This window comes from Tenacibaculum sp. E3R01, from assembly GCF_003318185.1.
In the GTDB taxonomy this organism is placed as follows: Bacteria; Bacteroidota; Bacteroidia; order Flavobacteriales; family Flavobacteriaceae; genus Polaribacter; species Polaribacter halocynthiae.
This window is the reverse complement of sequence record NZ_QOCC01000018.1, coordinates 1-57,671: the sequence shown is the minus strand read 5'-3', so window position 1 is coordinate 57,671 and position 57,671 is coordinate 1. Positions and strand designations below refer to the sequence as shown.

The following is a 57,671-nucleotide window of genomic DNA, read 5'->3' as shown; positions in this document are numbered from 1 at the left end:
GAATTCCTATAGTTACTGCCGCTGCATCAGTTAACAATGTAAATATAACAGCAATCCATTTACCTTTATCTATTTCTTTTTTGTTTTTTATAGACATAAATCGGACGTAAACCTGAGGGGAACCAAGAAAACCTAAACCAATCATAGAAAACCCTAAAATTGTAAAAAGATTCATCCATCCATCTTCACTTCTTCCCATTATTTGTGTTAATGTTGGGTCTATAGCATTTAAACTATTAGTAACTCCAGTTCCGTGATCCATAGAAAACCAAACTACTATTGGTAATAAAACGAGACCAAAGAACATGAGTAATCCTTGGAATAAATCTGACCAAACTGCGGCAACAAACCCCCCAATAAATATATAAGCAAGTACTATTAAAAATCCAATTAAAGCCCCTATTTTATAATCAATTCCTAGCATAGATCTAAAAGCAACTCCTGTAACATCTATTTGAGAAGCAACATATATAACTATAAAAATTACTAATACTGATGCGGCTAAAATTCGTAGTGTTTGAGTTGTTGATTTAAAATGACTATGAAGATAATCAGGGATAGTAATTGCTCCATAGGAATCTGATCTTTTCTTGAAACGTTTAGCCATAAACTGCCAAGAAACAAATACGCCTAATAATTCACCAACAACAACCCAGTATCCAGAATATCCTGCCATAGCACCCATTCCAGTTAAACCAATGAGTAACCAACCAGATTCACCAGTTGCTCTTGCAGAAAAAGCAACAGCCCAAAAGCCCATGTTTTTTCCACCTACATAATAGTCACTCATACTTTTTATTCGTTTTGAGGCAAATATTCCAATTAAAAAAAGTATTCCAACATAGACTATTAATACAGCTATCTTGATTGTTAAATTTGGGTCTTGCATAATGGTTTAATTTTTGGTTAGTTGTATACTTTTATGTGCATAAATAACTTATGAGTTTATTAAAAATATTTTAAAGGTTTTGAAAAGTACTCAAAAAATGATCAGAATTGGTGTTTTTTTATATATTTTAAGCTAAAAAATTAATAAAAATCATAAAATTGGCTATATTTGTTAAACTTAGCATGATTGAATTAATCATATTAAATTATTTAGTTGGATTTAAGGAATGACCTTGAATTTGTAAATTAAATGAACCCCAAAAGTAGAAACCTATTTGAATTCTAGCGAACACACTCCAAAAGTACCACAATCATTAGATGAATTAATTACTGCTCTCACTGAGGGAGAGAGGACGACTTTTAGTCACATAATACAATCCATAAAATTTAAACCGAACGCATTTGATAAATATAGTTCCTGGTCTAACGAGTGTTATACTAGAAATTGCATCATTAATAATGAAAATTTTGAACTGATATTAATTTGTTGGTGTGAAGGACATGCTACTCCAATACACGATCATGGAGGTGAAGAGTGTTGGGTGAAAGTTATTGATGGTGAATTTAGAGAGGTTATATATAAAGAGAATGAAGAAGGAGAGTTATATGCTATTAAATCAACAGTTTCTAAACCTAATGAAGTTACTTACATGAAAGATTTTATGGGATTTCATAGCTTGGAAAATGTTTCTAAACAAAGAAGTATGTCACTTCATTTATATGCAAAGCCAATTCGTGAATGTAGAGCTTATGATGAAAAAACAAAAACTTTTATAAGTAGATTTTTAACTTATAATACGACAGTTTAATTAATAATAAAATTTAAAAAGAGTAAAAATGTCTAATATAAATAATGATTTAACTTTATTTAATGAGCTAGTAGAAACTCTTATTAAAGAAGAGGAAAGTAGTCCTGTTGCTGAGAGAATTGACGCAAAAAAATTATACGATTCAATTGATTTATCTCTTAATGATTCAGGAATGATAGATGATGAATTTAAAACGTTATTACGTCAAATTCTTGTTTCAACTCCAAAAACAGCAACTAAATTGTTTTTTAATCAACTTTTTGGAGGAAGGCAAAGTAAAGCAATTCTAGGTGATTTATTAGCAGTAATGCTTAATAATAGTATGTATACATACAAAGTGGCAGGTCCTCAAGTTGGTATTGAACAAGAAATTATTAGACAATCTTGTGATTTAATAGGGTATGGATCTAAAAGTAATGGTACATTTCCAACAGGAGGTTCAATGAGCAATTATATGGCGTTGGTAATGGCACGTGATGCTAAAGATCCCAAATGTAGATTAGAAGGAATGTCTAAGCCATTAACTGTTTATACATCAAAGGAGTCTCATTATTCGAATTCAAAGAATGTTAGTTTTACAGGAATAGGAAGAAATAATATTCGATATATTAAAGCTGATTCTAAAGGAAGAATGATTCCAGAATTGTTAGAAGAGCAAATTATTAAAGATATAAATAAAGGATTTATACCTACCTATGTTAATGCTACGGCAGGTACAACAGTATTAGGTGCTTTTGATCCAATTGATGAAATTGCTAATATTACAGAAAAGTATAAAATGTGGCTTCATGTAGATGGTGCTTATTGTGGAAGTGTAATTTTTAGCGAAAAATATAAACATCTTTTAAAGGGAGTAGAAAGATCAAACTCTTTTAGTTACAATGCGCATAAAATGCTTGGTACACCGTTAACTTGTTCAATTATCTTAGTAAATGATAAAAGGCAGTTGTACGATTCATTTAGTAATGATGCTGATTATTTGTATCAAACTGATGGCGATGATTTTAATTTAGGTAAAACGTCCTTTCAATGTGGTAGAAGAAATGATGCTTTAAAATTTTGGACATTATGGAAATCTGTAGGAGGAAAAGGGTTAAGAAATATTGTAGATAAGCAATTTGAACTAGCTAATGTTGCTCTTGATTATATTAGAAATAATTCTGATTATACATTATATAGTTTTGATGATTCAATATCTATTTGTTTTAATTACAAAAATATTGATCCTACTGAGCTTTGTACTGCATTGTATGAACATCAAGTAACTGTTGTTGGCTTTGGTTCTTTTGAAGAAAATACTTTCATTAGGTTAGTTACGATTAATGCAAATAATGAGAAGGAAGATATACTAAACTTTTTTAAAGTTTTAGAAGGTTTTGTTGAGAAAACACCTAGTTTAAAGAAAATTAGTATTTAAAAAAACTTTTATTGAATAAAAAAGCACCTTTTTAAGGTGTTTTTTTTTGTTTACAGCTGTTTACAGCGTTAGTTAATTATAGAAGTTTTATTCAATTATAAATATTGAAAAGACGACTCTTTGTAAGTTTAAAAACTTGTATTGTTTTAGAAGTGATAGTAAAAAATAAAAAAGCTATCAAAAACAGGGATGAAATTTTTTTAATTTTTCAAGGGAATGATTGTTTTGATAGCTTAATAATTGAAATTACTAAAAAGGGGAAACAATTAATAAATTCTTTACAAATATACTAGATAAAACAAGGCTTTACAGCTATGTAGTAGTATTGATGTGTTATATTTTTATACTACAATTATACTTAATGAAATAGTTAAAGTGTTTGAAAATCAGTTTTTTGTTTTCTTTTTGAAGCTTGTTGGTAATTACTCTAGAGAAAAAATAAAAATAGTAGTGTAAATTAATAAGTGAGGTTTGTGTGAAAAATAAAAAAATTACCAAAAATGCAATGTAGTAGGTAATATTATAATTGCTTTTTGGTAATTTATTATAGATGAATTAACAAGGGGAAAATTAATAAATCTTTAATCAAATATATAAGTTGAATTAGCACAAAAACTGATTGTAGTGTTTTTGAAGTATATTTAATTTAGGTTTAAAAACCTTGATTTATTGCTTTTTATTGTTGTTTATTAGTTTGTTATAACTAATAAATTGAAGTGTTTAAATAATCGTTTTTTTATCATATGTAGTATTTTTGATGTATATTTATAGAACTTAAAAAGTAAGGATAAGGGGTTTTCTTTAAATTTTAACTAAAATTATTTATAGAATTTGGACGTAATGAAAATAAGTACTGCTTTTATGTACTGTTTTTTTGGCTTTTGTAGTTTTTTCTTAAATGCACAGAGTTCTGATAAACAGTTAAAACCTAATAATTATAAAGAACAAATTGTTCACAGTTATTATTTGTTTCAAAAATATGAAAATGAGCGGTTATTAGATAGCGTATTGCGTTTTATTAAATTAAATGAATTTGTAATAAAAGAAGATTCTATAAATAGTAAAATTTATTATTTAAAAGGAGTAAGTAATCTTTATTTGAAGAGGTATGAAAAAGCTGATGCCTATTTTTTAAAATCATTTGATTTAGCTAAGAAAACAAATGATATTCTTTTAAAAGGTACTATTTATAACTCAAGAGGTGTTTGTGTCTCAATGGGAAAAAAGAATTATATAAAAGCTGAAGAATTTTATAAAAAAGCGATAAATAATTATGTGAAAATAAATGAACTTCCCCAACAAATAGATTCTTATTATAATTTGACATTAAATGAAAGGAAAAGGAAGAATTGGGGAAAATCTTCAGAGTATGCAATAACTTGCTTAAAGTTAATTGATGAAGATAAAGAGCGTGTTGCTGGTATTAGTCGTTTATATTATTTCATAGCTGATAATAGTTTTGAATTGAATAAAAATGAAGAGGCAATTCAAAACTTACAGAAGGCTGAAAAATATGCAGCACCAGATGATAGTTATGTAAATGGATTTATTAATGAAACATATGCTAAAATATATGAATCTAAAAAAGAGTATACTTTAGCTTTAGACAGGTATAAAAAAGTTAATCAAAACTTGCGACAAACTAATGAGAAGAATGAAGGTAAGTTAAGTAAGTCGTTTATAGAAGAATTAGATTTAGAAAGTAAATTAAAATCAGAAAAAGAAGCTATAATAAATACTCAGAATAAACAGTTACTAGTAAGTGTTTTGATAATTGTAACTTTTCTATTGTTAACACTAGTTCTTTATTGGTTAATTAAAAAAAATAAGAAAAAAAATAATAGAATTAAACAATTAAACTCTGATTTACAAAGTTTAATTTTGAATCTAAAAAATAAAAATCAAGATTTAGTTGATAAGAAACAAGAAATAGAAAACTTATTAAAATTAAACGAGCAAGCTACCTTCTCTAGAGTTTTAAAAATAAATACTTACAATGATGCTATTAGAAAAATAACTGACGATATTGAAATTTATACTGAAAATAATTCTAGCGCTTCTAGTTATTTAATTACAGTAAATAAAAAACTTTTAGCTTTGATTTCTGAAGAAGAACTTTGGCAGGATTTTAAAATACAGTTTGAAAAAATTAGACCTGATTTTTTTAATAAATTGAAAGAACATACCCCTAGTTTGTCAATAAATGATCTAAAGCATTGCACATATATTATTTCAAACTTAAAAAGTAAAGAAGTAGCTCAACTTATAAATGTGTCGCCAAGAAGTGTTGAAACAACAAGGTATCGAATTAAGAAAAAAATGGGGCTTGATAAAGAAGATAATATTTATGATTTGTTGAGTGTGTTGTAGTTAAAAGGATTGTTAAATATTAAATTTCTATAATAGTGATATATATTATATATTTTTGTTAAAAAATATAAGTAATGAAAAATACCGCTATTAAAATTGAAAATTTATCCTTTTCGTATTCAAAAAAACAAAAAGCTTTAAAAAATTTAAATATAAATGTACCTAAAGGTGCAATTTATGGTTTTTTGGGGGCTAATGGTGCAGGTAAGTCAACTACAATGCAGTTGCTTACAGGTATACTTTCTAGCTCTAAAAAAAACGTATTTCTCTTTGAAAAAGAATTACAAAGTCAATTTCCATTTATTTTTTCTAAAATAGGAGCTTTAGTTGAAACTCCAAGTTTGTATTTACATTTAACAGGTATAGATAACTTAAGGTGTATTACAAAGTTAAAAGAGGTTTCTGAAGATAAAATTTCTGAAGTTCTAGGGCTAGTTGGTTTAAGTGATAAAGGTCATTTAAAAGTAAAACAATATTCTTTAGGAATGAAACAGCGTTTAGCTATTGCTATGACACTTTTAGGCGAACCTGAACTTCTATTATTAGATGAGCCAGTAAATGGGCTTGATCCAACAGGAATAACTGAGATAAGAGAGTTACTAGTGAAGTTAAATAAAGAAAAGGGAACAACAATTTTTATTTCTAGCCATTTACTTTCTGAAATTGAAAAAATGTGTACTCACATTGGGATTATAGATAAAGGGGAGTTAAAGTTTGAAGGTTCTATTGAAGAGCTTGAATCTCTAACAAAAAAATACAAAATTTTGGTGAAAACAAAAGATATAAGTACAAATATTGAGTTGATAAAAAATAGCTATAAAGATGTTAGAAAGGAAAATAATGATTGTGTTATGATTGAATTAAATAGTAAAGAAGAGATACCGGTTTTAACTAAGTTTTTAATAACGAATGATATTCCTGTTTATGAAATTAAAATTGTGGATGGGTTAGAAGAATGGTTTTTATCATTAACAAAATAAAATTATTTAAAATGAAAAAGATTTTTAAAAACATAAAAAAAGCAATAGAGGTTGAATTAATTAAGAAAAAACGTTCAGGAATATTTAGTTTAAGCTTTATTTTTGGAATGTTTTTTCCATTTTTGTTATTTATAGTGAAAGCTATCCGTTTTGTAAAAAATGATGACTATGAAACAAAAATTCCAGAAAACTTTTATTTAGATTATTTACAAGATAGCTTAACACCGTTTACGATGTTCTTCTTCCCTATACTTATTGTTTTCTGTGCTAGTAAAATTTCACAAATAGATCATAAGAACAAAGGGTGGAGTTTAATGGAGACTTTACCAACAACAAAGTTTTCAATTTACTTTTCTAAGTATTTATTATTAATTTTTAGTAACTTATTAGCTATTGCTTCTTTATTAATATCATCACTTCTTTTTGGCTGGTTACTTTCTTTGTTTTTTGAAATTCCTTCAGATAAAATAGTGATCATGCCTTTTTTAGATTTTTTTGAAATTGGCATTCGTTTGTTTATGATTAGTTTATGTTTATCTGCTTTTCATTATGGGGTATCTGTGTTAATTTCAAGTTTTATATGGCCTATGATAATTGGTTTCATTGCTATTCTTGTACCAATGATACTTAATAAATATAAAATATTTTATTATTGGTATCCTTACCAGTCATTAATACAAATTAGTAGTTTTCCAAAGGGAAGTGATTTTGGTTATTGGGTCACATATTTAGAAATATTAAGTTTATTATACACCATAGTATTTTTATATATTGGATATAATTGGTATAACTTTAAAAGTTTTATAAAAGCATTTTTTAATTCAAAAAAGAAAGCCTTAAGTTTTATAGGTGTTTTAATAGTGATATTACCTTTAATTTATTTGGTGTTAACTCCAAAACAACAAAAAACATACAGTAAAACCGTTATTTGTGGTCAGATACTTAGTGATGAAAAGATAGAAAATGTTTATGTTTTAAATCCATTTTTAGATGATACAATAGCAAAAATAAAAGTTGAGAATAATAAATTCTATCATTCATTTAAACGAAGTTTGAAACCAGATTTCTACAGAGTAAATTATGAAAAGTATGTTTATCAAAAAGTTTTTTTTGGAGACAACGATAGTATTAATTTAAGTTGTAAATTTTTTAAAAAGCAATATGTGAAAGTTGGAGTAAAAGGAACTAGAATTTCTGAAAATATGGAAAATAAATATGAATATCCTTATGCTATTTGGGAAAGTATGTTATATGGTAATGCATATATTGATAATGCGAAATATTATATGGAGAATATAAGTAAGGATTGGAAAAAGAATAGAGAAAGAATAGGGAAACATACAAGTGTTGATAATTTAAGCTCAAGAGCTGATTTTATAAAAAGAAAAGAAAAATTAACAACATTAAGGTACTTAACGTTGTGGAATAAGTTTGTAAAAAAAAGAAAAGCACTTTTTCCTTTTAAAAAATATGTAGTTAGCGATGATATAAAAAAACTTAAAAATAGTCTATCCTTAAGGGATGAAGTTATGTTGTCTAATTCAAGTTATTTTAAGTATGTTTTAAATGAATTAATACAAAAAGACAATAGAAATATTTCACGTGAAAAGAAAGCTTTTTCTGTAATAGAAAAACTTGAAAAAGGAGAGTTTAAAAATAGAATGTTATTTCAACAATTAAATAAATCTTTATTTGAATCTAATAAGATAAAAGTAAGAGATTCTTTAATGAAAAAGTATTTTAATTTAATTACTAATAAAAGTTATAAAAAAATACTTCAAAAATATAATTATGAATACAATAGATTAACAAAAGGAGAAAAAGCTCCAGATTTTGTTGCGTACAACGCTGAAGGAACTAAATTTAATTTAGCTAGTTTTAAAGGTAAATATATTCTAATAGATTGTTGGGCAACTTGGTGTAAGCCATGTAAAGATCAAGAACCTTATTTTGAAAGAAAAGCATTTTTATATAAAAATATGCCCATTCAATTTATAGCTATTAACAATAACTCTAATAAAGAAGATTGGTTAATAGATATAAAAGATAAACAAAATCAAGTGTTACATTTAAGGCCCGAAAACATTAAGCTTTTTGGAGAAAAATATTCTGTTAATTCACTTCCTAGGTTTATTTTAATAGATAAAGAAGGTAGGTTTGTAAATTCGGAATTTGTAAGGCCACAAGACAAGGTTTTTGATAAGTTATTAAAATCATATTTAAAATAAATTTATAGATTTTTTTTAAACAAAAACAGTAAAAATGTTTAAATATAATTTTTATTAAAAATAACTTGTGTAATCAAAAAAATATTACAGATATTTGCATCAATAAAAACAAGAACATGAATTTTATTCAATTACATCATCATCATTATCATATTTGCACTCAAGCGAACTGAAGATGTATTGAATAAAAACAAAATATATTTTAAACCCGTTTGAGTAAATCAAACGGGTTTTTTATTTCTGATTAAAAGGAAATTATCTTCACGAAAAGATTTACTCAAACAAATAAACTAACAACATGAGTAAATTAAGAATAGCAATTCAAAAATCAGGAAGATTAAATCAAGATTCCTTACAACTTCTAAAAGATTGTGGTATATCCATAGATAATGGTAAAGACCAATTAAAAGCATCGTCAAGTAATTTTTCATTAGAAATTTTTTACTTGCGTAATGGAGACATACCTCAGTATTTAAAAGATGGGGTAGTTGATGCTGCAATAATAGGAGAAAATTTATTAGTTGAAAAAGGAGAAGATATTCAGTTTGTAGAAAAATTGGGCTTTTCAAAATGCAAAGTTTCTTTAGCTATACCTAAAGGAGAAGAGTATGAGGGATTGTCTTTTTTTCAGAACAAGAAAATAGCAACTTCTTACCCTAAAACTGTTCAAGATTATTTAGCAAAAAATAATATCAGTTCACAGTTACATATTATTAACGGATCTGTAGAAATAGCACCTAATATAGGTTTAGCAGACGGAATATGTGATATTGTATCAAGTGGATCTACGTTATTTAAAAATAACTTAAAAGAGGTAGAAGTAATATTGAAATCAGAGGCAGTATTAGCCGTTTCTCCGAAATTAGAAGTTGCTCAACAAGATATTTTAAATAAATTACAGTTTAGAATTCAATCAGTTTTAAAAGGAAGACGCTCTAAATATATTTTATTAAATGCTCCAAACGATAAGCTTGAAAAGATTATAGATATTTTACCAGGAATGAGAAGTCCAACTGTATTACCATTAGCAGAAGAAGGATGGAGTTCTGTACATTCAGTTTTAGATAAAAACCAATTTTGGGAAATTATAGATGAGCTAAAAAGTAATGGAGCTGAAGGTATTTTAGTATGTCCGATAGAAAAAATGGTAGTTTAAAAATAAAGCAGATGAAAGCAGTAGAATTGAATAAAGATAATTGGAAATCATTATTGCAAAGACCAACAAAATCTGTAGAGGATATAGAGCAAACGGTTAATCAAATTTTCAAAGAAGTTAAAGAAGGCGGAGACGCTATTATAAATAAATACACACAGGTATTTGATAAGGTTGAATTAAAAACATTAGAAGTAAGTTCAAATGAAATTGAAAAAGCTGAAAAGTTAGTTTCTAAAGAGTTGAAGGATGCTATTCAAGATGCAAAAAGAAATATAGAGACTTTTCATACTGCTCAAAAAACAGGTAAAGTTGAAGTAGAAACAGTAGAAGGAGTTTTATGCTGGCAAGAGAAAAGGGCTATTCAAAAAGTAGGGCTATACATTCCTGGAGGAACTGCACCTTTATTTTCTACCGTTTTAATGTTAGCGGTTCCTGCAAAAATAGCAGGTTGTAAAGAGATTGTTTTGTGTTCGCCTCCGGACCGTGATGGTAAAATTAATCCAGTAATATTATATACAGCATCATTAGTAGGAGTTACTAAAATTTTTAAGGTAGGTGGTATTCAAGCTATCGCTGGTTTAACGTTTGGAACAGAAAGAATACCTAAAGTGTCTAAGATTTTTGGACCAGGAAATCAATACGTAACTGTTGCAAAACAGTTATCAACCAAATTTGGGGTCGCAATTGACATGCCAGCAGGACCAAGTGAATTATTAGTAATAGCTGACGACTCAGCAGATGCGGCTTTTGTTGCTTCAGATTTATTAAGTCAAGCAGAACATGGAGAAGATAGTCAGGTTGTTTTAGTGTCAGATTCATTAGACTTATTTTCTAAAGTTGAAATAGAAATAGAAAAACAATTAGCAAAATTACCAAGGAAGGAAATTGTAATAAAAGCATTAGAAAACACAAAATCAGTATTGATTAAAAATGAGGATGAAGTAATAAGTTTTGTAAACGATTATGCCCCTGAACACTTGATAATAGTAACTAAAAATGATGATTTCTTTATAGATCAAATAGTAAATGCAGGGTCTGTTTTTATAGGTAAATACACCCCAGAAAGTGCTGGCGATTATGCGTCTGGTACTAATCATACTTTACCTACTAACGGGTTTGCAAAAGCATATTCTGGAGTTAATTTAGATAGTTTTACAAAAAGTATTACGTTTCAAAAAATTACTAAAGAAGGAATTCAAAATATAGGTAAAACAATAGAGTTAATGGCAGAAGCAGAGGGTTTACAGGCACATAAAAATGCAGTAACTCTAAGATTAAAAGAGATAGATAATGTTTAAGTTAGAAAAAATAGTTCGTACCAATATTAAAGCCTTAAATGGGTATTCATCTGCAAGAGATGAGTTTAAAGGAGTCGCAGAGGTTTATTTAGACGCGAATGAAAATCCATTTGGAACCTTAAATAGGTATCCAGACCCAAAGCAAATTAAAGTTAAAAAACGATTATCTGAATTAAAAAATGTTGAATCAGAACAAATTTTTATTGGTAATGGAAGTGATGAAGTAATCGATTTAGCTTTTAGAATTTTTTGTGAACCAGGAAAAGATAAAGCATTAACTTTTTCTCCCACTTATGGGATGTATGATGTATCTGCAGCTATTAATAATGTAGAGTTGATTAAACAACCACTTTTAGCTGATTTTCAAATTAATTTAAATCAATTGCAGCCTTATTTAGAAATGGATGAAGTAAAGTTAATTTTCATTTGTTCTCCAAATAACCCTACAGGTAACTGTTTTAATGATGATAGTATAACATATATACTTGAAAACTTTAATGGAATGGTGATTATTGATGAAGCATATATTGATTTTAGTTCAAGAGCATCCTATATTACTAAATTAGAAGCATCCCCAAATTTAATTATAAGTCAAACATTTAGTAAGGCATGGGGTTTAGCTGGTGTAAGAGTAGGAGCAGCATATGCTAATTCTGAAATAATAAATTTATATAATAAAGTAAAGCCACCTTATAATGTAAGTACATTAAATCAAAATGCTGTTTTAGAGTCGTTAAACAGTATAGCACAGTTTGAGATAAACAAAAATATTATTATCAATGAAAAGGAAAAATTAGTAAAAGAATTTAGTAATTTAAAAATAGTAACTAAAATATATCCATCAGAAGCTAATTTTATTTTGGTTGAAGTAACTAATGCTAATACTATTTATTCCAATTTAGTAGAACAGAAAATAATTACAAGAAATAGAAATACTTTAGTAGCCAATTGTTTACGAATAACCGTAGGAAGTGCAGAAGAAAATACTAAGTTAATAAACGCATTAAAACAATTATGAAAAAAATATTATTTATAGATAGAGATGGAACTTTGATTAAAGAACCAGCAGATGAACAAACTGACTCATTTGAAAAATTAGAATTTTATCCTAAAGTATTTCAAGGTTTAAGTAAAATTGCTTCTGAATTAGATTTTGAATTGGTTTTAGTAACTAACCAGGATGGCTTAGGTACTGAGGTATATCCTGAAAATACTTTTTGGCCTGTTCATAATTTCGTTATGAATACTTTAAAGGATGAGGGTATACTTTTTAAAGAAGAAATTATTGATAGAACTTTTGCTAAAGATAATCAACCAACCAGAAAACCTAATACAGGATTGTTAACTAAATTTTTTTCTGATGAATATGATTTAGCAAATTCATTTGTAATTGGAGATCGTTTAACCGATGTAGAATTAGCAAAAAACCTAGGAGCTAAAGGTATATATATAAATGATGAAACTTTTTTAGGTACAGATGAAATTACTGTTAAAAGAAGTGATTTAGATGAGTTTATAGCTTTAGAAAGTAATGATTGGAATGCTATTTATGAGTTTTTAAAGTTAGATGAAAGAACAGCTAGTGTAGTAAGAAATACAAATGAAACAAAAATTAATATTCAATTAAACCTAGACGGAACAGGCAAAAGTAAAATTGATACTGGAATTGCTTTTTTTGACCATATGCTTGATCAAATTGCACGTCATGGGCAAATGGACTTAGATATAAATGTTGTTGGCGACCTGGAAGTAGATGAACACCATACTATTGAAGATACTGCTATAGCTTTAGGTGAAGTTTTTAATAAAGCTTTAGGGAATAAACTAGGAATTGAACGCTATGGTTTTTGTTTACCCATGGATGATTGTTTAGCACAAGTAGCTATAGACTTCGGGGGTAGAAATTGGTTAGTATGGGAAGCGGAGTTTAAAAGAGAGATGGTTGGTAAAATGCCTACTGAAATGTTTATCCATTTCTTTAAATCATTTACTGATGGAGCAAAATGTAACTTAAATATTAAAGCAGAAGGAACTAATGAACATCATAAAATAGAAGCAATTTTTAAAGCTTTTGCTAAGGCAATAAAAGTAGCTGTAAAACGAGATACTAGTAAAATGATTTTACCTTCAACTAAAGGGACTTTGTAATTAATATGATAGCAATTATAAAATATAATGCAGGTAATATACGATCTGTACAAAATGCAATTACGCGTTTAGGTTTTGCCAGTATAATAACTGATGATGCTGAAGAAATAAGAAAGGCTGAAAAAGTTATTTTTCCTGGGGTAGGTGAGGCAAGTTCTGCAATGGCGTATTTAAAAGAAAGAAAATTAGATGAGGTTTTAATTTCTTTAAAGCAGCCAGTGCTTGGTATTTGTTTAGGATTACAGCTTATGTGTACTTTCTCTGAGGAAGGAAATACTAAGTGTTTAGGTATTTTTGATACAGTTACAAAGCAATTTCCACCTTTAAAAAAAGTACCTCATATGGGGTGGAATAATTTTTCAGAAATAAAAGAATCTAAGGTGGTTGAAAATTTGAATGAATTAGATGATGTTTATTATGTACATGGTTATTATGCAGATGTATGTAGTGACACAGTTGCTAGTTGTAATTACATACTTCCTTTTAGTTCTATAATGCAGAAGAATAATTTTTATGCAATGCAGTTTCATCCCGAAAAATCAGCTAGCGTTGGAGAAAAATTATTAAATAACTTTCTAAACATTTAAAAAATAACCGTTAAATAAAGAAAAATGAGAATTATACCAGCTATAGATATTATTGAAGGAAAATGTGTACGTCTTACAAAAGGAGATTATGCAACAAAAAAAGTATACAATGAAAACCCAGTTGAGGTAGCAAAAGAATTTGAAGACAGTGGCATTCAATTTTTACATTTAGTAGATTTAGATGGAGCAAAATCTAATCATATAGTAAACTATAAAATTTTAGAACAAATAGCTACAAAGACTAATTTGAAAATAGATTTTGGAGGAGGATTAAAGTCTGATGATGATTTACGTATAGCTTTTGAAAATGGAGCTAGTCAAATAACGGGTGGTAGTATAGCTGTTAAAAATCCAGATGTTTTTATAGGATGGTTAACTAAATACGGAAGTGATAAAATTATTTTAGGAGCAGATTGTAAAAATAGAAAAATAGCAACACATGGTTGGTTAGAAACTTCAGAGGTAGATGTTGTTGATTTTATTAAAGAATATGAGGAAATAGGAATGAAGAATGTCATTTGTACTGATGTTGCTAAAGACGGAATGTTACAGGGAACTTCTAATGTTTTGTATAAAGAAATAATAAAAGAAACGAATGTCAATCTAATAGCAAGTGGAGGAGTTTCATCTATTAATGATTTATTAGTATTAAAAGAAATGAAATGTGAAGGGGCTATTTTAGGAAAAGCAATTTATGAGGGGTACATAACCTTAAAAGAATTAGAGCAATTATGTTAAAAAAACGAATTATACCATGCTTAGATATTAAGAATGGTAGAACAGTGAAAGGAGTCAACTTTATAGATATTAAAGATGCTGGAGATCCTATTGAATTAGCGAAGCAATATGTAAAAGATGGTGCAGATGAGTTAGTGTTTTTAGATATTACAGCTACCGTTGAAAATCGTAAAACATTAGTAGAATTAGTTGAACGTATTGCTGAAGAAATTAATATTCCTTTTACTGTAGGTGGAGGAATAAGTTCAGTAGATGATGCGTTAGTTTTAATTAAAGCAGGTGCTGATAAAGTGAGTGTAAATTCATCCGCAGTTAAAAACCCACAATTAATTACAGATTTAAAAAACCGTTTCGGAAGTCAATTTGTAGTTGTTGCTATTGATACTAAATATGTAAATGAACAATGGAAAGTATTTACAAAAGGAGGTAGAAATGAAACTGAATTAGAAACAATTTCTTGGAGTAAAGAAATAGAAAAACTTGGAGCCGGAGAAATTTTACTAACCTCAATGAATAGTGATGGAACTAAAGCCGGATTTTCAATTGATATAACAAATTCAGTTAGTAAAGCTGTTAATATTCCTGTTATTGCTTCAGGAGGAGCAGGAAAAGAAGAGCACTTTAAAGATGTGTTTACAAAAACTGAAGCTAGTGCAGGATTAGCTGCCAGTATTTTTCATTTTGAAGAAATACCAGTGCCAAAACTTAAACAATATTTAAAAAAACAAAATATACCAGTACGATGAATATAGATTTTACAAAAGGAGATGGATTAGTTCCAGTTATAATCCAAAATAATTCCACATTACAAGTTTTAATGCTGGGGTATATGAATAAAGAAGCTTTTTTGAAAACTAAGAAAGAAAAAAAAGTTACATTTTTTAGTAGAAGTAAAAATAGATTATGGACTAAAGGAGAAGAATCTGGTAACTTTTTATTAGTAAAAGATATTCAAATTGACTGTGATAATGATACCATTTTAATAAAAGTTGTGCCAGAGGGGCCAACTTGTCATAAAGGAACGACTTCATGTTTTGCTGAAGAAACGTCAAAAGGCTTTTTATATGAATTAGAAAGAATTGTAAGTAATCGTATAGATAATGATATAGAAACGTCATATACTAATAAGTTGTTTAAAAGAGGTATTAATAAGGTAGCTCAAAAAGTAGGAGAAGAAGCTGTAGAGCTTGTTATTGAAGCAAAAGATGATAATGATAGTTTGTTTAAAAATGAAGCGGCTGATTTACTATATCACTTTGTAATTTTATTAAAGGCAAAAGGTTTTACATTACTCGAAATTGAAGATGTTTTGAAGAAAAGAAATTAATGTTTAACTTTTTTTCTTGTTTGTTAAACAAAAAATCGTATATTTGGATAACGCTTTTAAAAATCTTAATCAAAGCGTTATTTTTTTAGCTAAATCAATTTTGTTTAGCTTTTTTGTATAAATACTAAACAATGTCTAAATTAACCGAAAAAAGACATAAAAAAAAGAGTAGGTATTAATGTAAAATCTATTAGAAATGTTTACTAAAAATTTTAAAACTGTTCTAACACTTAGTTTATTATTGTGTCTTTCATCTTTTACTTCATGTAGCGATGATGATGTAATTTATGAAAAACAAAAAGATATTGTTGAATTAGCATCTGTAACTTCAACATTAAGTACTTTAGTTTCTGCTGTTCAAAAGGCAGGGTTGGTTGATGCATTAAAAGCTGATGGCCCATTTACCGTATTTGCTCCTACAAATGATGCTTTTCAAGCATTGTTAGATTCTAACAGTAGTTGGAATTCATTGGATGATATTCCTGTTGAAACCTTAAAAACTGTATTAATGTTTCATGTATTAACCTCAAAAGTTAAATCAACAGATCTATCAAATGTTTATGTAAATACATTGGCTACTGGTCCGAATGATGAAAGTTTATCATTACAAGTTGAAACAACTGGAGGTGTTGAATTTAATGGAGATTCAAAACCTGTTACAGTAGATGTGGAAGCTAGAAATGGAGTAGTACATATTATTGATAAAGTAATGTTACCTCCAAATGTTGTTACATTAGCATTAAATAATTCAGGTTTTACTAATTTAGTAACTGCTTTAACGGATAGTAGGCATACAACTGATTTTGTATCTGTTTTAAAAGGAGACGGTCCTTTTACAGTTTTTGCTCCTACCAACAGAGCTTTTGAAGAATTACTAGCTAGTAACTCATCTTGGAATTCTATTGGGGATATTCCAATAGCTACCCTTGATGCTGTATTAAAATATCATGTTGTTAATGGAGCAAATGTTCAGTCTAAACAATTAACTAATAATCAAGAGGTAACAATGCTATCAGGAGACAAAATAACGGTTGACTTGTCAAGTGGTGCAAAATTGAAAACAACTAGCAATCAATCAGTAGTTATATCTTCAACTGATGTACAGGGAGCAAATGGAGTAATTCATGTAGTTGATAGTGTTCTTTTGCCTGCAAACTAGATTTGTAGTAATTTAATATTTAGGGATTAAAAACTGTCTAAAAATAATTTTTTAGACAGTTTTTTTGTGAAATGATAATATGTAAGATTTAGATTTGGTTAACAAAATCTAAAAAAACTTTTTTATGACGTTCAAAATCTAAATTAGATGAAAGTGCAACACGAACAATATAGTCTTTGTCTCCTTCTTTAGTTGTCCCTTGAGTTGAGGTTGCAGGTATTGTCCAGTAGCATCCTTTTAATTGACCATAACTTACACAAAATTTACTTTCATTAGGGATTTCAGTGATCATTAAATTTATTAATTTAAGATTTAAAGCCCTTTTGTAAGTTTCTCTTTCTTCATCAGTATTTCCTTTTGTTGGAAGATCTAATGAAAAAACAGAAGGGGTAAATCCACTTTTTGCTAATTCTTCTGACACAAAATTTATTTTTGCATCTGGTAGATTTTCTTTTATGAAGTTTACAAATTCACGAGTATATTTATAAGCATCATGAATTCTTTGATTCATAGATGGCAATTGTTTTGCTAAGATTTCCATTTGAAGGTTTGTAGCTTCATTATCACAAAGGCGTAAATGAAAATCTATTTTTTCCATTAAAGCTTCCGATTTTTTATTAGCAACACAATATCCAGCTGTACATTGACCACCACTAGGGAATTTAGATCCGCTAACATATGATATAGTTTTGGTAGATGCAAGTATCTCGTTTTCACCTAAAAAATGAGTGTTTGGGCAAAATGTTTGATCTAAAATAAAAACAGGATCAATAGCAGTCTCACCAGTTGATGTAGTTCGTTTTTTATTTAAAACATTTTTCAATTCTAATAAATCAGGTACTTCAACTCTAGGGTTTGTAGGGATCTCTGCTATTATATAAGGAACAGCGTTTTGGTTTGCAATTTCTTCTAAAACAATATCAATACTTTTAACCATGTCATTACCACCATCAACAGGTAAGTCCATTACTTCAACATTATTTATACATGTAGCAACTCTTCTAGCTTGATCATTAGTACCTCCATAACAATTTGGAGGTACAATTATTTTAATAGCTTTTCCTTTATGATTTTCAACAGCGTCATGAATTAGTCCCATTACAATAGCATATTGCATAGAAAGACCACTTGAAGCAACAACAGCTTTGGTGTTTGCTCCGGTAATTTCTTTAATTGAGCTTAAAACACTTGATTTAGCTATATCAATGTTGTTTGCATTATTGCTAGGTATTTTTAGGTTTAAAAGAGACTTTAAAGCATGAAGAGTATTAGCAGGTGTCATAGCTATAGTTTCTCTTCTTCGAACATGTTGAATTTCTGAAATATAACTTTTGTTATCATTGCCATTTACAACTAAAATGCTTCCTAAATTATCATCGATGTTAATAAAGAAGTCAATATTAGAAGTAAGATTGAAATCACATATTTTGTTTTGTTGAGAAATAAAAATAGTACTTCCATTAAACTCTAACACTTCGTTAATATTTTCAACTTTTATCAACTCAAATTGATAGCCATATATATCTTTTACTATTTCAGTATCAAAAAAATCTGGTAGTTTACCAGTGTAAATTATTCGAGTATTTTTTTTTGCTAATAAGTTTTTTCTTAGAACAGCTAAAACAGGAATAGTTTTAGATGAAAAAGAAATAACATTTTCAGCATCTAAATTATTTAGGTTTGCAATAGCCCATTCAAGTAAGCAAGATAAAGGATGACCTAAGCGTATATAATCAAAAGCAGTTGGTAGCTCGCTTAAAGCTATTGAGTTCGCGTCGTTTTTTTCATATAAAGCCTCAAATTGTTCTAAAAATTGAGTTTTAGCTAATTTTTCTTCGTAAATATCTAGTCGATGTGTAGTTAAATTAAGCCAATCAGTAGGCATGTTTTCTACTACATCTTTAATATAATTTAGCATTTTATTGTCTTGCATAATTGTTATCTTAAGATAGGTTTGCAAGATACGTTAATTAGAAATTTTTTAAATAATTTTTAAGACGTTTAGTTATATATTAACAGTTGATAAATTAGCGTAAATATTTTTATGCTTTTTTTAAGCTTGTCATTCTATTATTTAATTTCTGAACAATTATCCTACCTAGTTTCTTTGCTTCCTTTCCATCTTTTCCCTCAATTAAAAAACTGAATATTTCAATTTTAGATTTTGAGTTTATTAAATATAAAGTTATATTTTGGTAGTAAGTGTTTGTTTTTGATTTAGTGTACTCACGATATTGAGTCATTTTTATTTTTATGTTAGAATTTAAAGTAAAACATTGAGTTTTTAATTTATGGTTAAATTTAATTTCTTCTTTTGTAATTTTAATATAATTAGAAGTTTGATCAATAAGAGTTAATAGAGAAATAATAAACATTATTCCTCCTAATAAACCTCCTAATATTATTGAAAACCAGTCTGTAGATTTAAAAATTGAAACATATATTATAAATATGCCCCCCAAAAAAATTAAAAGAACACCAATATTAGATTTATTTGAAACTTTAAATACAGATTTGATTATTAATTCTTTTTGATTTTCAATTAATTTAATGCTAGCTTTATTCAAGATTGAATTTAATTCAGTATTCATAAAGTGTATTTATACTTTATTATTTTAAACTTTTTCCCCATTGGCGGTAGCCAACACTTAATTTACCATCATTTAGTAAACCTATCCCAATATCAGTTGTAGTATTATTATTTATCCATGTTAAATAATAGTACCCAGCTTGAAAAGAAATAACTAACTCTAATTTTGGTGATTTGACTCCGTTTATATCTGTATATTCAATTTCAAAAGTACCTTCAAACCTATTTAAGGTGTTTAGTTTGGTTATTCGTGTACCAATACCAAATCCTTTATTGATATTTTTATTCTCAGAAAAAATCCATTCAGCTTTAATACCAGATTTTGTTTCGGTATAAATAACACAGCCAATATCGTTCATGATTTTCTTTTTATTTAGTAAGTAAATATAACCTTATTTTTAGTGTCCTTGTCTGGTGTTTAATTAGAAACATATTAACTATTTTTGCATCATGAATGAATTTCAACAATTAAGAGATACTTTAAGTCAAAGCATTTTAAATGCTAATTTTGTAAAAATGACTTTAAGTAAACCAATAAAGAAGAGTGATGGGTTACCAAATGTATATATAAGATTAGTAAAAATAAAAGGTGCAGAAGTTTTACAATTCACATATCATTATACTACAAATGATAAAGTGAAAAACTATACAATAACTGAAGCTTTGTCTGAATTAGAAATTTTATTATTAGATAATTTTAGAGCTGCAACGTTATTTACTTTAAAAAATGATTTATTAGTTTTTATTTCTAAAAAGAAAAAAGTTTCATATAAACTTAATGCCCCAAGTTTTAAAAATAAGTTACCAGATACTCACGATAAACCGAAAGAGCGTCTAGCAGAGGCAGGTAAGTATTTACAGTATTTAGGTATAACTGATAAAGAAGGGAAGGTCATTCATAAAATGGCAGACAAGTATCGTCAGATAAATAAATATTTAGAAATTATTGAAGGACTTTTAAAGTCAACTAAATTACCAAAGCATATTAATATTGTTGATATGGGTTCAGGTAAAGGGTATTTAACATTTGCTTTGTATGATTATTTAGTGAATCAGAAAAAGTTTAATGCTACTGTTACAGGAATAGAGTTACGTAATGAATTAGTTAATTATTGTAATGATGTAGCAAGGAAGAGTGAATTTAAAAATTTATCATTTGTAGCACAACCAATTCAGGAGTATGACAATAATAAAATTGATATTTTAATAGCGTTACATGCTTGTGATACAGCAACTGATGATGCTATTTATAAAGGGTTGTCAGCAAAGGCTGAATTAATTATATGCGCACCGTGTTGTCATAAACAAATTCGCCAACAAGTTAAAGGTAAAGAACAAGAAAGTCCACTTTTAAAATATGGAATATTTAAAGAGCGTCAATTTGAAATGGTAACTGACACAATTCGTGCGTTAATTTTAGAGAAAAATAATTATAATACTAAAGTATTTGAATTTATAAGCAATGAACATACACGTAAAAATGTAATGTTAGTAGGGAGTAAATCATCTAAAAAGATTGATAGTTCTAAGATAGAATCTAAAATATCAAGTTTAAAAAATACCTATGCTATTGAAAAGCATTATTTAGAAACATTATTATAATCAACTATTCTAGTTTAATTTGTTCAATTAAATTTAGAGTACTAATAAATATAGGTTGTTGGTTCATTTTACTTTTTAGCCAAGCATAGAAGCTCATAACAAAAATATCTTCTTGTTTAGCTCCAATAAACTCAAATGAACTTTCAACTTTATTAAAAAAATCTTTTGTAGTAATAATTTGGGGGTTTTTATAATAAACTTCTACAAGTTTTAAAAAATTGATAACTCTAAACTGTTGTATGTTTTTTAAATAAGTATAATGTTTTCTTTTGAAACTTAATAGTCTTGATTCAAATACATCAATGTTTCTTAATTCTAGGTGTAATAAGATTTCGATTAGGTTTTTCTTTATTGTCCATTCAATTCCATTTTTATCAATATACCATTTATCAGAGTGGTAGAATTTTGAAAATAATTGACTTGCTTTTTTTAGTTGATTGTTTTGAAAATAAAACATGATCAGACTTAGATGAACATCTAAGGCAGTTTTAGTTTCGATATTTTTTTTGGTGATGACATTCTCTAAGATTTGTATGGCTTCACTTTGATTATTAGTGTAATTCTTGTTTAAAGCAAAAAGAAGTAAATAGTTAAACTTAAAATTGTTGTAGTACTTTTTTTTGTTTAATAGCATATAAGTATGCATGAGATTTAAATAATAAATAGATTTTTCAAAATTTTTATTTCTAAATAAAGTATTTGCTATTAGGTAAAGTATTCTGATATGATAAAATAGTTGTTTATTATTTTCTTTTTTGTTTTCTAGTTTTTTATAAGTACTTATTAAAAATGATTCTACTGATATAAAATCTTTAGTAGCAAAAGCAGAAATGCTAACTATAGTTATTAGTTGATATAATGATTTAAATGACATTGAGTCGTTAATACTAATATTATGCTCTTTAAAAATAGAACTAGTTATTGTTTGAAAGTCTAGAAGGTTTCCATTTTTCTGATTAACTTTTTTTAAATTTTGTCTAATTTTAGCATATACTATATTTAACTCTTCTTGAAGAAGCTGATTTTTCTGGTTCTCTTTAAAGGAATCAATTATTTCATTAATGTTAATGGTTGGAATTGTGTATGCGTATTGTATTTTAGTGTGATATATTTCAGTTAAAATTGTAAAAAGTTGAAACTCTCTTGCTACTAGTTCTGCTTTATCTAGTATTTTATATGCTGCTTTATAATTTTTATGCATAAAGAAATCTCTAGCTACTAAAATATATTTTACTAATTGTATGTCAGTTGAATTCTCACCTTGTAATTTATTGGCGGCAATAAAATCAATTAAAGAGTTGTATAATCTTTGTTTAAGTGTATAATAAGCATCTTTTTTTAAGCCACCATATAATGTTTCACAAATAATCTTTGTAGAAGTTTCACCTTTTAAGATGAGTTTAAACAAATCAACATTCTTAGTGTCTTTTCTCTTGTTCTTTTTTTCTAAAAAAATAATAAATTTTTGCTGTTCATCGGTAGAGAAAGAAGAAATTATTATTTCGATGTTAGACATTATATAGTTGGTTTAATTTTTACTTTTCTCTGTAAATATAAGGTTAATTGTAATTTTTATGTAGAATATATCATTAGTTTTTGTGTAATTATGTTTTTTTTATAATTAGATCAATTATCATTTTTGTAGCATATTTAAAAATAAAAAACATGAACAATCAAGTAGAAGGTTTTGAAGATAAAAACAAAACAAAAAGAAAGAAAGAGAAAATAAATGAGGTATTTAATCAAAAGCCAACATCAGCTTTTATCGGTGCTTCTTGGTCAGTATTATTAATAGGTATTTCTGCTTATTGTATTGGGTTATGGAATGCTGATATGAAGTTGAATGAAAAGGGGTATTATTTTACAGTATTATTGTTTGCTCTTTTCTCTGTTATTTCTGTACAAAAATCTGTAAGAGATAAGTTAGAAGGGGTTAAAGTGACTGAGATATATTATGGGATGAGTTGGTTTACAACTATTACTTCTATTGTTTTATTGGTGATTGGACTTTGGAACGCTGAGTTATTGTTGAGTGAGAAAGGATTCTATGGTATGTCTTTTACTTTAAGTCTTTTTGCTGCTATATCAGTACAAAAAAACACAAGAGATATAGAATATATTAAAATAAATTCACAAAATGAATAAAGAAGCGAAGATATTTACCTTATAATAAATCGCTATATGATTAGCTTGTAAAAGTTAAAATTAAAAAGAGGCAGTCCCCCCGGATTACCTCTTTTTTTTTCAAACTAACTACTAATTTATTTACTAAAAATGAAAATTAAATTTTAAATTATAGTTTAAAGATATTATAAATATGTACTAAAAGAATTGCTTTTTAGTTAAAGGAACCAAAAGTGTAGATGAATGATTAATTTTAATAAGTGAATAAAAAAAATCTAAGGATTAAAGTAAATAAAGCAGTACATTTATCTACGTAACAATAACTTCATGAAAAAATCAACATTATTAATAATACTAGCGTTTTTCTCAATTTATGTAATTTGGGGATCTACTTATTTGTTTAATAAAATTGCTGTAGCTGAAATACCGCCTTTTTTATTAGGTTCTATGCGTTTTACTTCAGCAGGTATATTAATTATGATTATAGCGAAAGCTATGAAAAAACCATTGAAAATAACAAGAAGCCAATTTCTAAACTCAACTATAGCTGGTTTTCTTTTTTTAGTGTATGGAAACGGTGTTTTTGTTTGGGCGTTAAGATATGTAGATAGTGGTTTTGCTGCTTTATTGGCTTCAACACAGCCGTTATTTGTGTTGTTTTTAATGCGCTTAATTGATGGTAAAAAAATGCAAAGAAAATCAATTATAGGGGTTGGTTTAGGGGTTTTAGGTATGTATCTATTGGTAAGTCAACAAGAGGTTTCAAATACAGAAGGAAGTATTTTGGGGATTTTTATGATTTTTAGCTGTGTACTTAGTTGGAGTTATGGTAGTGTTTTTGTTTCTAAAGCAGATTTACCTAAAAACTTTTTTGTAAGCACTGGATATCAAATGTTGATAGCTGGTTTTTTATTATTTGTAGCTAGTTTAGTATTTGGTGAAACTTGGAATCCGCCTACCAACTGGACCTTTAAAACTCAAATATCAATGGTGCTGCTTATTATATTTGGAGGTATTGTAGCATTTACGGCATTTAATTATTTATTAAAATCTGTTTCTACAGAAAAAGTAGCAACATCAGCATACGTGAATCCAGTTATAGCATTGTTTTTAGGATGGTATTTTCTAGATGAAGAATTAACAACACAATCAATAGTTGCTTCTATTATATTACTAACTGGAGTTTACTTTATTACTTCAAGGAAAAGAATAGCAAAACTTAAAGTTACCACCAAACCACAAAAAATTTAATTAATTCACCATTACTTTTTTTTAACCAACAAAGAGGTGAGTTTTGTTCTGACATAAATATTGTTAGTTCTTGTAAAAATGACGAGTATGTATGCCAATTAACATTCGTATGAGGTATAATAAGCCAATCGTGTTTTTTGGGAATAAAAAATTTACAATCTGAAAATTGAGTTAGTTCTTTTGTAGAACAATAAAAACCTTTAATACACTGATTGTTTATTAGTAAATATTCTTTCTTTATGTCTTTAATAGGAACAAATAGTTGCGCTTTAAAATAAATTTGCTGTTTAATTTGATTGATAGGTAGACTTAATTGAGCTAAATATTTTTTACACTCTTCAGAGTAGAGTAGAGGTAGTTGTTTTTCTTTGAGTTTTGTTAGTTTTTGATGTAAAGAATCGTTTCTGTTAGGGCCAATCCAATGGTAAATGTCACTCGATCCTTGAGAAGAGTCATATAAATAGAATTTATATATTACTTCTAAATGAATAGGAGTGTTATTTTGAGTAAGTAAACAATCTAATTCTCCAAGGGTAATTTTTTCTCGTTGTATTTGAATATTTTCTGCAAGTATTTGAATTGAGTCTTTCTGTTTTAACTCGAAAGAAACAAACCGTTCTACTAATTTACCGAGCCTAAGTTTCTTTTCAATGGTAGCAGAAAAAGAACTTGTGTTAGAAGTATTACTTTCAAACTGCATCAAATCAAAAACACCTTTTCCATGCCATAGAAAAGGTGTTTGTATAAATCCTTCGTATTGTAATTGCAAATCTTTCGATTTTTGATGCATAAAATTATTCTTTAATGCCTAATTTACTTAATACTAATTTAGTAATGTCATAACGATCATCAATATAAGCAAATTCATTTCCATTAGTGGTTAAAACTTGACTATAACCATTAGCTTTAGCTACTTCTTTAACAATCTCATTTAACTTTCTATATAGTGGGCGCATATATTCATCACGGCGAAGTTGCATCATAGTACTACCGTTTTTACGGAACTTTGCCATATCTTGTTCTATAGCTGCTAATTCTTGAATTTTTGTCTTTCTGTCATTATCAGTAATGGTTTTTTCTACTTTTTTAAAAGCTTCTATTTTTGATTGATAGGTTTTAGCTTTTATTTGAAAAGAAGAGTCTAATTCTTTACTGTAATTCTCAAGTCTTTTTATAACACTTTTCATTTGAGGCATTTTACCAATAATTAAATCGCTGTTAACAGTACCTACTTTAGTTTGAGCACTAGCTAACCCGATAAAAAAAATAGTTATAAAAAAAGTGATTTTTAATTTCATGTTTTCTCGTTTTCAGCAAATATATAAAAGAGAGTGATTTAGTAGTTTAAAAATTAGTTAAAAGTTTGGAGTTGTTTTTTTACTTAAAAAAAATAAAATGTTTAGTAGGTATGAAGTTAGTAGTAGATTTTAATTATCTACCTTTTTTAAATAATGAATAGTTAATAGAATAGTACTAATTATAACAATGAATAATCCAGGCTTAAAAACAAAATATTTAGAATTTTTAGAGAATTCTTCAGTTAAAACAATTAAGATAAATAAGTAATAAAAAATGAATGTCAATTGACTTAAGATGTATCTCTTCTTTTTTTTAATAATCCCCAATGAATCACTTATTAATATTAATCCAATAGATAAAGCACTAATACTAACCAACCAGTTATAAAATTTAAAATTAAATTTATTTATAGATAAGTGTCCACGCCATCCATTAACAGTAATTATTTGCGGACCTTTAGTTTTATAATTTATTCCATAATTTGATATAAATTCATACCAGCCTAGGATTGACCCAATAATTATTGTTAATGTTAGAAATGAAAAGATAATTAAGTCTTTATTAAAAACATTTTTTTCTTGTTTAATAATTTCAATATCTAATGCATTTAAAATTAATTTAAGAGTTTTATCTCTTGGTGTAGTTTCATTATTTTCAATTCGTTGTACTGTTCTTAGGTTTATTTTAGCATATTCAGCTAAAGTCTCTTGAGATAATCCTTTTTTTATTCTTGTTTCTTTTATTCTTTTTCCAATTTTTGTCATGGATTAATACTAGTTTAATTTTGATGTAAAATTAGTTATAAATCGTTGATTTGATAACGGTTTTATTACGGCATTTGCATGACATTTTCAATATTTATGTATTTTTATTAAGTATTAACGAGAATAAACACATTTTTTAGAGCTATGTCCATTATGTGTTTGGAATATTTTGCAATTAAGTTTAATTTTTTTTGATCCATCTAATGATTTTAAAAATCATTAATTTTTCTTTTGATTAAGTACGTTTAAGTCGGTTAAAATTGAGTTAACTTTAAAAGAAGAGGTTTTTTGCCAAAGTAACCAGCCTTTGTCTTTCCATACATTTGGTACTTTGGGTTGTATTTTAGAATCATAATCAGCTACCCATAGAGGATATCTGCTAAAGAGTTTATTAGTTAAGTATTCATTGGCATAATAATAGCTTGAATATATTATAGGGCGAACTCCTGATAAATTTTCAAGATGGGTAATAAAAGCTAGTAAATTTTTTTGAATAGTGCTTGCATTAGGAATAGAGTTGGTACTCCCACTTTCAATATCTACTATTGGAGGGAAATCGTTAATATTTCTATCTTTAATCCTACTCCAAAAATACTCAGCTTGTTTTACAGGTGAATCTTCAATGATGAAAAAATGGTAAGCCCCTCTTTTTAAATTCATTTTTTGTATTCGTAACCAATTTAATCGAAACATAGGGTCAGTTAAAGTTAAACCTTCTGTAGCTTTGCATATAACAAATGAAAGACTATCAGGAAGGGTATGGTTTAAAACATTTCCATTCCATCTTGAAATGTCTATTCCGTATTTTTTAATAGCAACTTTAGTTGGAGTAGTTACTATTGATTTTTTATGTGGGATTATGGAATCGTACTTTTGTAGTAATTGTTGTGTTTTTTTGTGATGATGAGTAAAAAATAAGCCTGTTAAACATAATAGCAAAAAAGCGGGTATAAGGCTTAGTAAATGAAACTTATGAAAAAAGTTTGTTTTTGGTTTAATGATTTCTTCTGTTTGAGGTTCAAAAGATTTTATAAGCTCAAAAATACGATCGGATATTAATAGTTTTCCAATCATGTTTTTAATAATGAAAAAACTATCATTAAATTCAATTCCTTTATAAAGTACTACACCGTTTTTATTTTTAATTTCTTCAGGTTTTATACTATGTAAACCTTCATTATTTAAAACTAATTTTTTGTTTTCAATTCTAGGGTTAATAAACTCATCACTTATAAAGCTTACTCGTTCTCTTACATAATGATTATTTCTGAATATAGAAATATATCCATGTGAATCTAAATAATTTAATACAGTAACAAACTGACTAAATTCTTGAATGGCAGTTTTTCTTTTGTCAACATCATCAAAAATTTCAACTGATAAAAAATACATTGCGTATTGTTCATTTAGTTGTATAATAATTGCTTTACCTTCAGATTTGTTAAAGAAGATTTTTTCCAAGATGTTTTTTACATCAGTAATCTCATTAATAGGAGACTTACTAATTTCTTGTATAATTTTCTTTTCAAAATCATTAAAAGTTTTCATTTAAATAAAGGACTTTCTAGGAGTGTTTTTAAATTAAAATAGTAAGTAGCGTTATATTTAACGCTACTTACTTAAAATATATAAAGTTCTATTTAATAGTTTATTATTCCATTTTTAGTTTTAAAACGTAACCATGGAAAGCTATTAATTAAACTATTCATCAGAAGCTCCAGAATTGTCTGAAGTACTTGATGTACTAGAAGTACTAATAGTACTATCATCAGCGGCACCAGCCTGATTGTATTTGTTTGGATAGTATTTTGCTAACCAAGCTCTTGCTATTTCAGATTGACTTATTGGTTTTAAGTAATAGTTTACAGGTACACCAAGGTTGTCACCACCTTCAATACATTTATTTACATAATCTTCTAGTGCAGTCATCATAGAGTTAGTATCGATAATTTGATTTTGTCCATCATCAATATCTGATACACCACTTAGAGTTGCTGCAATAGTGGCATTTTTAAGTTGAATCATTTGTTCGCCAGTTCTAGCAGCAGTTGCAGCTTCACCTATAGTGTTATTTTCACTAGCAGTAGCTCCTTGTAAAGTAGCTAACTCTTCCATAGATTTTTGAGGATCAAAATCAGTAAAGCTTTTAACAGCCATTGCTACTTGATTTGATTTAATAGAAGGTATTATTCCCATAGTTATAAGGGTAGCATGTGAAGTAACGTTTTGTGTGCTTAATAAATTTTTTGCACTATTAGAAAATGAAGAGCTTACTCCAAAACCACCAGTACCTGAGGCAAACCATCCACCAATATCAAATGTTTCTTGCATAGAAGCAGCAATTGATTCCATACTTTGACTAGATTGAGATTCAGTAGTATTTAACACATGTACCATACCAACAAAAGATGATCCATAAGTTGCTCCTGACAAAATATTGAAAGAGCCATCTTCTTTAGTGTCAGATTTAGCTTCTATAGCTGCAATTGAACCAGGGTTGTTAGTCTTAATCATATTGTCTGGGTTCATACTGTTCCACACTCTAACAGCTTTATCAACATCAAGTATATAAGGTGCAAATACTTGAGCATTTTTATGTGTACAAGTAATAGTTACTACTAATGTACCAGCAATACTATGGCGTGAGTGTTGACTATTCATTTGTGTTTGAGCAGAAGCTGAAGCTTGAGAAGATCTTCCTTCTCCAAAAATACTTAACGATTCGCTAACAAAAGCAGAAACTGTTGCTGCATGACTAGCTGAGCTCTGAGTGTTTTGATCAAATGAAAAATATTGACAGTTCATTTGTAAAGAGTCAGAAGAAATAGCTAATTTTTTTAACTGACTTTTATTGTAGTCAATTGGACTTTCAACACTTTCGTTAACAGCATTCATTTTAGACTTTAAAGGCTGTATTTTTTTCTCTGATGCAATTTTAGCTTTAGCATATGCAACCACTGCTGTTTTTATTTGATCTCCTACTTGTTGAGATTCTTGAATAACTTCATCAGCATCTATTCCCATACCAATCATTTCTTGGATGGTCATGTCAATACTTCTCTTTAACGCTATAAGTGAATTCATTTCGCTTTCAGCAGCATCAGCAGGAGTTTGTAATTTTGAAATTTGAACAATGTTTTCTAATTTTTGTTTAGAAACAATATTTCCTAAAACTAAGGAAGGGTCATATGGAATTGTAGATGGCATATATATAGTTTTATTTTAAGTTTGAATACGTAAAATTATTGGTAAAAAAATAAAATATATAGCCGAATTCCTTTAGAAATACAAATTTGAGAACAAGCGTAACTTAATAAGGAATTAAAGCGCCAAAATAATAATTAATATGAGATGTAGAAAAAAACAAGATGCTTTTTTTATAAAAAAGAATCAATTTTATTTATGATTGTTAAATGATTTTCTTTGAAATCAAACCAGTTGATATCTGAATCTTTTCTAAACCAAGTGCCTTGGCGTTTAGCAAATCTTCGTGTGTTTTTTTTAATCTCTTCTATCGCAAAATTTAAAGAGAAATCACCATTAAAGGAAGAGAATAATTCTCTATAACCAACTGTTTGTAATGCATTTAAATTTTTATGTTGATATAAACTTTTTGCTTCTTCAAGTAACCCAGAATTCATCATAATGTCAACACGTTTGTTTATACGGTTGTACATGATTTCTCTATCAGCTGTTAAACCTATTTTAATACTTTTAAAATTACGAGGTGTTTTAGGTTTGTTTTTAAAAGAAGAATATGTTTTGTTAGTGCCAATACAAATTTCTAAAGCACGAGTTAATCTGTGAGGATTGTTTATAGCTATGGTGTTAAATGCTTCAATATCTAGTTTTTCTAATTGTTGTTGAAGGTGTTCAATTCCTTTTTCTTCTAATTGTTGTGTTAAATCTATTCTAATTTGTGGATCAACATCAGGAAAATAGTCTAAGCCTTTTAAAACAGCGTCTACGTATAAACCACTACCACCAACCATTATTTGAATAGGTTTTTTCTTAAAAAGTGTATCTAGTTTAGCTAATGCCTCTTTTTCAAACTGACCTACATTATAATCTTCAAAAATGCTTCTGTTTTGAATAAAATGATGAGGCGCAGATGCAAGTTCATTGTCATCAGGAACTGCAGTTCCAATTTTCATTTCTTTATAAAATTGACGAGAGTCGCATGAAATAATATCACAACCAAAGTGCTGTGCTAGTTTAATACTTAAAGCAGTTTTACCTATAGCGGTTGCGCCAACAATAGTAATTAGAGTATTTGTCATTAATTGTGTAATTTACTACCACAATGATTACAGTATATGGCATCATCATTATGGTCTCCATGAGAACAATTCGGGCACGATTGAGTGTTTAGGTTTACATCACTAACTTTAGTCATTTCAGAAGTAACAATACCTGTAGGCACAGCAATAATTCCATAACCTAATACCATAATGATACTCGCAACAAATTGACCAAAAGGAGTGTGGGGAGCAATATCTCCATAACCAACTGTGGTTAATGTTACTACAGCCCAATAAACACTTCTAGGAATGCTTGTAAAACCATTTTCACCTCCTTCTATTAAGTACATAATTGTACCAAGAATCATACATAAAATAAGTACAAAAAAAAGAAACACCGCTATCTTAGCTCTACTTGCTTTTAATGCTTTTATAAAGTTATTAGACTCTCCAATAAATCGAGCTAGTTTTAAAATTCTAAAAATACGTAATAAACGTAGTGCTCTTAAAGCAACTAAACTATGGGTTCCTATAAAAAATATAGAAAGATATTTAGGGATAGTTGATAAGAAATCAATAATACCATAAAAGCTAAAAATGTATTTTGATGGTTTTTTTATTGAGATTATTCTAAGAATATATTCTATGGAGAAAAGAATGGTTAAAACCCATTCTCCAACATTTAAGATGTTACCATATTTTAATTGAATATCATCAACACTTTCTAACATCACAAAAAGCACAGAAGATAAAATAGCGATTAATAAAATAATATCAAAAAACTTACCACCACGCGTGTCAGCTTCATAAATAACTTCATGAAGTTTGTCTTTCCAATTTTGTGGTTGCTTTTTCAAAAATGATTTTTATTTATTTAATAGTAAAGCAAAAGTATGTTTTTGAATTTGTGTAGCCAAATTTTGTAGTTGTTAGAAGAGAGAATAACAATATAAGTATTGGTAGATTATAAATCTATTTTTACATTATAAGCTTCTAAATCTTTAATATAATTGTTGGGTGTAAAATGATCACTGTCAAATTCTTCTTGTCGATTTTTTTTCATTTCAATACGTTTAATTGCCTTTAAAAAACGTCTCATTTCAATATCGTCATTAATAATAATCCCAGGAACAGAAATCCCTTGGCCATCTTCGTTTTTAGAAACCATAGTAAAATAAGAAGAATTACAGTGGTTAACTTTCCCTGTTTGAATATTTTCAGATTCTACACGAATTCCTACAACCATTGAGGTTTTCCCTACATAATTAATTGAAGCTTTCATTGTTACCAGTTCACCCACCTCTATTGGATTTAAAAAATCAACTGTATCAACAGAAGCAGTTACACAATAAGTACCTGAATGTTTTGAAGCACAAGCAAAAGCAATTTGATCCATTAAATTTAGAATATAACCTCCATGTATTTTACCACTAAAATTAGCGTGTGAAGGAAGCATAAGTTCAGAAATCGTAATACGAGTTTCTTCTACATTTTTAAAATTATTTTTCTTTTGTGTCATTTGTAACTCCTCTAAAATGTGGCGATTGTTCTTCTTCTACCTTTGTGATGAAATATTTAGTATCTCCTAACCAAAAAAAAGTACTAAAACGTTCAGTGTAATGTACTTTTACATATCGACCTTGGTATTTTTGTAAGTCTTTAATTACTTTTTCATTTTTATCTTCTACAGAAAATGCAAAAATTTGTGCTCCAGATATGCCTTGACTAATTTCGCCTTCCCATGTTTTTATTGCAATACCTTTATAACTAATTTTTATAAGTTCACCTGAACGTACACCTTCACTATAAGGAACAAAGTATATAAATGCATAGTATAATCCAGCAATTAATGTTATTATAATTAATATTAAAGCAAGTATTTTCTTCATAAATATATTTTATGATGTAAAGATAAATATAAAAACTATAGGTAGGGTTTTTTGTATTGGAACTGTCGTATAAATAATGTTTTTATGTATTAATTTAATGATTGATAATAAATTAATTGTAATTAACGTATATTACTAACGACTTAAACTAAATATTAAAAATCCAATAATTATGAGGAAAGACTACTTTTTTAAATTAACACTATTTTTAATTCCTTTATTAGGCTTTATGTTTATTTCTTTTTCAGGAGGAAGGGATAGTGCTTTTTCAAGCTCTCCAGGAGATTCAAATAATAATTGTACTACTTGTCATGCGGGTACAGCAACAGCTGCAAACTTGTCGGTAACTACAGATATACCAGTAACTGGGTATGAGTTTAATACAGAATACAATATAACTGTTACAAACTCAGGAGGAGGAACTAGAAATGGATTTCAAGTAACAGCAGAAAAAGATTCGGATAATTCTAAAATAGGGGCTTTTGCAGCTGGCGGTGCAGATACAAAAGCAGTTAACAGTAATTCTAGAGCAACTCACACTAGTTCAGGTAATAGTCAAAGTACATGGAGTGTGAAATGGACATCGCCTTCTAGCGATCAAGGAAAAGTAACTTTTTATGCAGCCTCAATATCTGGTAATGGAAATGGAAATACTGGTGGAGATGCTACATTTACAGGTAAATCTGGATCAACACCTTCTTTAGGTATAGATGATGCAAAATTATTAAACTTTAAAATGTATCCTAATCCGGTAGGAAATGTTGTAAAGATAGATTTACCTTCAGAAACAAGAGAAGCTAAGGTACAGGTATATGACTATACTGGAAAATTATTGAAATCGGAGAATGTATCTTTACTTCAAAAAGAAGTTAATATTGAAGAGCTACCAATAGGAATGTACTTATTAAAAATAATTTCTGAAGATAAATTAGGAGTAAAACATTTTATAAAAAAATAACGAAAATAAAGGGCTATTTTTCTAACCGATTGTAATTTTTACAATCGGTTTTTTATTGTAAGTTTGTTCATCTTCAAAAATAAGAATAATGAATTATATTTTATTTGATGGTGATGTACGAAATGCTTTATTACCATTTACATACACTAAACCTGTAGCTGACTTAAGAGTTGGTATTTTGACTATTAGAGAGAAATGGGAGAACTTTTTAGGGGGTACAACCACTACAATTACTGAAGAGTATTTAGAAGAGAAGTACCCAATGGTTGAAATGGAAGAAAATGTATTAATTAATGCTTCTTTTTTACCAACAGAAATATTGATTGAAAATATTAAAGGTTTAAAGCCGAATCAAGCAATATTTAAAGATGAAGATGTAATAGCTTTTTATACTACTGATACACAGGAAGAAGTTGATTTTTCAAGATATGAAGCTATAGAGTTTGAAGGAGAAGTATTACAAATTAAAAATACTTGGGATATTTTTTCATTAAATGCGAAAGCGATAAAAGCTGATTTCGATTTAATAACAGAAGGGAGAGAGTCTGAGCCAATTCCAGAAACAGTTAATTGTATAAACAAAGAAAATATTTTCTTAGAGGAAGGAGCTAAGGTAACTTTTGCTACTTTAAATGCAACTAATGGCCCTATTTACATAGGTAGGAATGCAGAAATAATGGAAGGTTGTGTTATTAGAGGAGGATTAGCAATGTGTGAAAATTCTGTTTTAAAAATGGGAGCAAAAATATATGGAGCTACTACATTAGGTCCTTATTGTAAAGTAGGAGGAGAGGTAAATAACTCAGTGCTTTTTGGGTATACAAGTAAAGGTCATGAAGGTTATTTAGGTAATTCAGTACTAGGTGAGTGGTGTAATTTAGGAGCTGATACTAATAATTCTAATTTAAAAAATAATTATGCTGAGGTTAAATTATGGAATTATGAAACAGGTAGATTTGCTAAAACTGGGTTGCAGTTTTGTGGCCTAATGATGGGAGATCATTCCAAGTGTGGTATCAATACAATGTTTAACACAGGCACAGTAATAGGAGTGTCTGCTAATATTTTTGGTAGTGGTTTTCCTCGTAATTTTGTACCATCATATAGTTGGGGAGGAGCATCAGGCTTTACAGAGTATAAGACAAATAAAGTTTTTGAAGTTGCTGAGGTAGTAATGAAAAGAAGGCATATAGAATTTGATGATCAAGAAAGAAAAATTCTTGAGCATGTTTTCGAAGAAACTAAACAATATAGAAATTATTAAAAATAACCCCCTCAGTTTTTTGAGGGGGTTATTATGTTTAAAAAAATTTATAAATAGGAAGTTTTAGATGAGCTTGTTCATAATGCGGCGTTTTTTTGTAGACAAAATACAATTGCGCATATGGGTTTTTAGCAAAGCCATCATCTACTTTTATTTTTTCTTCTAACTCTTTTTTAACTACGGGGTTTTCTTTCAAAAATTGGACTGCAATATCTTCAAAAACATAGCTAGAGAAACCTTCTTTTTGTTGTAAAATAGTATCAAAAAAATTCCAGTTAAAAAAAGAATCAGTAGCTTCAGCTTCTAGAGTTTCAATAATGTATCGTATTCCTTTTTGTTGTGTTGAAATGTAAATATCACCTTTTCTGAATTTAATAGTTTTAGTTGTTTTCTTTACCGTAGTATTATAGTGTAAATAATGTCCTTCATAAGCTGATTTTCTAGTATTGAAATTAGCTATATGTTGAGTCTCGACAGTTAGGGTTGTGTCATTTTTAAAGTGTGTGAATATTATTTTATTGTTTTTAAGCCTTTCAATTACTTTATGCCAGCCTTGCTGTATGATATAGGCTTTTGGGATTGTTATTTCTTTTGTTGTATTAAAGTTGTTGTAATAAGATATTTTTTTATTGTAAGGTTTAGATTTATCATAAAACAAGCGTTTTCCATTGGTTACTTCACTATTAATATAAATACCTTCATAGCCTTTAAAATTTAAAGTACTAGGATTGTTTTTGTTAACTTTGAAAGTAATTGGATATGTTTTCTGAGTTAGTAACTCTTCAAGGTTTTTTTTTCGTAGGGTTTTAATTCTCGATGATTCTTTTTCTGAAAAATCTAATGTAGAAAGTAATAGTTCATAGGTTTGTTCTACACGAATTTTATAGGGTTTTAACATGTGTGTTTCTACCATTAATCCTAGAGTGTTAAAAAGCGTCGTATATCCTGTTGAATATCTTGGAGAATCGAAAAATTGAGACCAGCCTTTTTCTGGAGTACTTCCCCATACATTTACATAGGGAGTAATAGGGATTTGTTTTTTAGCCAAAGATTTTTCAATATGCGGACGCATTTCTTTTTCTAAAAAAACACCAAGGTTTCCACCTAACTTATTGTGTTGTGTAAATAAATGGGTAATTGCATATTGATAATCGGCACCGTTACTTACATGATTATCAATAAAAATATCTGGATTTACTGAGTGGAAAATAGTTGCAAAAGCTGCTGCGTTTTTAGTATCTTGTTTTATGAAGTCTCTATTTAGATCAAAATTCCTGGCATTACCTCTAAAACCGTATTCTTTAGGACCGTTTTGATTAGCTCTAGTGTGTGAGTTTCTATTAAGAGACCCACCAATATTATATATTGGTATAACATAGATTAAAGAGTTATTATATGCTTTTTTTAAAGAATCATTTTGAACAATATCTCTTAATAACATCATGGAAGCGTCAATCCCATCTGATTCACCTGGATGAATACCATTGTTGATTAAAATTCTATTTTTTGAAGATTTTTTTAAACTTTTTAAATCGATTTTACCATCGTTATTAAAAACAGCTAAATGTAGTGGTTTTCCAGAATCTGTTTCACCTATTTCAAATAGTGAAATTTCGCTGTAGGAATCAGCTAAGTTTTTATAAAAAGAAATGACATCATTGTATTCAGGAGTTTCAGTACCGTTAGATTTTTCAAATAATGTTGTGAAGTTTTTCTTTTCAAATTTTATGGCTTCTTTACAAGAATTTAAAAATATGAATAGTAGTAGTAGCGATAGTTTTTTCATGATTTAAATTTTTACAGCATCAGGTACTAGTCCAGTGTAATCACCATCATTTCTTATAACATCACGAACAATTGACGATGATATGTAGCTCTTTCCAGATGAGGTTAATAAGAAAACTGTTTCGATTTCAGAAAGTTTACGATTAGTATGTGCTATAGCTTTTTCAAATTCAAAATCAGCAGGGTTACGTAAACCTCTTAAAATAAACTGCGCATTAACTTCTTTACAAAAGTTAACAGTTAATCCGCTATAAGTAACTACTTTAATTTTTGGTTCATGTTTAAATGTTTCTTCAATAAAACGTTTACGTTCTTCTAAGGAAAACATGTATTTTTTATCTGAATTTATACCAATAGCAATAACTAGCTCATCAAATAAGGTAACTCCACGTTCAATAATATCAACATGGCCTAATGTAATAGGGTCAAACGATCCTGGAAAAATAGCTTTCTTCATATATTTTGTAATTCTTGATTCATATTTTATTAAAAACTGTATTGCGTATATTTATTATTTGATAGCCATTTCAATAGCATTTTCAAATAACTCACTTAACGATATTCCTACTTCATTAGCCTGTTGCGGTAAAATACTAGCCTCTGTTAAACCAGGTACGGTATTCATTTCTAAAAAATGAGGTTCATCATTTACCAATATATATTCAGATCTAGAAAAACCACTCATATTTAATATTTTATATACTTTTTTAGCTATTTCTCTTACTTTGGCTTCTTGCTGTTCTGTTAATCGAGCTGGCGTAATTTCATTTGATTTACCTAGGTACTTTGCTTCATAGTCAAAAAAGTCATTTTCAGAAACTATTTCGGTAATTGGTAAAACTGTTGTTTCTCCTTTATATTGAATAACTCCTACAGAAACTTCAGTTCCATCTAAAAAACTTTCAATTAAAATTTCAGAATCTTCTTTGTATGCTTTTTCTATTGCTGGAATAAGTTTTTCAATAGTATGTACTTTTGAAATACCAAAACTAGAACCTGCATTGTTAGGTTTTACAAAGCAAGGAAGTCCTACTTTTTGAATAATATCATTCGTAGAAAACGTATCTCCTTGATTAATATATACTGATTTAGCAGTAGGGATACCGTAATGTTTCACAACACTTAAGCTATCTCTTTTATTAAATGTTAAAGCCATTTGATAGAAAGGAGCAGAGGTGTGCTTCATTTTTATAAGATCAAAATATGCTAAAAGACTACCATTTTCTCCAGGGTTTCCATGTATTGCATTAAAAACACAATCAAAAGTAATTTTAGTAGTGTTTTTTGTAAATGAAAAGTCATTTTTATCTATAGGATATTCAGTTTCATCAGCATCAACAACTACCCATTTGTTAGATAAGATATGAACTTTATATGTATTGTATTTTTCTTTATTAAGATGTTTGTAAACAACTGCACCGCTTTGTAAGGATATATTTACCTCTGAGGAATACCCTCCCATAACAATAGCTATATTTTTTTTCATGAATAATCTGAGTTATTTATACAAACTTACCAAAAAAACTCGTTTAAGAGTTGTTGAATTTTAAATTAGTAATAAATTTTACAGTAAATTTGTATCATCTTACAAAAAATCAATATGAGTAAATTTTCAGAACGTATTAAAGGTTTATTTGAGTTTATTAAAAGTAAAAGCTTTTTTATGCAATTAGGAATTGCAATTTTGAGTGTTGTTGTTTTAATATTCCTATTGCAATGGTGGTTAGGTATTACTACTAATCATAATCAAAAAATCGAAGTGCCTAATTTAGCTAAGTTATCATTAACAAATGTTGAAACTAAGTTAAATGAACTTAATTTAGATTACGTAGTTATTGACAGTGCTACTTATAATCCTAATTATCCTAAAAAGGCAGTGTTAGAGCAAAATCCTGAAGCTGGTGATTTTGTAAAAGAAGGAAGAAAAATATATTTAACATTGAATCCTTCAAAATATCGTGATGTTGAAATACCAGATTTAAATGGACGTACTCGTAGGCAAGCAACAACACATTTAAGATCTATTGGTTTTAAAGTTGGAAAAGATGTTACTTGGGTTCGAGATTTGGGTAAAGATGTAGTAAGAGGATTAAAGTATAAAGGAAACAAAATTGAACCAAAAACTAAGTTACCAAAACAATCTACAATAGATTTAATTTTGGGTGATGGTAATGGTAATTAATATTATAGATTAGATTGATGCAGGAAGATACAACTCCAGATTTAGAAAACGACGATTTATACGAACATTATAAATTTGTAGCAAATGATGGGCAAGTTCCATTAAGAGTAGATAAGTTTTTAATGAATTTTATAGAAAATGCTACGCGTAATAAAATTCAACAAGCGGCAAAAGCGGGGAATATTTTAGTGAATGATGTAGTGGTTAAATCCAACTATAAGATCAAGCCAAAAGATATAGTTAGGGTAGTACTATCGTATCCACCAGCAGAGAACTTATTAGTTGCTGAAGATATACCTTTAAATATAGTATATGAAGATGATCAGGTAATTGTTGTGAATAAAGAACCAGGAATGGTTGTTCATCCTGGTCATGGAAACTATTCAGGTACTTTGGTTAATGGATTAATACATCATATTGAAAATTTACCTACAAACAGTAGTGAGCGTCCAGGTTTAGTTCATAGAATAGATAAAGATACTAGTGGTTTATTGGTAGTTGCAAAAACTGAGTTTGCTATGACGCATTTATCTAAACAGTTTTTTGACAGGACTACAGAACGTTTATATTATGCTTTAGTTTGGGGAAATATAGAAGAAGATGAAGGAACTATTGAAGGTAATATAGGAAGAAGTTTAAAAAACAGATTACAAATGGCTGTTTTTCCAGATGGTGAATTTGGTAAACCTGCAATAACACATTTTAAAGTTTTAGAACGTTTGACATATGTTACTTTAGTACAATGTAAATTAGAAACTGGAAGAACACATCAAATTAGAGCACATTTTAAATATATTGGTCATACACTTTTTAATGACGAACGTTATGGTGGTGATAAAATATTAAAAGGAACAACATTTACAAAATACAAACAGTTTGTAGATAATTGTTTTAAAGTTTTGCCAAGGCAAGCATTACATGCAAAAACACTAGGGTTTACGCATCCAACTACTGGGGAGTTTTTAAAATTTGATTCAGAAGTACCTAAAGATATTGCTGAATGTATAGAAAAGTGGAGAACATATTCTACGCATACTAAGTTTGAAGAAGATTTATAAAAAGATCTTTTTTATAATAAAGTTAAAGTATTTGAAAACCAGTTTTGTATAAAACTGGTTTTTTGTTATGATACTGTTTACCAGTGATTTTTATTCTTGTTGAACCTTCTGAGAATTGAGTATTTAATTTTAATACGTATTTGTGTACAAATAATTAATTCTGAGAGATTACTCTTTGATAAGTAAAAGTAATTAAATCGTATCGATGTATTGTATTATTCTATAGCAGTGTTAACCAAGCTCATGATTCTGTTAAATTGATCTTTTAATCCCATGTTTGAGTTGTCAAATTCAATAGCATCATCTGCTAAAATTAAAGGAGAATCTTCTCGGGTAGAGTCTATACGATCTCTTTCTTCTACATTTTGTAATATCTCTTCGTAGTTAACCTTATCACCTCTATCTATAAGTTCTTTATAACGTCTTTTAGCGCGCTTATCTGCAGAGGCAGTCATAAATAATTTTAATTCTGCATTAGGAAAAACAACAGTTCCAATATCACGACCATCCATTACAATCCCTTTGTTTTTACCCATTTCTTGTTGTTCACTAACTAGTTTTTTTCTTACTTCTGAAATTGTAGAAATTTTACTTACTAATTTTGAAACTTCAAGAGTTCTTATTTCTTTTTCAACGTTCTTTTTATTTAAAAACATTTCAGCAAAACCCATTTCTTCATTAAAGCTAAAAGAAAGAGAAATATTGCTTAAATCACTTATTAAATCATCAGTGTTAAAATGTGTTTCTGAAATATAATTTTGTTGCATAGCGTATAAAGTAACAGCTCTATACATGGCTCCAGTATCAACATAAATATAACCTAATTGTTTTGCTAATTGTTTTGCGATGGTGCTTTTTCCTGTAGATGAAAAGCCATCTATAGCTATGGTAATTTTTTTTGTCATAGTAAAAGAATTAAGAACAACAAAGATAAGATATGGTAATGAAAAAAGGTAATTGTTTTATGAACAATTACCTTTTATAGCTATTTTGAGTAAGTTATTTGTAGTTTATAATTTAATAAACATTGTTGTTAGTGTTCCTTTGTTGGTTGTTATACTTAAAATGTATTGACCAGCGTTAATATCACTAACATCAATAAGTGCTGAGTTGTCTAAACCTATTGCCGTATCAGTGCCTCCTCCAGGACCATTAGGACTGGTTAGTCCTCCATTAGATTGTCCATTTTGTTCACCTGAAAAAACAAGAGGTGCATTTTTCACAAACTGCCCTGATGTTGTTAATATGGTTGCGGTATTTGCAAATGTATTATTGTCTTCAGGTGTTAGTTTTAACGTATGATAAGTTGGGTTAGGAGAAAGTGTAAAGTGATCTTCAAACTTGGTAGCAGTAGGGTCGCAATTAGAACTTACTGTACAGTTTAAGAGATTTAATGTTTGATTGACATATTGTTTCATTTTATTTAATACAGAGTTGTTTATACATATAAAATTTAGTTTTGGACATTGTGTTAAGTTCAGGAAAGAGAAGTTTATATTTCCTGGTCCTATAATGAAATTATGATTGCCAAAAAGAAAAGCTTTTTCTAGATTTGGGTTATTGCTGGCTATTAATGTTGTAGATAAGCAGTTTCTAATGTCTATTTCTGATATTAGATTAAAGGATATGTCTATAAAATTTAATTTACTATTGTTACTTGTAATATCAAGGTTGCTAATTTTATTATTTTTAATTCTTAATGATTCAAGATTAATATTATTGTTAATACTTAATGTTGATATTTGGTTATAATTTAGATTAAGATTTTTTAATGATAAATTAAGTTTGATATCTATATTAGGTAAAAAGTTATTACTTGCGTTTAGTGTTTCTAGTTTAATATTCTTAGAAATATTTAATGTTGTTAGTTTGTTTTTTTCAAGATAAATAAATTTTAATTCCTTGTTTTTGCTAAGGTCAATTGATGCTAAAGAGTTTTCAGAAACAGAAAGGTATTCTATATTTTTGAAGTACTCAATTCCGTTAGTGTTAAAAATATTTTTTTTATGTAAAAATAGATTAATAACTTTTTCAGCTTCATCAATACAAATTTCACCATCACCGTCAGTATCAATAACTGTAGGGTGATTTAATAGAGCTGTTTTAAAATTGGGGTCTGGGAAATTAATAATAGGGCATGTAGGAACTATTGTACATGTTCCAATATGTAATTTATTTCCTATTGAGTTCCAAAAACCTCTATGGTCTACATTATTAGCTTGTGGCATATATTGAGCATTGCTGATACATACGTATTTAATACTAGTTAGGTCAAAGTAAATACCTTGCTCAGCTTCTATTTGAAATGTACTAGGGCCATTTAAATAGGCGTATTCTAGAGGATTGTTAGCAAGTCTTAATCCCCATAGGTTACAAGTTCTGACATCTATACTTTTTAATAGGTTGTTTTGAGCTATTAAAAAACGTAACTTGGTTAGCGTTGCTGTTTTTATACTACGTATACTATTGTTTCGACAAAATATTTTTTCTAAATTAGTAAAGTGCTGTATTCCTTCTAAATTAGAAATATTTTTATTGTCTAAATTTAAAACAGTTACAGAAAGAGCTTCACTTGCATCTACTTCATTATCCCCGTTAGTATCAATTGTAGGGGAGTGATTCAATAAAGCATTTTTAAAATTTGAGTCTGTGAAATTAATTTGCCCATAAGAGTTTAAAAACAAGCATAAAAAGAAGCTTGCAAAAAAAAGTTTTTTTGTTTTCATAATACAAAATTTTTAATACATCATAATTTTTATGATGTATTTTTAAGATTAAAATTTAAAAAGAAGGTTACAATTTTTTATCGTCATAGCCAATACGATATTTTTATAACTTACTCATAGTTTATTTTTCAGGTACAAAGTACGTTATAAAAATAATAGTAACCAAAAAGAAGAGAGTTAAAAGGAAAAAAACTAATATCGAGTAGGATTTTTTCCTTTTGGGCGCTTATCAAGATCAATTTGTAAGCTGAAAGTGCTTACGTTTGAAGCTGAATGAAACTTAGAATATGCGTAGTTAAACTTTAGTTTGTTCATTTTTAAACCAAAACCAAAAGATAAACCACCAAATGAACGTACATTTTGTAATTGTAGTTCTTTACTTCTTCTAAAATTATAACCCACACGTATGTTTATGGCACTATCAGGAAATAATTCAGCACCAACAATAACATGTCTAAAAGCGTTGTCTAAAAAAGAGATACTTTCTTGTGTAGTGTTTCCTTCTAAATTAGTAGTTTGGTTTGTAGGGTTTGAAACTCCAACTTTCCATTTTTGAAGGTTGTCTAGGGTGAGGTACCATCGTAGAGGTACTTTTTCTAACTTATAAGAAGCGCCTAAAATTATTTCAAAAGGTAGTTTTTCACGAGTACCATTAAAAGATGTTATTTGTGTACCTATATTTCTTGCTACTAATGCAATGATAAAAGGATTGTTAGCGCTGTAATAGGTGACTCCAAAGTCAACAGCAATACCGCTTGAAGAAAAAGAATCTATAGAAGAGTAAATTAATTTCAAATTAGCTCCATAATAAAAATCACTTCTTGGAATATTTTTAGCATACCCTATAGAAATAGCAATGTCATTGGCACTAAAAGAACCTTGTTCATTTCCTTCTTCATCTGCTCTGATAATTTCACCATAATTAACGTATTTTATGTTTCCATGAAGAGTCTCAAAATGTTTGTTGATTTCATAGGCATAAGAAACAGATCCTATATTTATTCCTGTTAAGTAACTTGTATAATTTACAGAAAGCTGTTTATGAAGACTGTTACTAATAGTGGCAGGATTCCAGCTAGGTTGGTTTACATCATCAATAAATGTTAAAATTTTACCTCCTAAGGCTACTTGACGAGCAAAGGTAGGGGTGTTTAGAAAACTATAAATGTTTTCACCACCAGTTTGAGAATGTACATAATTACTGAAAATTAGTAAGAAAAAAAGATATATTGATTTATTCACAAGTAAATATAAACGTTACTACAAAAAACGTAAAAAATATTTATTATTTCATAGCTGTAGCATCTTTTCTTGTAAAAGTGATTTATATTTTTTAACTTTCCATGGTGTAAAATTTATTTTTTTGATTGTTTTTATCAAAAAATGTTTAAATTTGGCACCCCCTAAATATCCCTTAAATGAGTGAAAAAATAGCTAAAAGCGTAAAAATACTTTTAGTAATATGGTTGTTATGTCACACGGCAGGCTTGTTTTCACAGGTCTTGTTAAAACCTGAGCTAAAATTTAGCTCGGCATGTAGCAACGCTACAACTAAAGATTTTTCTATAGATTTTCAGTTTACAACTACACCTTTTAATGCAGATAATCAGTTCTTTGTTCAAATTTCTGATAAAAACGGGGTTTTTCCTTCAAATACTACTGATAATAGAGCTTCTGCTGCCATTGTAGGTCAGAATGCTAACTTTACTAAAATAAGAACTTCATTTAGAGTGCCCAAAGATACTTATGGAACAGGGTACAAGGTAAGAATGGTGTCAACATCACCAGAAATGACTGGACCAGAGTCAGATGCTTTTGAAGCGTATGATATGGTTGAAGGAAGTTTATCAATAAATGGAAATATAGCAACAGACTTTATCTGTGGTTCGGGTTCATTAGAATTGAAATTGAACACAGATAAAGAAGGGGTTTACCAATGGTATAGAAATAGAACTATTTTAGTAGGGACTACTACTGAACCTAAAATAACGGTTACAGAAGCTGGAACGTATGAAGCAAGAGTTGATTATGGTATGTGTGGTAACGTGAATTCTATTTTAATTAATGTTGTTAGAATTAGCACAGCAGATGCACAAATAAAAGGAGGTACACCTGTTGAAATTTGTGCAGATGAAACCCATACTTTTGAAGCAACAACAAATAACAGTGCGCTTACTTATAGATGGTATAAAGATGATGTATTAGTGTCGACATCTAATACAAGTACTTATACAACACCAAATACAGGACAGTTTGGAATTTATAGGTTAGAAATTGAAGCAAACGGATGTATATCTAAATCACAAAATGTTGAGCTAAAACAAAAAACAGCAGCAACTTTTACTATAGATATAGAAGGAGTACAAAAAACTGTTTGGTTACCAGGGGAGAGAAGAACACTTAAAATTACGAGTAGTGATATTGATTTGAATGCGGTAACGGTGATATGGTTTAAAGTGGGGAGTACTACTCCTATACCTGGTGTAACAGGCCCAGAATTGGAAGTGAAGGCTCCAGGAGAAGGTGAGTATTTTGCAAGAGTAATTGACAATAGAGGTAGTTGTTCTTTTTCAAAAGATTCTGATACATTTACTTTGTTAGCTACAAAATCTATAAATACTGTAATAAAAACAGCAGATGATTATGTAGAGTGTGATATTGATAAAACGGTATTAACAATTGTAAGTATAAAAGCTACAGGTTCTGATGATGTTGAATATGATTTAACACCTGAGCAAATAGCAATATTAACTTACCAATGGTATAAAGATGATGTTTTGCAAGCAGGTAAAACATTAAATGAATACACGGTTGATTCTTATTTAGATAATGGAATATTTGATTTAGAGGTAAGTTCAGGTGTAGGGCTTAGTAACAAGTCAAATAAATTAGATGTTAAACTAACAATTGCAAGCCCTACAATAGCGTCAACTTCTGCGTCAAATTCATTGTGTCCTGGAGGAACAATTACACTTACCGTTTCTGATATTGTAACCGGATTTACTTATAAATGGTTTAAAGATTCTGTAGAATTAACAGTTGCGGATCCTAAAACTTTAGAAATAACTGAAACGGGTGAGTATAAACTGCAAATTTTAGGCTTTGACTGTGTAAAGGATTTAACACCGATAAATGTGGTGCCTTTTGACGATTCAGCAGTGCTCTTATATGATAGCTCAGGGAATGAAATAGGGCCTTCTGGAAAAATAGTATTATTAACAGGACAGCCAACAACAATTAGAGGTGAAGGAGCAAATACGTATCAATGGGTAGATAGTAATGGAGCCCCATTATCGTCAACAAACATTGTTAGTGTAACTCAAGCAGGTTTTTATACATTAATAGCAACTGTTGATAGTTGTGAAGTAAGAAAAACAGTAGAAGTAGTTGAACAAGATGATCAAATTATTGTACCAAATATTGTGTCTCCAAATACAGTTGATGGTATTAATGATACTTGGGAATTATCTAATAGATATGCATTTCAGCCATCTGTAACGATAGCTATTTATAGCTCTGATGGTAAGGAAGTATTGATGACAAAAGAATATAAAAACGATTGGCCTTCTGAAGATTTAGGGAATCAACGAATTTTTTATTATAAAATAATTAGAGATGACAAGCTTATTAAAGCGGGTAGTATCTCTGTTTTAGATTAAAAGTATATGATTAAAAGAAACACTATTTTTATATTAATGTTCATTAGCTCTTGTGTGTTTTCACAAGTGTCTAATAACGCTGAAATATACAATAGTTTCACTTCTCGTAGTTTTATGAAGTTTAACCGCTTTTTAACGGTACCAACTTTTTCTGCGTTAAGAGAAAATAAAACTTCAATGAGTGCTATTGTAAGAAACAGTAATGTGTCTTTTGAAGATAACCCTAAATTATATTTGTTAAGCTATTCTGGAAAAATGAGAGAGAATGTAGGTGGAGGTTTAGCTGTTTATCAACAAGAAATAGGTGTTTTTAAAGATTTTGGTGCTATTGCAAACTATGCACAAAGAATTCAAATGAATGAAAATTTAGATTTAACATTTGGATTTAACGTATTATACAGTCGAAGGAGTGCTGATGGTTTAAAAGTAAACTCTCAAGTTCCTGATCCTGCATTAAGTAATTTTCAAGATATTCCAATTGTTAATTTTCAACCAGCAGTAACTGTTTCGTTTGGAAAATTTGATGTAGGAGTGTTTTTTGAGAATTTATTAGATTTTAATTTAAAAAGTAATGAATTAGCTACGTCATTTTCAGAAAAAACGTTTTCTGGTCATGCAATGTACTCTCATGAGTTTACATATGCTAGTGGAGTTTTTGAAGGTGCTGATTTACGAGTATTAGCATTAGCAAGAAAACCAGGAAACGGTTCTTTTGGTTTTGGAGGAAATGTAATTCTTGATTTGCCTAAAATGGGTTGGTTAAAAGCAGGTTATGATAAGCAATATGGTATATCTGCTGGAGCAGGTGTTAATTTATCGGATAAATTATCAATAGGGTTCTCTTATGAAAAAGGAGATTTTGCAGCAACTAATGAAGTTGGAATTATTTATAATTTCGGAGAAAAGAAGTTTAGTAGAAGAAGACCAGTGAGAAGAACAGGGAGTGTTAGTATTAAATTACCTGAAAGAAAGCCTAAGCAAGAGTATAAAAATGAAGAACATAACGATTTATCGGATGAAATTCAAGAAGCATATGACTCTATTAGTAAGTTAAATAAAAAAGTAGATGAAATTTTAAGGTTACTTAATAATAAACCGAAAATTGTTGATGTAATTAGAGAAGAAAATAAAGCTAAAGATTCAACAGCAACATCTTCTGATGAAAAGGACACTTCTTTAAGAAGGAGAAAAAATACACCATGGAGAGAGAAAACAGTAACTCGTACTGGTGGTGGTGGAACAATGTATTACCTTGTAACTAATAGTTTTAGAAAGAAAGAAAATGCGGATGCATATTTAAAAGAAAAAAAGAGAATTTTTGAAAAAGCAGATTTAAAAATAAGGTATGTTTTTGATCCAAAAACAAAACATTACTATATGTATGTAGATAGGTTTGCTAAGAAAAAAGATGCAGAAGAAAAGAGTGATGAGTTTAAAGAGAATACTCTTTTTGAAAGTAATAGTAAAGGTGAATTAGCAGGTTTAAAAACAAAGACAGCAAAAGAAGCAGTGTATGTTTTTAAAATAACACTTGGAGATGACGCTAAACCTGAAAGTTATAAAGAACCTAAATCAAGACCAAAAGCAAGAGTTTTAAGAATGAAAAAAGTAGGAGATTTAGAAGAAGGTTTCTATTTACAAATAGGTGTTTTCTCTAAAAAAGCCTTTGCTGATAGGTTTGTTGATGAATTACGTAGTGATAACATAGATGCAAATTATTTTGTGAATCCTACAACAGGCTACAGGCATATATATATATTAAAAACAAGTAGTAGAAGTGAAGTGATTAAATTATATGAGAATAATTTAAATGGTTCTTTTTATGACCCAATATCTATCATAAATATTAAATAAAATAAGTAAAATACAATACTAGCTAAATATTAAATTCTCCCCTGAATCCATGAAAAAAATAGTATTAATATTAATAGCTTTCATTAGCTTTATAACTAACTCGTATTCTCAAGATAAGAATGCAAAAAGAGTTAGTAATTACATAGAAAATAATAGAAAAAAAGTACTTCTTAAAGAGAGTTCAGCTAAACTTAGGCCGGACAAAGCATTTTCACAAAGGTTAGCTGCTGGAGGAATAAATGTTAGAGGTAACATGACCTTTATTGCTAATAATGTGTTAAATCGAGAGTATACTACTACATATACCAGAAGTAGTAATAGACCTTGGATTTGGAATGCAGCATGCGGTTTTTGGTATAGAGATTATACATACACAGTTTCAGGAACTAGTTTAGATGCGAATGATAATTTCCCAGGAGGACAAACTTTATATGCACTAACGTTTACGGATGGTTGTGGAATTAATTACTATTCTAATATTAATAATTTAAACAATGGGCAGCAAAACATGCAGTACATTGATATTGATGATGCTGATGGTATTGCTAATAGTAATTTGACGGATTCTTCTAGTAAATCAACTCTTACCCTACCTACTTGTTCTAGAGTTGTATATGCAGGATTATATTGGGCAGGTATTTATCCTTACGAAACATGGGAGGGTCAGGAAACAAGAGCTCATAATTTAAACGAAATAAAATTTAAACTACCAGGAGAACCTTATAGAGATATTATTGCTGACCCAAATCCAACAGCAAATGAAGTTTATGATAATAATACTGATGGAGCTTATGTTTGTTATAAGGACATTACTAGTATTGTATCAGGCTTAGCTGATCCAAATGGAGATTATTATGCTGGTAATATTAGGGCAGTAAGAGGTTTAGATAGTACCAATGGATTAGGAGGTGCAGGTGGTTGGACAATGGTAATCATTTATGAAAACCAAAATGAATCTAGTAAAAACATTTCTATTTTTGATGGTTTTGTAACAGTAACTCCTGGAGCAAGTAATAATGTAGATGTAACCTATAGCGGTTTTAAAACAATTCCTGCAGGTCCAGTAAGAGCTGAATTTATTGTAGGAGCTTTAGAAGGTGATAGTGGAATTGGAGGAGATCAGTTTCAAATAGAAGATAATACAAATACATATGTAGATATTTCTAACGCTGTGAATCCAGCAAATAACTTTTTTAATGGAAGTATCTCTAGAAACGCTGCACTTACTACTACAAGAACACCATCAAGTACTAATACATTAGGGTTTGATGTAGATATTTTAAGTATAAGTGGAAGTACGAATCCAAGTAATAGTATAATAGGAAATGGAGATACCACTGCTGATGTAAGATTTACCACAAGTGGAGATGTATATTGGCCATTTTTAAATGCAATGTCTATAGAAATCATTGAACCAAAAATTCAAATGATTAAAACGATAGAAGATTCTGCAGGAAATGATATTTCTGGTACTTCATTAGCATTGGGAGCTGAATTATGGTATAACGTTAGTTTCCAGAATGTAGGTACAGATAATGCTTTAAATACTGAGTTTGTTGATATTTTACCTAAAAACGTTGATTTAATTGTTGCTGATATTACTTTACCAGCAGGTATAGATCGTAATGACCCTACTCAATTTCAATATGAACCACCAGCTTTAGCTAATGGTTTTAGAGGGAAAATTACCATTAATATACCAGATAGCATGGTAGAAGAAAATGGCGCAAAATATGATATTCGATTTAAAGTTCAAGTAGTTTCAGATTGTAATCAATTAAGAGATGTTTGTTCTAATCGTATTGAGAATCAGGCTTTTGCAAATTACGATAGTGATAGAGGAGGTACACCAAGAACACTTAATGAACCAAGTTTTGCAGGAATAGATGCCTGTAATTTTGGAGTAGTAGGGACTTCAAATTTTCTTGCTGATACTAGTGGATGTACTTTTGAAAGAGATGAGATTTTATGTGGTGCTAATTTAACTTTAACTGCAGGTAGTGGATTTGCTTCCTATGAGTGGAGAGATGCTGGAGGAACAATTATTGGAACTACGCAATCTATTGTAGTAACAGCAACAGGAACATATACTGTAAGAAAAACAGCACCAGTTGGTTGTATAGATGCAACTGAAACTATTAATGTTATTCCTTATAATTCTGAACCAAATCCATTAATACCGTTTGCAGACAGAATGTTAACATGTCCTAATGATGGTTCAGATTTAGCTGAAATATTTTTATGTGGTACAGGTAGCTCTAGAAGTATAAATTTACCATTTGATCCTGCTTCGGCTACAACAGTTAAATGGTATAAATTAGATGAAACTTCTTGTCCTGATGTTACAACAGTTGGTTGTGCAAACGTAAATACAAGTTGTACATGGAACGAAATAGGTTCAGCATTTAATCAAAGTATAGCTGATGAAGGAGAATACCGTGTAGATGTGCTATATGATGGAAGGTGTCCTAATACATATTATTTCAACGTATTCAAAGCAACATTAACACCAGATATAATTAAGCAAGATATAACGTGTGGTAATGATGGTCAAATAGTTATTAATGGAATACCAGCTGGATATCAGTATAGATTAACTGGACCTTCTGGTTATGATGTAGGATTTCAAAATTCAAATACATTCTCAGGATTAACTAATGCAGGAGATTATAATTTACAAATACGTATAAATAATCCTACAGCAGCTTCTTGTACTTATGATTTCGGTCCAATAAATATTCAAAATAATGATATAACTATTGATGTAACTCCTACACACATAGTTTGTTCTGGTGATATAGGGAAAATTAGAGTACAAGTTAATAATGTACCAGGTCAATATACCTATACATTATTACAAGGAGCTACTACAATTGGAACACAAGGCCCAATAAATAGTAATGATTATACATTTGATGTAACAACAGGAGGAGCATATCAAGTAAGAGTTACTACAGCAGATTGTTCAATAACTGAAAATGTTACTATAAATCAGGCTCCAGATTTAACACTTACAGCTGCTAATACAAAAAACATTTCCTGTACAGGAGGATCTTCTGATGGAATTATTACTTTATCAGGAAGTGGAGGAACTTTAACTACGGGTAGTCAATATAGTTATGCAGTATGGACAGATAAAGGAACAGATTTATATACTGCAGTTTCAGATATTCCTGCTGGTGCTTATTTTTCATCAAATACCTATTCTGTAACAAATGGGAATGAAGGAACGTACAGATTTATAATTATTGATAGTAATAATTGTTACACGATTTCTAATCCAATAACTATTTCTGTTGAAACACCTTTAGCATTTAATCATACAGCAACAGATATTTCTTGTACAGGTCAAATAGATGGTTCTATTAATGTTTCAGTTAATGGTAGTAATCAAGGGTATTTAGTTGAGTATAGTATTGATGGAGGTGCAAATTGGGATACTTCAGGTAATTTTACAGGGTTAGCTGTTAACACATATACCATAGATATTAGAGCTTCTAAGCCTTCATATTTATGTACATATTCCATTGCTAATGTTCAAATTGAAGATAAAACACCTATTGTTAGTTCTGCAAGTTTAACACAAGATTATACATGTACTACTTTTGGACAAATAACTTTTGTAGCAGCAACTGGAGGTACTCCAACTTTTACTTACGGTATTAATGGAGTTTACAATACTGATTTAGTTTATAACAATTTAACTGAAGGTACTTATGCTATAACAGTACGTGATTCAAATAATTGTGTTTTAACATTACCAAGCATAACAATTGATCCATTACCAGTAATACCTGTATTCACAAACAGTGTAGCTTATAACTGTGATGGAACAGGTAATATAACATTAACACCACCAGCAACACCAACATTAACCTATAGTTATAGTTTGGATGGAGGAACTGCTCAAGCAAGTAATGTTTTCAATAATGTAGCTACAGGAGCACATACAATTACTGTTACTGCACCGCGAGCTTGTCCAAGAGATGTAGTCGTTAATGTAGCTTCAAACCAGGAGTTTAGAGGAAGTATATTAGGAAGTGCTGATAGTGTTTGTCATGGAAGTGATAATGGATCTATTACTATATTTGCAGAAAACTTCACAGGAGCTAGTTATGAATATTCTACTGATGGAGGAACAACATGGAGAGAAGCAGTAGACAATCCTTATAAAATAGTAGGTTTAGCTAATGGTTCATACAATATTTTCATTCGTGAAAATGATGGTGTAGTAAATTGTCAAGTAGATTTAGGTTCTGCTACTGTAAATGAACCACCAGCATTAACATTAACAGCTTCAGTTGATAATCCACCTTCATGTGTTGGAGCTGGGGCAACATTAACTTTTACAGCTGTTGGAGGTGTACCACCTTATGAATATAGTATAGATGGTTTTGCAACATGGCAATCATCACCAGTTTTTCCAAATGTACCTCCAAGTGCAACACCTTATATAGCAAATGTAAGAGACAGTAGAAACTGTGATGAATGTGGTTGTTCAGTAGATCCTTTCCAAAACGGAGGTTTTGAAACACATCCATTTACAATTTCAACGTATAGAATTGTTAATGAAGATGATGTTCCAGGATGGGATACAACTGCTTCTGATAATAGAATTGAAATATGGAGGTCTGGTTTCAATGGAGTACCAGCTTCTGAAGGAGAATATTTCTTAGAATTAAATGCAAATGTTAGTTCTTCTTTATATCAAGAATATTGTACAAAACCAGGAGATGTTATTACATGGTCTGTTGATCATAGAGGAAGAGCTGGTACTGATGTTGCTACCGTTAGAATTGGTGGCGATTTAGCAACAGCAGGAGTTCAAGAAACAATGAGTGACGGAACATCTGCTTGGGGTTCTTATTCAGGTACATATACAGTTCCTGCTGGACAAACAACAACAATTATAGCTTTCGAAGCAGTTTCTACCGCAACAGGTAGTTTATCTGTAGGTAACTTTATAGATAATGTTGACATTGCCATTAATAAGGTAGGATGTACACCTGTTACAGTTAATGTTAATCCTCCTAGAACAATAGATTTTACAGCAGTACCAACGACATGTTTTAATGGAAGTAACGGACAAATAGATATAACAGTAAATGATGGAAATGGTGATTACCAATTTATTTTAAATGGTGGGTCAGCACAAACTCCAACACCAACTACCTCTAATACGTATACTTTTAGTGGGTTAAGTGCAGGAACATATACAGTTGACGTAGTAGATGGAGCTGGTTGTAATGGTGTTCAACAAAGTATAACCATCAATGGTCAGTTAACCGGAACAGCAGCCACAACGAATGTTACATGTAATGATGGAAGTTTAACAATCACACCACAAGGCGGAGATGGAACTTATACGTATGCAGTAATAGCAACTGGAAGTGGAGCTACTCCAAGTTATTTAGGAACAGCAACTTTCCCAATCACTACTTCAGGAGATTATGATTTCTTTATTTTAGATGGATCAGGATGTAGCTATAGTTCAACGATAAATGTAGGACAAACTACAAATCCATCATTTACCACCACAGCAACCCAAATAAGTTGTAATGGAGGAACTGGAAGTATTAATGTAAGTATTTCAGATGGTATTGCACCGTATACAATAAACTTCAATGGAACTAATACGACTCAAAGTGGAAGTACCATTTTATATGACACATTAGCTCCAGGAACGTATAGTGTTCAGGTAACAGATGCAAATGGATGTACCCAAACCCCAGTAAATGTGACTATAAATGCATTAACAACGGTATCAAGTACAGCAAGTGTAACACAAGATTATACGTGTACAACTTTAGGACAAATTACATTTACAGCAGCAACAGGAGGAACAGGACCATATACTTATGGAGTAGATGGTGTTTATAATAGCGCTTTAGTATATAACAACTTAACAGAAGGGAGTTATGTATTAACAGTAAGAGATAACAACGGATGTACTCAATCAGTAGGAACATTAACTATAGATCCATTACCAGTAATACCAGCATTCACAAATAGTGTAGCATATAATTGTGATGGAACCGGAAATGTAACTTTAACAGCCCCAGCAACACCAGTTTTAACTTATACTTATAGTTTAGACGGAGGAACTACAACTCAGGCAAGTAATGTATTTAATAATTTAGCAGTAGGTACACATACAGTAACAGTAAATGCCCCACGCGCATGTCCACGAAATTTTGTAGTAACAGTAGCCGCAGGTCAAGCCTTTGGTGGAAGTGTAACAGGAAGTACAGATGTAACGTGTAATGGAGGAACAGATGGGACGATTACTATAGAAGCAGTCAACTTTACAACTTCATATCAATATAGTACAGATGGAGGAACGAATTGGGTAACCACCACTAATGCAGCGACTACAATCACAGGCTTAGATAACATAAGTTATACAATTCAAATCCGTCCAGATGCAAGTTCATTAGCAGCTTGTACAGTTAGTTTACCAGCAGTAACTTTAAATGAGCCAACAGTTGTAGGCTCAAGTGCGGCGATAACAAAGGTTATAACGTGTTCAACTCCAACAGGAGCAACAATAGAAGTAACAGGAACAGGAGGAACCCCAGGGTATACCTATAGTATAGATAATGGAGGAAGTTTCCAAGCGAGTTCAACATTTACAGGCTTAACAGCAGGGAATTATAATGCAGTAGTACGAGATAGTAATAATTGTGATTCACCAGCCTTTGCAATTACTGTAGCTCCAGCTTTAGGACTTACATTTACAGCAGTACCAACTACATGTTTTAATGGAAGTAATGGAGAGATTGTTGTAACAGTAGCAGCAGGAGGAAATGGAAATAATCAATTTATTATAAATGGCGGGTCACCACAAACTCCAACACCAACAACCTCAAATACGTATACCTTTAGCGGATTAAGTGCAGGAACGTATACGATTGATGTAATAGATGGAGCAGGATGTTCAGGAACACAACAAAGTGTAACGATCAACGATCAGTTAACTGGAACAGCAGCCACAACGAATGTTACATGTAATGATGGAAGTTTAACAATCACACCACAAGGCGGAGATGGAACTTATACGTATGCAGTAATAGCAACTGGAAGTGGAGCTACTCCAAGTTATTTAGGAACAGCAACTTTCCCAATCACTACTTCAGGAGATTATGATTTCTTTATTTTAGATGGATCAGGATGTAGCTATAGTTCAACGATAAATGTAGGACAAACTACAAATCCATCATTTACTTTAAGTTTACCAAATACTACACCTGAATGTTTTGGAGAGCAAGAAACAGTTAATGTTGCTATTGCAAACGGAACAGCTCCATATACGATAAATATAACTAATGGAGGAAGTGTTAATACTACCACAACAACAAATAGTTTAACTAGTAGTTTTTCAGGATTAACAGCAGGAACTTATACAGTTTCAATAACTGATGGAAATACATGTTCTCCAGCTAATCAGACTATTACTATTATAGAGTTGCCAGAGTTAACAGCAACTTTAAATGGTAGATTACCAGCTACATGTGTTAATTTTGAAGTAGATAATAGTGCTTATGGTTTTGAATATGATTTATCAGGTACAACATTACCATCTGCACCTTATGTATTACAATTAAGAAGGTTAAATGGAACTTGGACTGCGGATCATACAGAAAATGTATTTTTAGGTATTGACCCAGGAACAGTGGTAAATCCAGCAATGAGAATTGTTGATGGAGGAGGTACTGTTATTTGTATGAAAACTTTGCCACAATTTATAACTCCATTCTTAGTTGATGGATTAATTGTAAATCCTGTAGCTAATCCTGGTTCTTGTGCTTCAGGTTTTAGTGTAACGGTTGAAGCGGTAGGAGGAGTTGGTCCATTTCAATTTGCAATATCTAATACAACAGGAACTTGGTATAATGCAGATGCTACTAGTCCACCACCACCACCACCAGCACCAGTACCTTCGCAAGACAGGACTTATACATTTACTGGATTAACTCCAGGATTAACATATGTATTTTATGTAAAAGATACTAACGAAAATGCAGGGGGAGCAATTCCAGGTGATGCTAGTGATGATTGTATTAAACAGAATAATGAAGATGTATATGCAGATTTTACACCTAGCATACCTATAACAACAGCAGTTAACTCAAACCAATGTAACGGAGCATCTAATGGTGAAATAACATTTACTATTGATACAAGTAGTCCAGATATAAGTTCTCCATTCACATGGACTTTATTTAAGAGAAATGCCTCTAATGTTGGTGTAGCAGTAACTACACCACCTTATAGTGGAATATCTCATTCTTATACGGGTACATCAACAACGGTTACTGCTTCTGGTTTAGATGCAGGAAGTTATTACATAGAGGTTACATCAGGAGCTTGTTCTTGGGGTAGTTTAGATACTCTTATTCAAGAAGGAGATCCTATAACAGGAAATGTGATTAAAGGGAATGATATTTCATGTAGCCAAAATGGTATAGTAAATATTACAAATGTTATTGGAGGTTTCCCTGGGTATACATATGCGCTTAATATTACTAATGCTACAGGAATTACGACGCCAACATCATCAACGTCTATTAATATTCCTTATGCAAATGTTACAGACAAAACATTACCTGTAACGGTTGAAGTAACAGCTACAGATACAAATGGATGTTCTGCAGTTATTGGAAATGTAAGCTTAAGTGTAAGTCAATTACCAGTTATTAACTCAGTAACTTCAAACAGTTGTGGTACTAATAATACAATAACTGTTGACATGGCAAGTGGTTTAGCTCCATATCAATATTCTATTGATAATGGAACTACATACACAGCAGCTACATCAACTGACCCATATACATTTAATAACGTTACAGAAGGTAATCACACAGTTATTGTTAGAGATGCAAATGGTTGTGAGAGTGCAACACAGGCTGTAACTATACATCCTGATATTGATTTCAATTTAGTGGTTAGTCAAAATTTAAATTGTACACCAGGTCAAGCACAAGTTACAGTTAATGTAACTTCAGGTTCAGGAGGAACTTATAATTATACCATTTTAGGAGTAGGAGCAACAGCAAACCCTCCAATTACAGCAGGAAGTTTTGCAACAAATTCAACAACACACAATGTAACTACAAGTGGAACTTATGAAGTAACAATTACTGATACTTCTTCTACATGTTCAATTGCTAGGCAGGTTGTTGTAGCACCAGCGATTGTACCAAACTTTAGTGCGGTAGCGAGTGTAAATGGAATTTGTAATGGAACAAGTACAGGAGAGATTCAGATAACTGAGGTAAATAATAGTATTAATCCATTAGCATATAGTATAGCTCCAGTAG

The 57,671-nt window shown here is 29.6% G+C and carries 44 protein-coding genes (1 of these 44 running past the window's edge); 24 read left to right on the top strand and 20 right to left on the bottom strand.

Translation table 11 applies throughout. The features are described from left to right. On the bottom strand, window positions 1–889 hold the 5' portion of the coding sequence (locus DS884_RS04755; RefSeq protein ID WP_113785976.1) for a sodium/proline symporter. It extends 653 nt beyond the left edge of the window; 889 of the gene's 1,542 nt are visible here — the first part of the coding sequence; its start codon is at window positions 887–889; its stop codon lies beyond the left edge, outside the window. A 274-nt stretch (window positions 890–1,163) separates the two neighbouring features. Between DS884_RS04755 and DS884_RS04750 the strand changes: the two genes are divergently transcribed. From DS884_RS04750 to DS884_RS04685, 14 genes are all read left to right on the top strand, one after another. Then, window positions 1,164–1,697, top strand: a complete 534-nt coding sequence (locus DS884_RS04750; protein ID WP_113785975.1) for a cysteine dioxygenase — start codon at window positions 1,164–1,166, stop codon at window positions 1,695–1,697. A gap of 28 nt (window positions 1,698–1,725) precedes the next feature. Further along, entirely contained in the window at window positions 1,726–3,114 is a 1,389-nt protein-coding gene (locus DS884_RS04745) for a pyridoxal phosphate-dependent decarboxylase family protein (protein ID WP_113785974.1), read from the top strand. An 840-nt stretch (window positions 3,115–3,954) separates the two neighbouring features. After that, entirely contained in the window at window positions 3,955–5,484 is a 1,530-nt protein-coding gene (locus DS884_RS04740; protein WP_113785973.1) for a tetratricopeptide repeat protein, read from the top strand. A gap of 74 nt (window positions 5,485–5,558) precedes the next feature. Next, a complete protein-coding gene (locus DS884_RS04735) occupies window positions 5,559–6,464 on the top strand; it encodes an ABC transporter ATP-binding protein (RefSeq protein WP_113785972.1) in 906 nt (301 codons plus the stop codon). An 11-nt stretch (window positions 6,465–6,475) separates the two neighbouring features. After that, entirely contained in the window at window positions 6,476–8,692 is a 2,217-nt protein-coding gene (locus tag DS884_RS04730; protein ID WP_158530816.1) for an ABC transporter permease, read from the top strand. Window positions 8,693–8,990: 298 nt separating this feature from the next. Continuing rightward, the gene (hisG, locus tag DS884_RS04725) at window positions 8,991–9,848 is read left to right on the top strand and encodes an ATP phosphoribosyltransferase (RefSeq protein WP_113785970.1); all 858 of its coding nucleotides are present in this window, start codon (window positions 8,991–8,993) and stop codon (window positions 9,846–9,848) included. 11 nt (window positions 9,849–9,859) lie between these two features. Then, window positions 9,860–11,146: a histidinol dehydrogenase gene (hisD, locus tag DS884_RS04720; protein WP_113786017.1), complete on the top strand. Its 1,287-nt coding sequence runs from the start codon at window positions 9,860–9,862 to the stop codon at window positions 11,144–11,146. Beyond that, window positions 11,139–12,164, top strand: a complete 1,026-nt coding sequence (gene hisC, locus DS884_RS04715; protein ID WP_113785969.1) for a histidinol-phosphate transaminase — start codon at window positions 11,139–11,141, stop codon at window positions 12,162–12,164. The genes hisD and hisC overlap by 8 nt, the downstream gene beginning before the upstream one ends. Further along, window positions 12,161–13,294 (top strand): bifunctional histidinol-phosphatase/imidazoleglycerol-phosphate dehydratase HisB, encoded by a 1,134-nt coding sequence (gene hisB, locus DS884_RS04710; RefSeq protein WP_199488183.1) that lies wholly within the window; start codon window positions 12,161–12,163, stop codon window positions 13,292–13,294. Before hisC ends, hisB begins: the two co-directional genes overlap by 4 nt. A 5-nt stretch (window positions 13,295–13,299) precedes the next feature. Then, window positions 13,300–13,881 (top strand): imidazole glycerol phosphate synthase subunit HisH, encoded by a 582-nt coding sequence (hisH, locus tag DS884_RS04705; RefSeq protein ID WP_093870805.1) that lies wholly within the window; start codon window positions 13,300–13,302, stop codon window positions 13,879–13,881. Between the two features lie 24 nt (window positions 13,882–13,905). Further along, a complete protein-coding gene (gene hisA, locus DS884_RS04700; protein ID WP_113785967.1) occupies window positions 13,906–14,619 on the top strand; it encodes a 1-(5-phosphoribosyl)-5-[(5-phosphoribosylamino)methylideneamino]imidazole-4-carboxamide isomerase in 714 nt (237 codons plus the stop codon). Then, on the top strand, window positions 14,613–15,365 hold the full coding sequence (gene hisF / locus DS884_RS04695; RefSeq protein WP_113785966.1) for an imidazole glycerol phosphate synthase subunit HisF: 753 nt from the start codon (window positions 14,613–14,615) through the stop codon (window positions 15,363–15,365). Before hisA ends, hisF begins: the two co-directional genes overlap by 7 nt. Next, entirely contained in the window at window positions 15,362–15,946 is a 585-nt protein-coding gene (hisIE, locus tag DS884_RS04690; protein ID WP_093870808.1) for a bifunctional phosphoribosyl-AMP cyclohydrolase/phosphoribosyl-ATP diphosphatase HisIE, read from the top strand. Before hisF ends, hisIE begins: the two co-directional genes overlap by 4 nt. Window positions 15,947–16,142: 196 nt before the next feature. Then, window positions 16,143–17,105, top strand: a complete 963-nt coding sequence (locus DS884_RS04685) for a fasciclin domain-containing protein (RefSeq protein WP_113785965.1) — start codon at window positions 16,143–16,145, stop codon at window positions 17,103–17,105. 88 nt (window positions 17,106–17,193) lie between these two features. Here the strand turns inward: DS884_RS04685 and DS884_RS04680 are convergent, their stop codons facing one another. The 3 genes from DS884_RS04680 to DS884_RS04670 form a co-directional block, all read right to left on the bottom strand. Continuing rightward, entirely contained in the window at window positions 17,194–19,038 is a 1,845-nt protein-coding gene (locus DS884_RS04680) for a PLP-dependent transferase (protein ID WP_113785964.1), read from the bottom strand. Window positions 19,039–19,147: 109 nt separating this feature from the next. Beyond that, window positions 19,148–19,696 carry a hypothetical protein gene (locus DS884_RS04675; protein WP_093870811.1) on the bottom strand — a complete coding sequence of 183 codons (549 nt, stop codon included), beginning with the start codon at window positions 19,694–19,696 and terminating at the stop codon, window positions 19,148–19,150. Between the two features lie 19 nt (window positions 19,697–19,715). Beyond that, the gene (locus DS884_RS04670) at window positions 19,716–20,054 is read right to left on the bottom strand and encodes a hypothetical protein (protein ID WP_113785963.1); all 339 of its coding nucleotides are present in this window, start codon (window positions 20,052–20,054) and stop codon (window positions 19,716–19,718) included. A gap of 91 nt (window positions 20,055–20,145) precedes the next feature. Between DS884_RS04670 and DS884_RS04665 the strand changes: the two genes are divergently transcribed. Beyond that, window positions 20,146–21,297 (top strand): class I SAM-dependent methyltransferase, encoded by a 1,152-nt coding sequence (locus DS884_RS04665; protein WP_113785962.1) that lies wholly within the window; start codon window positions 20,146–20,148, stop codon window positions 21,295–21,297. Between the two features lie 4 nt (window positions 21,298–21,301). Here the strand turns inward: DS884_RS04665 and DS884_RS04660 are convergent, their stop codons facing one another. Then, window positions 21,302–22,813, bottom strand: coding sequence for a hypothetical protein (locus DS884_RS04660; RefSeq protein WP_113785961.1), 1,512 nt, complete (start codon window positions 22,811–22,813; stop codon window positions 21,302–21,304). 149 nt (window positions 22,814–22,962) lie between these two features. On the opposite strand from DS884_RS04660, the gene yiaA reads away from it, so the two are divergent. Then, the gene (gene yiaA, locus DS884_RS04655; RefSeq protein ID WP_093870815.1) at window positions 22,963–23,442 is read left to right on the top strand and encodes an inner membrane protein YiaA; all 480 of its coding nucleotides are present in this window, start codon (window positions 22,963–22,965) and stop codon (window positions 23,440–23,442) included. 306 nt (window positions 23,443–23,748) lie between these two features. Further along, window positions 23,749–24,672: an EamA family transporter gene (locus tag DS884_RS04650; protein ID WP_093870816.1), complete on the top strand. Its 924-nt coding sequence runs from the start codon at window positions 23,749–23,751 to the stop codon at window positions 24,670–24,672. Here the strand turns inward: DS884_RS04650 and DS884_RS04645 are convergent. From DS884_RS04645 to DS884_RS04605, 9 genes are all read right to left on the bottom strand, one after another. Then, on the bottom strand, window positions 24,647–25,462 hold the full coding sequence (locus tag DS884_RS04645) for a DUF1853 family protein (RefSeq protein WP_113785960.1): 816 nt from the start codon (window positions 25,460–25,462) through the stop codon (window positions 24,647–24,649). The genes DS884_RS04650 and DS884_RS04645 overlap by 26 nt on opposite strands. 4 nt (window positions 25,463–25,466) lie before the next feature. Next, window positions 25,467–25,970 carry an OmpH family outer membrane protein gene (locus tag DS884_RS04640; protein WP_113785959.1) on the bottom strand — a complete coding sequence of 168 codons (504 nt, stop codon included), beginning with the start codon at window positions 25,968–25,970 and terminating at the stop codon, window positions 25,467–25,469. A gap of 129 nt (window positions 25,971–26,099) precedes the next feature. Further along, window positions 26,100–26,735 carry a helix-turn-helix domain-containing protein gene (locus DS884_RS04635; protein WP_113785958.1) on the bottom strand — a complete coding sequence of 212 codons (636 nt, stop codon included), beginning with the start codon at window positions 26,733–26,735 and terminating at the stop codon, window positions 26,100–26,102. Between the two features lie 219 nt (window positions 26,736–26,954). Beyond that, window positions 26,955–28,283 carry a glycoside hydrolase family 25 protein gene (locus DS884_RS04630; RefSeq protein ID WP_113785957.1) on the bottom strand — a complete coding sequence of 443 codons (1,329 nt, stop codon included), beginning with the start codon at window positions 28,281–28,283 and terminating at the stop codon, window positions 26,955–26,957. Window positions 28,284–28,436: 153 nt separating this feature from the next. Continuing rightward, entirely contained in the window at window positions 28,437–29,942 is a 1,506-nt protein-coding gene (locus tag DS884_RS04625; protein WP_113785956.1) for a hypothetical protein, read from the bottom strand. 170 nt (window positions 29,943–30,112) lie between these two features. Next, window positions 30,113–31,015: a tRNA (adenosine(37)-N6)-dimethylallyltransferase MiaA gene (gene miaA / locus DS884_RS04620; RefSeq protein ID WP_113785955.1), complete on the bottom strand. Its 903-nt coding sequence runs from the start codon at window positions 31,013–31,015 to the stop codon at window positions 30,113–30,115. Continuing rightward, complete coding sequence (locus DS884_RS04615) at window positions 31,015–31,833, bottom strand: ion transporter (protein ID WP_113785954.1); 819 nt, start codon at window positions 31,831–31,833, stop codon at window positions 31,015–31,017. The genes miaA and DS884_RS04615 overlap by 1 nt, the downstream gene beginning before the upstream one ends. A gap of 107 nt (window positions 31,834–31,940) precedes the next feature. Beyond that, window positions 31,941–32,495, bottom strand: a complete 555-nt coding sequence (locus DS884_RS04610; RefSeq protein ID WP_093870824.1) for an acyl-CoA thioesterase — start codon at window positions 32,493–32,495, stop codon at window positions 31,941–31,943. Beyond that, window positions 32,476–32,865 (bottom strand): 6-phosphogluconate dehydrogenase, encoded by a 390-nt coding sequence (locus DS884_RS04605; protein ID WP_113785953.1) that lies wholly within the window; start codon window positions 32,863–32,865, stop codon window positions 32,476–32,478. The genes DS884_RS04610 and DS884_RS04605 overlap by 20 nt, the downstream gene beginning before the upstream one ends. A 172-nt stretch (window positions 32,866–33,037) precedes the next feature. Between DS884_RS04605 and DS884_RS04600 the strand changes: the two genes are divergently transcribed. Beyond that, the gene (locus DS884_RS04600) at window positions 33,038–33,823 is read left to right on the top strand and encodes a choice-of-anchor V domain-containing protein (RefSeq protein WP_113785952.1); all 786 of its coding nucleotides are present in this window, start codon (window positions 33,038–33,040) and stop codon (window positions 33,821–33,823) included. Window positions 33,824–33,911: 88 nt separating this feature from the next. Beyond that, window positions 33,912–35,087, top strand: a complete 1,176-nt coding sequence (locus DS884_RS04595; RefSeq protein WP_113785951.1) for a GlmU family protein — start codon at window positions 33,912–33,914, stop codon at window positions 35,085–35,087. A gap of 37 nt (window positions 35,088–35,124) precedes the next feature. Here DS884_RS04595 and DS884_RS04590 read toward each other — a convergent pair whose 3' ends face one another. Genes DS884_RS04590 through DS884_RS04580 form a run of 3 tightly spaced genes read right to left on the bottom strand, consistent with a single transcriptional unit; the run spans window position 35,125 to window position 38,358 of the window. Continuing rightward, on the bottom strand, window positions 35,125–36,873 hold the full coding sequence (locus DS884_RS04590; RefSeq protein ID WP_113785950.1) for a M14 family metallopeptidase: 1,749 nt from the start codon (window positions 36,871–36,873) through the stop codon (window positions 35,125–35,127). 3 nt (window positions 36,874–36,876) lie between these two features. Then, window positions 36,877–37,329 carry a pantetheine-phosphate adenylyltransferase gene (coaD, locus tag DS884_RS04585; RefSeq protein WP_093870829.1) on the bottom strand — a complete coding sequence of 151 codons (453 nt, stop codon included), beginning with the start codon at window positions 37,327–37,329 and terminating at the stop codon, window positions 36,877–36,879. Window positions 37,330–37,383: 54 nt separating this feature from the next. Beyond that, window positions 37,384–38,358 carry a D-alanine--D-alanine ligase gene (locus DS884_RS04580; protein WP_113785949.1) on the bottom strand — a complete coding sequence of 325 codons (975 nt, stop codon included), beginning with the start codon at window positions 38,356–38,358 and terminating at the stop codon, window positions 37,384–37,386. Between the two features lie 114 nt (window positions 38,359–38,472). Between DS884_RS04580 and DS884_RS04575 the strand changes: the two genes are divergently transcribed. Both DS884_RS04575 and DS884_RS04570 read left to right on the top strand, forming a co-directional pair. Continuing rightward, entirely contained in the window at window positions 38,473–39,054 is a 582-nt protein-coding gene (locus DS884_RS04575; RefSeq protein WP_093870831.1) for a PASTA domain-containing protein, read from the top strand. Window positions 39,055–39,071: 17 nt separating this feature from the next. Beyond that, on the top strand, window positions 39,072–40,112 hold the full coding sequence (locus tag DS884_RS04570) for an RluA family pseudouridine synthase (protein WP_113785948.1): 1,041 nt from the start codon (window positions 39,072–39,074) through the stop codon (window positions 40,110–40,112). 215 nt (window positions 40,113–40,327) lie between these two features. Here DS884_RS04570 and cmk read toward each other — a convergent pair whose 3' ends face one another. The 3 genes from cmk to porQ all read right to left on the bottom strand — a co-directional run bounded on the left by cmk (window position 40,328) and on the right by porQ (window position 44,080). Beyond that, a complete protein-coding gene (gene cmk / locus DS884_RS04565; protein WP_113785947.1) occupies window positions 40,328–41,017 on the bottom strand; it encodes a (d)CMP kinase in 690 nt (229 codons plus the stop codon). A gap of 105 nt (window positions 41,018–41,122) precedes the next feature. Beyond that, on the bottom strand, window positions 41,123–42,838 hold the full coding sequence (locus tag DS884_RS04560) for a leucine-rich repeat domain-containing protein (protein ID WP_113785946.1): 1,716 nt from the start codon (window positions 42,836–42,838) through the stop codon (window positions 41,123–41,125). 192 nt (window positions 42,839–43,030) lie between these two features. After that, on the bottom strand, window positions 43,031–44,080 hold the full coding sequence (gene porQ / locus DS884_RS04555) for a type IX secretion system protein PorQ (RefSeq protein WP_233487111.1): 1,050 nt from the start codon (window positions 44,078–44,080) through the stop codon (window positions 43,031–43,033). A gap of 176 nt (window positions 44,081–44,256) precedes the next feature. Here porQ and DS884_RS04550 point away from each other — a divergent pair, with 176 nt between their 5' ends. The 3 genes from DS884_RS04550 to DS884_RS04540 form a co-directional block, all read left to right on the top strand. Next, window positions 44,257–46,497, top strand: a complete 2,241-nt coding sequence (locus tag DS884_RS04550) for a gliding motility-associated C-terminal domain-containing protein (protein ID WP_113785945.1) — start codon at window positions 44,257–44,259, stop codon at window positions 46,495–46,497. Between the two features lie 6 nt (window positions 46,498–46,503). Beyond that, a complete protein-coding gene (locus tag DS884_RS04545) occupies window positions 46,504–48,351 on the top strand; it encodes a PorP/SprF family type IX secretion system membrane protein (RefSeq protein ID WP_113785944.1) in 1,848 nt (615 codons plus the stop codon). Between the two features lie 49 nt (window positions 48,352–48,400). Then, window positions 48,401–57,671, top strand: a 9,271-nt coding sequence (locus DS884_RS04540; protein WP_147239373.1) for a hypothetical protein, incomplete at its 3' end; no start/stop codon positions are given.

Bases quoted from the DNA above. Each gene is read 5' to 3' on its own strand.
- hisA (WP_113785967.1), top strand. From the start codon at position 13,906: ATGAGAATTATACCAGCTATAGATATTATTGAAGGAAAATGTGTACGT.
- DS884_RS04610 (WP_093870824.1), bottom strand. From the start codon at position 32,495: ATGACACAAAAGAAAAATAATTTTAAAAATGTAGAAGAAACTCGTATT.
- DS884_RS04670 (WP_113785963.1), bottom strand. From the start codon at position 20,054: ATGAACGATATTGGCTGTGTTATTTATACCGAAACAAAATCTGGTATT.
- miaA (WP_113785955.1), bottom strand. From the start codon at position 31,015: ATGACAAATACTCTAATTACTATTGTTGGCGCAACCGCTATAGGTAAA.
- DS884_RS04665 (WP_113785962.1), top strand. From the start codon at position 20,146: ATGAATGAATTTCAACAATTAAGAGATACTTTAAGTCAAAGCATTTTA.
- yiaA (WP_093870815.1), top strand. From the start codon at position 22,963: ATGAACAATCAAGTAGAAGGTTTTGAAGATAAAAACAAAACAAAAAGA.
- hisIE (WP_093870808.1), top strand. From the start codon at position 15,362: ATGAATATAGATTTTACAAAAGGAGATGGATTAGTTCCAGTTATAATC.
- DS884_RS04730 (WP_158530816.1), top strand. From the start codon at position 6,476: ATGAAAAAGATTTTTAAAAACATAAAAAAAGCAATAGAGGTTGAATTA.
- DS884_RS04645 (WP_113785960.1), bottom strand. From the start codon at position 25,462: ATGCATCAAAAATCGAAAGATTTGCAATTACAATACGAAGGATTTATA.
- hisC (WP_113785969.1), top strand. From the start codon at position 11,139: ATGTTTAAGTTAGAAAAAATAGTTCGTACCAATATTAAAGCCTTAAAT.
- DS884_RS04740 (WP_113785973.1), top strand. From the start codon at position 3,955: ATGAAAATAAGTACTGCTTTTATGTACTGTTTTTTTGGCTTTTGTAGT.
- DS884_RS04635 (WP_113785958.1), bottom strand. From the start codon at position 26,735: ATGACAAAAATTGGAAAAAGAATAAAAGAAACAAGAATAAAAAAAGGA.
- hisG (WP_113785970.1), top strand. From the start codon at position 8,991: ATGAGTAAATTAAGAATAGCAATTCAAAAATCAGGAAGATTAAATCAA.
- hisF (WP_113785966.1), top strand. From the start codon at position 14,613: ATGTTAAAAAAACGAATTATACCATGCTTAGATATTAAGAATGGTAGA.
- DS884_RS04640 (WP_113785959.1), bottom strand. From the start codon at position 25,970: ATGAAATTAAAAATCACTTTTTTTATAACTATTTTTTTTATCGGGTTA.
- DS884_RS04575 (WP_093870831.1), top strand. From the start codon at position 38,473: ATGAGTAAATTTTCAGAACGTATTAAAGGTTTATTTGAGTTTATTAAA.
- DS884_RS04550 (WP_113785945.1), top strand. From the start codon at position 44,257: ATGAGTGAAAAAATAGCTAAAAGCGTAAAAATACTTTTAGTAATATGG.
- DS884_RS04600 (WP_113785952.1), top strand. From the start codon at position 33,038: ATGAGGAAAGACTACTTTTTTAAATTAACACTATTTTTAATTCCTTTA.
- hisD (WP_113786017.1), top strand. From the start codon at position 9,860: ATGAAAGCAGTAGAATTGAATAAAGATAATTGGAAATCATTATTGCAA.
- DS884_RS04650 (WP_093870816.1), top strand. From the start codon at position 23,749: ATGAAAAAATCAACATTATTAATAATACTAGCGTTTTTCTCAATTTAT.
- DS884_RS04680 (WP_113785964.1), bottom strand. From the start codon at position 19,038: ATGCAAGACAATAAAATGCTAAATTATATTAAAGATGTAGTAGAAAAC.
- DS884_RS04685 (WP_113785965.1), top strand. From the start codon at position 16,143: ATGTTTACTAAAAATTTTAAAACTGTTCTAACACTTAGTTTATTATTG.
- DS884_RS04570 (WP_113785948.1), top strand. From the start codon at position 39,072: ATGCAGGAAGATACAACTCCAGATTTAGAAAACGACGATTTATACGAA.
- coaD (WP_093870829.1), bottom strand. From the start codon at position 37,329: ATGAAGAAAGCTATTTTTCCAGGATCGTTTGACCCTATTACATTAGGC.
- DS884_RS04595 (WP_113785951.1), top strand. From the start codon at position 33,912: ATGAATTATATTTTATTTGATGGTGATGTACGAAATGCTTTATTACCA.
- DS884_RS04545 (WP_113785944.1), top strand. From the start codon at position 46,504: ATGATTAAAAGAAACACTATTTTTATATTAATGTTCATTAGCTCTTGT.
- hisB (WP_199488183.1), top strand. From the start codon at position 12,161: ATGAAAAAAATATTATTTATAGATAGAGATGGAACTTTGATTAAAGAA.
- DS884_RS04660 (WP_113785961.1), bottom strand. From the start codon at position 22,813: ATGTCTAACATCGAAATAATAATTTCTTCTTTCTCTACCGATGAACAG.
- DS884_RS04590 (WP_113785950.1), bottom strand. From the start codon at position 36,873: ATGAAAAAACTATCGCTACTACTACTATTCATATTTTTAAATTCTTGT.
- DS884_RS04735 (WP_113785972.1), top strand. From the start codon at position 5,559: ATGAAAAATACCGCTATTAAAATTGAAAATTTATCCTTTTCGTATTCA.
- cmk (WP_113785947.1), bottom strand. From the start codon at position 41,017: ATGACAAAAAAAATTACCATAGCTATAGATGGCTTTTCATCTACAGGA.
- DS884_RS04630 (WP_113785957.1), bottom strand. From the start codon at position 28,283: ATGAAAACTTTTAATGATTTTGAAAAGAAAATTATACAAGAAATTAGT.
- DS884_RS04675 (WP_093870811.1), bottom strand. From the start codon at position 19,696: ATGAATACTGAATTAAATTCAATCTTGAATAAAGCTAGCATTAAATTA.
- DS884_RS04580 (WP_113785949.1), bottom strand. From the start codon at position 38,358: ATGAAAAAAAATATAGCTATTGTTATGGGAGGGTATTCCTCAGAGGTA.
- DS884_RS04560 (WP_113785946.1), bottom strand. From the start codon at position 42,838: ATGAAAACAAAAAAACTTTTTTTTGCAAGCTTCTTTTTATGCTTGTTT.
- hisH (WP_093870805.1), top strand. From the start codon at position 13,300: ATGATAGCAATTATAAAATATAATGCAGGTAATATACGATCTGTACAA.
- DS884_RS04605 (WP_113785953.1), bottom strand. From the start codon at position 32,865: ATGAAGAAAATACTTGCTTTAATATTAATTATAATAACATTAATTGCT.
- DS884_RS04625 (WP_113785956.1), bottom strand. From the start codon at position 29,942: ATGCCATCTACAATTCCATATGACCCTTCCTTAGTTTTAGGAAATATT.
- DS884_RS04745 (WP_113785974.1), top strand. From the start codon at position 1,726: ATGTCTAATATAAATAATGATTTAACTTTATTTAATGAGCTAGTAGAA.